Source organism: Marinobacter sp. NFXS9, assembly GCF_040148665.1.
Taxonomy (GTDB): domain Bacteria; phylum Pseudomonadota; class Gammaproteobacteria; order Pseudomonadales; family Oleiphilaceae; genus Marinobacter_A; species Marinobacter_A mangrovi.
In genome coordinates, this window is record NZ_JAGDDW010000007.1 from 57672 (window position 1) to 115093 (window position 57422).

A 57422-nucleotide genomic window follows, 5' to 3' on the forward strand; every position below is an offset into this window, starting at 1 on the left:
CCGGAGGCCCTGGGCAGCATGACGTCGCTGCTGCAGGAACTGCACACCCTCAAGGGCGGTGCCCGACTGGCCGACGTCGATCCCATCGCGGACCTGGCGGAAACCTGGTACGAACGCCTGGAATCGACCCTGGCCGATGCCGCCGACGGCGCCGCCGCGCTGGCCCTCAGTGAGAAAGCCTCGGCCCAATTGGCGCAGATGCTGCGCGATATCGAGGAAGGCCGTGCGCCGGTGGCCGACGCCGAGCTGATCGAAGCGCTGGCACAGGGCGTCACGCCGGTAGACGACGACGCTCCGGCGACCGCCGAGAGCGAACAGGCCCAGCCTGAAAGCGTCGATCCGGAAGTCCTGGAAATCTTCCTGGAAGAAGCGGGCGAACTGCTCGACCAGATCGAAAACCTGCTGGAAGACTGGCGCAAAGAGCCGTCCAGCGACCACTTCAACCGCGAGCTGCAACGGGCCCTGCATACCCTCAAGGGCGGTGCACGCCTGGCGCAACTGGTTGAACTGGGCGATCAGGCCCACGCCTTCGAAACCCGCCTGATTGACTTGGGCGGCAACGAACCCGACAGCGCCACCTGGAACGCCATTACCCGGGATCACGACACCCTCACCGACATGGTGGGTGAGATCCGTAAACGCTACGAAGACGCCGGCGCCGGCCCGGTCACCCTGCCCAGCAGCCCGGAGACCAAGGCAGACACCCCGGATGAGGCCACGCCTGCGGCGGAGCCATCCGCCGAAGCCGCACCGGACGCCAAACCGGAGTCACAGGCCAAGCCGCAACCCAAGCCGCCGGCCAAAAAAGCCCGGAACCGCAAGGCGGACCCGGCCCGTGCCGCGCAGGAAACCATCCGCGTCAACGCGCCGCTGCTGGACGAACTGGTCAACCTGGCCGGTGAAACCAGTATCACCCGTAGCCGCCTGGAGCAGCAGTCCAGTGACTTCGGCCACACGCTGGACGAGATGGCCGCAACCATCGAACGTCTGCGCGAACAGCTGCGCCGGATGGACATCGAGACCGAAGCCCAGATCCTGTTCCGCGCCGAAAAAGAGCACGGACCGGACTACGGCGAGGACTTCGATCCGCTGGAGATGGACCGTTACTCCTCCATCCAGCAGCTGTCCCGGGCCCTGAGTGAATCCGCCTCGGATTTGGCGGACCTGCGCGAGACCATGTCCGACCGGACCCGCGACACCGAAACCCTGCTGGTCCAGCAGTCCCGGATCAACACCGAGCTGCAGGAAGGCCTGATGAAGACGCGGATGAACCCGTTCGCGTCCATGGTGCCGCGCCTGCGCCGGATCGTTCGCCAGATCAGCGGCGAGCTGGGCAAGAAGGTGGAGTTTGACGTCCGCAACGCCGAAGGCGAAATGGACCGCAACATCCTCGAACGGATGGTGGCGCCACTGGAGCACATGCTGCGTAACGCCCTCGACCACGGCATCGAAACACCCGAGGACCGCCGCAAGGCCGGCAAGCCGGAAACCGGCGAGATTATCCTCTCGCTGACCCGCGAAGGCGGTGAAGTGGTGCTGCGGATGATGGACGATGGCGCCGGCATCCGCACGTCCGCCGTCCGTGAGAAAGCCATCAAACAGGGCTTGCTGCGCAAAGACGAGGATCTGTCCGACCGCGAGATTCTGCAGTTCATCCTGCAGCCCGGTTTCTCCACCGCTGCGCAGGTCACGCAGATCTCCGGCCGTGGCGTGGGCATGGACGTGGTGGCCAGCGAAATCAAACAGCTCGGCGGCAGCCTGGACATCGACTCGATGCTGGGTCAGGGCACCACCTTCACCGTGCGCCTGCCGTTCACGGTCTCGGTCAACCGTGCCCTGATGGTCTCCACCGGTGAGGACTTCTACGCCATCCCGCTCAACACCATCGAGGGGATCGTGCGGGTCAGCACCTACGAGCTGGAAGAGTATTACAAGCCGGAGGCGCCGCTGTACGAATACGCCGGTCAGGAATACCGCCTGCAGTACCTCGGCAGCCTGCTGCACAGCGAACACCATCCCAAGCTGCAGGGTCAGGCCCTGCCGCTGCCGGTCATCCTGGTGCGCGGGGCCGAACAGCCCATGGCGCTGCAGGTGGACAGCCTGATGGGCAGCCGGGAAATCGTGGTCAAATCGCTCGGGCCGCAGTTCTCGTCCGTGCGGGGCGTCTCCGGTGCCACCATTCTGGGTGACGGTAACGTGGTCGTGATCCTCGACCTGCCGGCGATGATCCGCTCCGACATGCTGTCCGAGCGCCAGCGCCTGGCGGATCTGGAAGCGGCCCAGGCCCAGGCCCGCCGCGAGGACCGCGAAACCCTGGTCATGGTGGTTGACGACTCGGTCACCGTGCGCAAGGTGACCTCGCGCCTGCTGGAGCGTAATGGCATGGAGGTCATCACCGCGAAGGACGGTCTGGACGCTGTGGCTCAACTGCAGGATCACCGCCCGGACATCATCCTGCTGGATATCGAGATGCCGCGGATGGACGGTTTCGAAGTGGCCAGCTTCGTGCGCCACGACGACAGCCTGCGCGACACGCCCATTTGCATGATCACCTCGCGAACCGGACAGAAGCACCGGGAGCGGGCCCTGGCGTTGGGCGTGAATGAGTATCTGGGCAAGCCGTTCCAGGAAACCCAGCTGCTTGACACCATTGAGCGCCTGACCGGGAATCAGTGATGACCCGCGAGGTACTGCCGCCGGGCGTGGCTATCGTTTCCGATAGCCCGCTCCAGCGGCGCCGACTGCAGGATGCCGTCGGAAAATTCGGCCTGGACAGCCGCTTTACCGGGGACCCGGATCGCCTGCTGGCGCAGCCGGCGATCCCGGACGTTGAACTCTGGCTGGTGACGCTTGAAGACGAAGCCGATCATCCCACGCTGTTCGATTTCCTGCTGGAGAATACCGAGGCGCCGATCCTGTTCGGTGTGGACGAGGCTCCGGCACCTGGCACGACCGAGGCCTTTCGCTGGGAACGGCGCCTGCTGGATAAACTGGAACAGCAGCTGGGCGAGCTGGAACAGCTGGACAGCGCCACGACATTAGAGGCGCTGGATCATCCGGAAGAGCCGATAACCCGACGGGAGCGGCCAGCCTGGATTCCCGCCGGCAAGACGGATGAGCCGGCCGAGGAGATCTGGATTCTGGGAGCATCACTGGGCGGTCCGGCCGCGGTGAAAACGTTCCTCGACAACTTGCCGCCGGGGCTGCCGGTCGGCTTTGTCTATGCCCAGCACATCGACGGTCATTTTACCGAGGTGCTGACCCGGGTGCTTGGGCGCCACGCGGACTACAGCCTGCGCCGGGCCGAAACCGGCTATCGGGTACGCAACGGCGACGTGGTGCTGCTGCCGGTGGAAAACGAGTGGTACCTGGACGACAGCGGCCGTCTGCAGGAAAAGGCGACGCCGTGGCCCGGTCCCTATGGACCGTCCATTGACCAGGTGCTGCTCAATGTGGCCGACCATTACCGCGACCGCTGCCATGCTATCCTGTTTTCCGGCATGGGCAACGATGGCGCCATTGCGGCCCCACTGCTGCATGCCTACGGTAGCCGCATATGGGTCCAGAACAGTGAAAGCTGCGGCAACAGCTCGATGCCGGACTCGATCCGGGCCACGGGCTGCACCAGTTTCGTCGGCGATCCGGCGCAACTGGCCCGAAAACTGACGCAAACCCTTGAAGAAGCCTGTTTGCTCAAGCGCAAGCAGGATCGCGATTCCGCCTGAGGACGACACCATGGCCGACAATTCCCAAGTCCTTCCCTGCGTACTGATTCCGGTGACGGATCGGCAGCTGCTGCTGCCCAACGTTTCCATCGCCGAAATCGTCGACTATGCCGAGCCGGAAGCGGCCGATGGCGGCCCCGAGTGGCTGATCGGCTACCTCAACTGGCGCGGCCTGCGCCTGCCGGTCATCTCCTACGACGCGGCCAACGGGGGCCAGGGAGCCCGCCCGGATGGCGCCCGCGGACGGATTGCGGTACTCAATACCATCAGCGACAGTCACCAGGCGATGCCGTTCCTGGCCATGGTGACCCAGGGGATTCCCAGCCAGACCAAGCTGGCCGAGCCCGAGATTCAGCAGGTGTATGGCGACACCGGTCCGGCGGACCTGATGGTGGTGGACGTCGAAGGTCACACGGCCTATATCCCCAATCTCGAATACCTGGAATCCCTCGCCGCCAAATCCTTCGCAGCCTGAACCAGGCGCTGCGGTCGATACGGACCTCGTCCGACCGGGCAATGCGATGTTATAATATTTCATCCATTGACCGATCGGACGCACCATGTCACAGACACCGCTGCCCTACCGCCCGCACAACCACCGGGCCTGTGTGGATCAGGCCCTGGCCGATGCCCATCGCATCTGCAACGACGCCAAGGCCCGCCTGACCCCGACCCGCGAGCGGGTGCTGGAACTGATCTGGCAATCCCATAAACCGCTCGGCGCCTACGACCTGCTCGGCGCGCTGGCCCAGGACGGTCACAACGCCGCGCCGCCCACCGTCTATCGAGCCCTCGACTTTCTCCAGCAGCACGGGCTGGTGCACCGGATCGCGTCCCTGAACGCGTTCGTCGGCTGCGCCCACGCGGGGCATCGCCATACCGGGTTTTTCCTGATCTGCCGGGCCTGTCGCAACGTCCTGGAGCTGTCGGCGCCGCACGTTGCCGAAGCGGTGGACCAAGCGGCGCAGGATGAAGGGTTCGCGGCCGAAGACACTACCCTGGAAATTGCCGGACTGTGTCCCGCCTGCCAGCAGGAGGGCGGCCATGAGTGAGGCGCTGGTCACGCTGGACGATGTCAGTGTGCGCCTGGGCGGCCAGAACATCGTCGATCACGTGCAATTGACCGTCAGCCGCGGCGATATCATTACCGTCATCGGCCCCAATGGCGCCGGCAAAACCACGCTGATCAAGGCCATTCTGGGTCTGCAGGCCATCAGCGGCGGCCGCATCCGACGCACACCGGGTCTGCGTCTGGGGTATGTGCCCCAGCACATCCATTTCCAGCCGACGCTGCCCTTGACGGTGAAGCGCTTCATGGCGCTGACCGGGGCCGCGCCCGCTGATTGCCTGGCGGCCCTGGAGCGGACCGCGGTCCATCATCTCTACGAATCGTCCATTCATCACTTGTCCGGCGGCGAAACCCAGCGCGTGTTGATCGCCCGGGCGCTGGTCCGCCAGCCTGACCTGCTGGTGCTGGACGAGCCGGCCCAGGGGGTCGACGTCAACGGTCAGGCCGAGCTGTACGAACTGATCCGCGAGCTGCGGGACAGCCTCCACTGCGGCGTCATCATGATTTCCCACGACCTGCACCTGGTGATGGCGGCCACCGACAAGGTGCTGTGCCTGAACCAGCACGTCTGCTGCAGCGGCTATCCGGAGCAGATCTCTCACGATCCCGCGTTCGTGGAGCTGTTCGGCCGTCATGTAGCGGACAGCGTCGCCATCTACCATCACCACCACAATCATGACCACAACCTTCATGGCGATGTGGTGGACAACGCGCCAACGGAGATCGGTCACCACCATGCCTCTCATTGATGCCCTGCTCGACGATTTCTTCTGGCGCGCGCTGATCGGCGGCCTGGGTGTGGCGCTGGTGGCCGGTCCACTGGGCTGCTTCGTGGTGTGGCGGCGGATGGCCTACTTCGGCGACACCCTGGCCCACTCGGCCCTGCTGGGCGTGGCCCTGGGCACGCTGCTGCAGATCCAGCTCAGCCTGGGCATCGCGGTGGTCTGCATCGGGCTGGCGCTGCTGCTGGTGGTGCTGTCCCGCAATCGCAGCCTGGCCACGGACACGCTGCTGGGCATCCTCGCCCACAGTGCCCTGGCCATCGGCCTGGTGACCCTGAGCTTCATGCCGGACGTGCGGCTGGACCTGACCGGCTACCTGTTCGGCGACCTGCTGGCCATCAGCCGCACCGATGTGGCCTGGATCTACGGCGGCGCCGCCGTTGTGCTGGCCCTGCTGGCCTGGCTCTGGCGCGGTCTGCTGATGAGCACCATCCATGAGGAACTGGCCAAGGCCGAGGGTCTGCCGGTGGAACGGTTGCGCCTGGGCCTGATGCTGATGTTCTCGCTGGTGATTGCGGTGGCGATGAAGATCGTCGGCGTGTTGCTGATCACCGCGTTGCTGATCATTCCCGCTGCCACTGCCCGGCGCCTGGCCAGCAGCCCGGAGCGGATGGTGGGCCTGGCCATCGTCAGCGGCGTGATCGCTGTGGGTGGCGGCCTGTCCATGTCCTGGTTCCTCGACAGTCCGGCGGGGCCGTCCATCGTGGTATCGGCCTTCCTGCTGTTCCTATTGGTCTACGGACTGGTCCGCGAGCAGCGTCACGGATAACCGACTGTTCCGGCGACAGATCCGCCCGGTTCGTCGCCGCTAACCGCCAAAGCAACCACATTCCGGCGACGTACCCGGTAGCGACACTGGACGCCAACGCCCCGGCCCACCTAAAGTTAAGGGGTCCCTGCAAGGAATCTGCGGGGACCCCGACACCCCACACCGGACGACATCACGGACGAACACAGCCATCCGGCTATCGGGGTCGTTACCTCATCAGGCAAGGGAGAGCACCCATGGAAAGGCCTGCAGGACGGGGCATGCACATCTGGCTGCCACTGGTGGTCCTTGTCGTCGGCATTCTGTGTACCGGCACGGTGGACCATTGGACCAGCAAGAGCCTGGACAAACAGACCCGAAGCTTGCTCGAAAGCCAGCACGCCCATTTCACCGACCTGGTGCAGCAGGCCATCAACGTCCGCATCCAGACCCTCGACGTGCTGGCCCGGACGCTGTCGGGACACAGCGACCACAGCCGCATCTTCCAGTACCAGACCGAAGCCGTCCTGCGGCGTTTGCCGGACGTGATCGACCTGGACCGTATCATCACCATCTCCGACGACGAACGCCGCGTGGTGGAGCGCAACCTGAGCGATATCGGTGGCCAGTACATCACCCTGGGGGAATGGCAGGAGAGTGGCATCACCCGCGTTGCGCCGCATCAACCCAGCTACCAGGTGGTGATCCAGGTGGCCGACCGCCACCCGCCCAGCGCCATCCTCGGCCTGGTGGCCCCCTCCGTGCCGCATTGGCGCCAGCCGATAGAAACCGCCCTGCAGCACGACAAGGTCTCCGCCACAGCCCAGACCCGCATCCAGCGTAACGGCAGCAGCCAGGTCGGCGTACGCCTGTTCCGGGCGCTGGAGGACGGCTCCCTGGTGAGCCTGACGTTTTCCCCCGACCAGTTGCTCAAGGAGGCCCTGCCCGCACAGATGAGTCCGGCCCTGCAGGTGACGGTGTTCGATCTGGACCAGCACCTGAAGACACCGCTGTTTGCCACTGATCGACTGGAACAGCCGCGCATGGCCTGGGCCCTGCGCTCGGCCATCAGCCTGGCGGACCGGGAGTGGATCCTCACCACCATTCCCGACAAGCATTACATGGGCGCGCCGGTGGAGCGGATCAGCCAGATCGTGTGGCTGGTGGGTGCCGCCGCGTCGCTGGCCGCCGCCATCCTGGTCTGGCTGCTGTGCCTGCGGCTGGCGCGGGATCGTCGGGACCACGCCTTCGTGACCCGGGCGCTGGATATCGAGAGTCAGGCTTTGGAGAACAACCGGATCGAGAAGCACGCCCTGAAACAGGCGTTACAGAACAGCGAACAGCGCAGCCGCGACCTGGTGGAAATCGCCGGCAGCTGCATCGCGGAAATGGACGAGGAAGGCCGCATCGGCTTCATCTCAGCGCTGGCCGTGGACTTCCTGGGCCGCCCGCCGGCGGAGCTGGAGCATCATCCCTTCAGCAACTACGTCATGCCGGAAGACCGTGAGCGCTTCAAACAGGGGCTGACCGCTTCTCGCCAGCAACGACGGCTGGTGCGCATGGATCTGTTGCTGCAGAACAACGACAGCATTGGCATACCGGTGACTCTGCGGCTGAAGCCGGTGGTGGATACCCTCACCGGCTGCGCCGGCTTCCGCCTGTCCATCCAGGCCAGACCGGGTCAGCCGGAGGAAGACATCTCCACAGGCTGACCCGTCACAGGGTCTTGTGGGTGCCGTCGCAGAACGGCGCATCACCGGTCTGCTTGCAGCCACAGAACCAGACCCACTCGTCCCGCTCGGCGGTGTATTTCACGGGTCGCAGCTGGGTCGCCTTATGGGAGCCGTCGCAGAAGGGCTGGTCCGCGCTGCGACCGCAGGCGCACCAGAAATAGGATTTGCCGGCTTCTACCGGAATCGCATAAGGACTGGATCGAGCCACACGGGGCGCATCGTCAGACATGGCGGTCACCTCCAGGCCAAGGATGTCGTTTCCCCAGTATAGACGCCTGAAACGATCAGAGCGGCTGGACCGCCTCGGCCACCCGGCCACTGTCCACCAGATCGAGAAAGGCTTCGCCCAGGCGCTCGCTTTCCCCGATGGCCTGCCGCCAGGCCTGTTCCCGTCCGTCGTCGTTGCCCAGGTAACGCTCGAAATCCTTCCGGTCGGGCAGTTTGCGGTCCGGCAGTTGGGCCAGGTAGTCACGGGACGGGGCCACCAGGACCACGTCCTGCAGGCGTGTATGATCGCCCCGACGCCAGGGCAATGACTTGTCGAACCAGCCGGGAATGATGCGGTCGGTGAAGTGGGGATAGAGCACCACGCCGGGCTGCTCGTAAGGCAGGTCAAGATGATAGTCGAGCAGGCCGCCGTCGCGGTACATGCCTTCCGGCGCGCCGGCGATTCCGGCCACCCCGGACATCACCATGGGAATCGACGCCGATGCCAGCAGGGCCGCCATCAGGTTGTCCCGGGTCAGCGGCACCTGATGACTCTGGAAGTCGATCAGGTCGCCCAGCGGGGCGCGCTCACGGGGATCGTGCAGGATACCGCGCTCCATAAAGCGGCCCAGGTGCTTGCGGCTGACCATGTTGGCGCTGATCGCTGCCATCAGTCCCAGGGCCAGCCGGCCGCGGGTGTCGTGCTGGAGCATGCCGCGGCTGCGCACCACCACGATGTTGAGGCGGTAGTCCGGGTGGTTGAGGATGGCGTCTTCCCGTCCACCCAGTAGCTCTTCCAGGAACACCATGCTGCGGCGCGTCACCTCGGCCATGCTGACGCCCTTGGGAAAACGCTGGCGGGTGTACAGATCCGACAGTCGGGCCAGTTGGCTAACCGGGTCGCCGGAGGAAATGGCCGCAAACCGCCAGCTGCCAATCGAGGCGCCGATCAGTGATCGCACCTGCGGCGTCCGTGGCAGCCACTCGCCAAAGATCGCCTGATCCAGGCCACAGATGCCCAGCGCCTTGGGACCACCGGCGGCACCGGGAACCACGTGCACGTCTTCCGGACGCAGGCCGTGCTCCTGGATGCGGGCGTAAGCCCGGCGTCCCGCACGGATGGTCAGGACGGATGGGTCTGGCGAAACGGTGGACATGACAATTTCCTATACAGCGACGAAGCTGAGCGGGAGTCTAACGGACCCGCTCCTACAGCAAAAGCCTGTTTCGCAACGGCATCCCAGGGCACTCCGCTGCGGACGGGGCCTGATCTGGTCCGGCCACTGCGCTATACTGCCCGGGAATTTATCCGGAACCCCCTCCATGGCGCGCGCGAATCACGGCGAAGCAACCCGCAAGAAGATCATCCTGACCGCCCTCGACCTGTATGCCCGGCACGGGCTGGACGGGGTGTCACTGCGGACCATCAGCGCGGAATCCGGCACCCGCAATTCCGCGGCCGCCCATTATCATTTCGGCAGCCGCCAGGGCCTGCTGGAGGCGGTGATCACCTTTATTACCGATCACACCCGGCCACAGTTCGAAAGCGGGTTCCGGGGCGTCGAGGACGCCCCCGCGCCGACACTGCGCGACGTGGTCCGGGCCGTGACCACGCCTTACCTGTCCCTGACCCTGGCACCGGACTGGGGGCCGTCCGCACTGCGCTTCATGGCCCACCTGCACGCGGACAACACACCGGACATTGTCGAACTGCTGAACACCCACTTCCGGCCCGATGTGGAGCGCATCGAGGCCCAGCTGTGCCGGGCGCTGCCGGCCATTCCCCGGGATGTCCTGCGTATCCGTCTGGCGTTCACCTTCGTCAGCCTGATCCACGGCGCCGCGGAGATCGATATGCTGTCCCACACGCCGTTCGGCAACATCCGCCCCGACGACCTCACCCTGTTCAATTACTTCCTGGACTTCATTGAAGGCGGGTTGGCCGCCCCACCCTCCAACGGATGAGAAGCCCGTCCAGTCCACCTGGCGGTCGTAGCGGCCGGGCCCGATGACTTTCGCTTCGCCAGATTCCTGCTATAAGTGTCCCTAACGTCCATAAAAACCGCGGGCGTCTGAACGATGGATCGGTCCCGCAACCTGCAGGAGCGCAGTGTGGCCAAGCGGTTAGCCCTGAAATACACAGCCACCAACCCGACGGAAACGATCCTGGGCTTCCAGCGCCAGATTGTCTATCACGTCCACTTCTGGACCCTGGTGGCCGTGGCGCCGCTGGTGCTGGTCCAGTGGTCCGAACATCATCCGTTGCTGAGCCTGCTGCTGGCGATCTTCTGCCTGAACCTGGTGGCGGTGATCCTCTACCTGCGCCTGCGCGGTCGCTATCTCTTCAAGGGTCGCTTCTTCGCCCTGTTTGCCATTGCCTGCACCGTCTACTCGACGATCATCAACGGGCATAACGGCCTGTTCTGGGGCTATCCGGCCATTGCCGCGATGTTCTTCCTGCTGTCCCTGCGCGAAGCGCTGATCCTCAACGCGCTTTTTATCATCATCCTGGCCGGGGTGTCGTTCGAGCGCTTTCCCACCCCTGAATTCTGGCGCATCACCAGCTCACTGAGTCTGACGGCGGTCTTCGTCGCTGTTTTTGCCTGGCTGGTGGGACGCATGCAAAGTGAACTGACGGACCTGGCCACGACTGACCCTCTCACCGGTTGTCTCAACCGCTCCCAGATGGCCGATGTGCTGAACAGCCAGATCCAGCTGCGTGAACGCTATGAGCGGGTCGCGAGCCTGATCCTGGTGGATCTGGATCATTTCAAGACGATCAACGACCGTTGGGGCCATGCCACCGGCGACACGGTGCTGCAGGAAGCCGCCATGCGCCTGCGACGACGTCTGCGGGACACCGACATGCTGTTCCGGATCGGCGGTGAGGAGTTCATGGTGGTGTTGCCGGAAACCCGGCAGAAAGCGGCCGAAGAGCTCGCGCGGCAGCTGCTGGATACCCTCAGCGTGGCACCGTTCAGCAAGGACATCCAGGTGACCGCCAGCGCTGGCGTCACCGAACTGATCAAGGGCGAAACCTGGTCCACCTGGCTCAACCGGGCCGACCAGGCACTCTATACCGCGAAAGAGGCGGGCCGTAACCGGGTCATGATTCTGCGCGGCTCGGAGCAGGGGGCCAGCGGCGACATGCCGGTATCGAGCGTCTGAATCGGGCACTCAACCCGACGCGCGGTCTCTGGAAACCTAAGCCCGGGCCAGGAAATCCCGCACCGCTTCAAACACCTGCACCGGATTCTCATAGTGGGGATAGTGCCCCACCCCATCCAGCGCGATGACATCGGGCTGCTTGATCAGTTGCCGGTAGCGATCCGCCATGGCCACGCCGGACACCGGATCGTCGGTGCCCGAAATCAGCCGCAGGGGTTGTCGCGCATTGACCAGCGCGCCCACCCAGCGGTTGCGGTGGCAGCGGCGTTCGTCCATGTAGTGGATCAGCCGGTGCAGGATGCCGCGCCCATTGTTGTAGAGCAGCAACTGCCAAAAACTGTTCAGCTCGCTGCGGTTGGGGCGGGTGTGGTGGCCGAACAGCTTGGAGAAGTTGTGGTCGAACACCCCACGGGTGAAACCCCGGCTGATCAGTCCGCCCAGGGGGCCCACCAACAGCTTCTGGATCAGGATCGGCTGATGCACTTCCGGAAACAGCGCCCCGTTGAGGAAGCAGGCGCTGGCAATCGAGAACGGCAGCTGGCCCTCCTGCTCCCGGGCCAGCAGTTCCTGCGCCACGCTGCAACCGTAATCGTGGGCCAGCAGGTGGACTCGCTCGACGCCCATAGCCTCCAGCCAACCCTGTTGCAGGTCCGCCTGGTCGATCAGGCTGTAGGGGTAGTCCACCGGCTTGTCGGAAAACCCGAAGCCCAGCATGTCAGCCACCAATACACGATGGGACTGGGTCAGGTAGGGCCAGAGACGGTTCCAGTCCCAGGACGCGGTCGGGAAGCCGTGCAGCAACAGGATAACCTCACCACGGCCCTCCATGCGGCTGAAGATGGCGTGTTCACCGTAGGCGAACCACTTACCCGCCTGCTGCCAGCGATGCACCGGAATACCGGCGTGGTTGTTGTCGGTCGGTACATCCAGAGAAACTACACGTTCCATATGCCCTTTTTTGTCCCCGCTGCCCTGGCGCGTCAGTTCTGAACCCGGAATGCCCGGCCACCTGTAAAGAATACTTTACACCTTCGTCCGGTTGGGTCGGAGCCTTCCCGTCCCGGCTTATTAGACTAGCGCATTCCCTCTTCGGGAAGCACTGCAGGACAGGTCATTTCAGGCATCGCATCACAGTCACCCGGTCGGCCGGGTATTTTTTGATCAACTGGTACGGAATCTGCTTCGTATATGACTGTGGAAGTTGAAACGACGTGCCCCCATATCACGATCATGACAGCAAGGGCCGTCAAAGGCGCCCACCCGGCTTTCCGGGCGTCGCGCAAACCGTGTGAGGTTTTGCCATGCGTACCATCGAACCAGTCAACCAGACCCGGCGGGACGACAGCCGTCTCAACCGCCTCTATCATCTGAAACAGCAGCAGCTGCAACGCTCCGGGCGACGCAGCGACAGCCTGCTGTATCGCGTGCTTGCCGCCGAGGCCGATGCCATCAGCACCGCCCTTGGCAAGGAGACGAGCGACACCGAGTGACCCGCCCGGCGGTCATCCGCAGGGAATTTGGGCTTCAGGCCGGAAATGACTTAATCTTTTGAGATTAGCCAATCAAAATTGCTTGGCACTCATCCGGTTACCCCGGCACAACGTACGTGCCTGAAGCCTTTCCCCCAGAGACACGCGGAATGACTGACACCACCGACACCATCGCCAAACACTACGAACAGATCATGCAGGCCCTCGGCGAAGACACGGCCCGGGAAGGGCTGGCCAAGACGCCTGAGCGGGCCGCCAAGGCCATGGCATTCCTGACCCGGGGCTACCGGCAGGATCTTGCCAGCGTCGTCAACGACGCCACCTTTGAATCCGACATGGACGAAATGGTCGTGGTCCAGGACATCGAGCTCTACAGCCTCTGCGAGCATCACCTGCTGCCGTTCATCGGCAAGTGCCACATTGCCTACATTCCCCAGGGCCGGGTACTGGGCCTGTCCAAACTCGCCCGCATCGTCGACATGTATGCCCGCCGCCTTCAGATCCAGGAAAACCTGACCCGTCAGATCGCCGAGGCGATCGAGTCGGTGACCGGCGCCCAGGGCGTCGGCGTGGTGATTGAAGCCCAGCACATGTGCATGATGATGCGTGGCGTGGAGAAGCAGAATTCGCGGATGAAGACCTCCGTCATGCTGGGCAGCTTTCGCAAATCCCAGGCCACCCGGACGGAATTCCTGCAACTGATTAACCACTGAGAGGAACCGGATCGATCATGACTTTACCCGCTGCAGTCGTCACCGGCGCCGGACGCCGCCTTGGATATGAACTGAGCAAGGCCCTGCTGGCCCGCGACTATCAGGTGTTCGCCCTCTATCGTACCGCCACCGACGAGGTGGAAGAATTGCGCGAGCGGGGCGCTTCGGTGATCCAGACCGACCTGGCCGACCACACCAGCGTGCAGCAGGCCATCGAGCGGATCCGCCACACCACGCCCCTGCGGGTGCTGATCAACAACGCCTCCCAGTTCGAGGAAAACCCGCAAGACCCGGCTGCGCTGACCGAGCTGGCCGAGCGGCTCTACCGGGTCAACGCCGTGGCGCCGATGCAGCTGATCGAAGGGCTGACCGAGACGATGACAGCCTCCAGCAGCGAGCGCGCCCCGCTGCCGGTGGTGATCAACATTACCGATATCTTTGCCGAGAACCCCAACCCGCGTTACGCCGCCTACTGCGCCACCAAGGCAGCGCTGGCCAACCTGACCCTGAGCTACGCCAAATCGCTGGCGCCGGCGGTGCGGGTCAACGCCATCATGCCGGGGCCGATCCGCTTCCTGCCGCGGCACACCGACGATGAGAAGCAGGAGGTCCTGGACGAAACGTTACTGGCCCGGGAAGGCGGTTTCGAGAGCGTCGTCAAGCAGGCCATGGCCCTGATCGACAACGATTTCATGACCGGTGCGATGATCCCAGTAGATGGTGGCCGTCGCCTGGCCTAGCGCCAGCTCACCCAGTCGGAGCGTCCGGCAGTCGGCAGGATCCACCCGATCCGCCAGCAGGGCCCGGAAATAGGGCTCCTGAACGCTGCGCCCGTCAGGCAGCCCGTCGGCACGGGTCTCGAGAATGTCGATATCGATGGTGCGATCTTTGAGGCTCGAGGCCGGATCGCTCCGGTCCCGCCCCAATGACTCTTCCACGCCGTTGAACCAGGCTTTCAGCTCGGTCGGGGCCAGCGGCGATGGCAACACCACCAGCGCATTGAGAAAGCCCCGGTCACTGTCGATTCCCTGGGGGCGAGTGGCCACCACCGGGCTGATTCGCAGACAGCCGGTTTTCTGGACGAGAAGGTCCAGCGCCCGCGGCAGGTTCTGTTCCGGGCGGATATTGCTGCCCAGGCCACACAGGTACCACATGGTTACCTCAGTCATTTCCGTCACAAACGCTGTTTCATACGCTGATCCCGGGCGGATCGATTGCCGTTACAGCTCAAACGTCTGTCCCTGGCGGGCGTAGCCGGCGAAATTCGAGGCCACCCGGGTTTCGAATTCACGGTAGTGATCCTCATAACTCATCAGGTACATGCGCTCACGCAACGCGGCGGGATAGCTGACCTCCAGCTCCGCCAGGCTGGCATGAACCGGGTTCCACTCTGCCAGTGTGCAGTCGTGCAGGATGATCTCGGGATCGCGCCGGGTCACCGCCTCCACAATCGGCCGGGTATCGCCACTGAACAGCAAGCGGCGGTTGATGAACAGACCATAGGACGGTTTGTTGGGCGTGTGGTTATTCTGGAAATACTCCAGCTGCACGCCCTCGAATTCAAACGCGCCGTTCAGTCGGATCACCTCGAAATAATCGTCCAGTGTGGCCGGCCCTTCACCCACCTGACCCATCACGCCCTTCAGCGTCTGGTCCCAGAGCTCCTCGTAGACGCCCGGCGGCAGGTACAACCGGGGCCTGAAGCCGTAACGGAAACGGCATTCGTAGGCCAGGCGCTCCAGGCCGAAGCAGTGATCGGCATGCACGTGGGTAATGAAGACGCCGTCCACCTGACTCAGGTCCAGCCCCAGGTCGCGCAGGGCAAACTTGATGGTGTAGCCGGCATCGATCAGCAAGCGGCGCCCGCCGGCGGTGATCATCGCATTGTTGTTCCAGTGCGCGATGGCCTCGGAATGGCCGACGCCGGTCATGGTGAGTACTGCCATTGATCGTCCTTCATCCATTACAGGGTGGTGGCTTGTCCAGAGGCCACGTCTTGGGCCAGAATCGCTCAGGAGTTCATCAGCGGCTCCCGAATGCCGAACCGCCGGTCGCCCGGGCACCGGCAACCATAGCCCTTTAAGCCAGCACTTGGAACCGGAAACCCTATGGCCACGCCTGAGCAGCTTCGCAAGATCCTTGAGTCCGTCCGCACCATCGCCCTGGTCGGTGCCAGCGAAAAACCCCATCGCGACAGCCATACCGTCATGGCCTTCCTGCAGGGCCGCGGCTACCGGGTGATTCCGGTCAATCCGCGTCTGGCGGGCGGCACCCTGCTGGGTGAACACGTCTATCCGAACGTCACGGCGATCCCCGGAAAAATCGATATGGTCGACCTGTTCCTCGCCAGTCATCGGGTCGGCGCCGTGGTGGACGAGGCCCTGCGCCGGGGCGACGTCGATGTCATCTGGATGCAGATCGGCGTCATCGACGAGGAGGCCGCTGTCCGGGCCGAATCCGCCGGCCTGCAGGTGGTCATGGATCGCTGCCCCAAACAGGAAATTCCGCGGCTGGGTGTGCCATTGGCCACACCGTGAGGCACGTTGTCACTTTCCGACCCAAACCGTTGCGTTTTTTTACACCCGCGCTTCACGGCTGGTTGAGGCAGGACCTGAAGTTCGTCCGCCAACCCGATCGTTGCTGACCACTTTTTCATCAAACGGTCTTATTCTTGCGAGAAGCTAAAGGTAACCGGTCCCGGAGACAATCACTCAGTGTCTCCCCGACGCCCCGATCCGTCTTCGCCGGCGGCAGGCGAGGAATACCGCCCCGGCGCACCCACAACGGAGGTGCATCATGGTCGATCAACTGGTATCCTTCGCCAAGATTGCGGCCGTCACGGCCCTGTTCATTGTCGCATCAGCCTATACGGCCGGGCCGGGTATCGGCTTCTGACACGCCAACTGCGGCATAATTGTATAAAACATCGTCAAACGCACAGTCACGCGACCGATCCCGTGCAATACTGACCGTACGCTCATTGTCAGGATCGGTCGCGTCATGCCGTTCAGACGTCAACCTAACCGAAGGCCCGCCAAAGCTTCCCGTCGCGTCGTCGACAATCTGATTCGTTCACGGATTCCGGTGGATCTGCTGGGCATCGGCATGCGCGTCATCAAGCTGGATCGCCCGTGGACTGAAGTACCGGTGCTGTTTCAGGGCTTCACCATCGACCGCGCGGACCAGCTCTCTATCCTCCGCCAGTATTGCGATTGGGTCTGGGTGGAAGCCCTGTCGACGGAATTGACACCGGTACTGGAGCAGATCGAAATCCAGCGGCGCCGGCGTGACGAGCCCATGCCGGAACAGCATCCGATCCATGTGGAACTGCCCCGCGCCCGAAAAGTTTTCGAATCCACCAGCGACTATGTCCGTGACCTGCTGGACCGGGTCGAGAGCGGCGTCGACGTGGATCTGTCGATGGCCCGCCCCCTGATCCAGCGCTGCGCCGAGAGCATCACCGCCAACCCCAGCGCCATGTTCTGGATGAACCGCATCAAGCATCGCGACGCCTACACCGCAGAGCACTGCCAGCGGGTCGCCATCCTGGCCATGGCGTTTGCCCGCTACCTGGGGATGTCGACGGTGGACATGGAAACCGCCGGGCTGTGCGGGCTGCTGCACGACATCGGCAAGATGCAGGTGCCGCACCGGGTGCTCAACAAGCCCGGCGCCCTGAACGCGGCCGAGATGGAGATCGTTCGCCAGCACACCCGCCATGGCCATGATCTGTTGCGGCAACAGGACCTGGACCCGATCGTGGCCACCGTCTGCCTCGACCACCACGAGCGGCTCGATGGCGCCGGCTACCCCCGCGGCCTGCAGGCCTGGCAGATCAGCCGTTTCGCACGGCTGGTGGCGATCGTCGACGTGTTTGACGCCATCACCAGCGATCGATGCTACCGCGCCGGGCTGCCCACCACCGACGCCATGCGCATCCTCTACCGCGAGCGCGACCGTCAGTTCGATGCCGGCATGATCGAAGCCTTTATCCGCATGATCGGCGTCTATCCCCCTGGCAGCCTGGTGGAGCTCAATTCCGGTGAAGTGGCCGTGGTGATTTCCAACCACCCATCCTATAAACTACGCCCGCGGGTAGAGATCCTGCTCGGGCCCGATAAACAGTCCGTCCCGCCCCAGACCATCGATCTCAAAGACGAACCCTGCACCACAAGCGGCCAGCTCTACACCATTACCGCCCCCCTTCCGGATGGCGCCTACGGAGTCACCCTGTCAGGCCGTATTGAGACCATTACTGAATCAGCCTGAGGCGCCGTGAGCTATCTCGATAACCTGCTGTTTTCACTGTCCGTGACGGCCCCGATCTTCCTGGTGATGGCCGCCGGCTGGTTCCTGCGCCGTCTGAAGTGGATCGACGATGCCTTTGTGGAAACCGGCTCACGCCTGGTGTTCAACCTGGCCCTGCCCGCGCTGATCGTCACCAGCCTGGTCAACCTGGATCTGGACAGCCTGGTCAATCCCCGGCAGGTGGGATTTGGTGTGGCGGTAACCGTGGCCAGCTTTGTCCTGCTCTGGATCGTCAGTGCCTGGTGGCCGGGTTCCGGACCGGATCGGGGTGTTTTTGTGCAGGGCGCGTTTCGCGGCAACCTGGGCATCATCGGCATCGCCGTCTGCGCCAGCCTCTATGGCAATACGGGGCTGGCGGTCGGTTCGGTCCTGCTGGCCGGCATTACGTTGGCCTATAACATTCTGTCGGTCTACGCCCTGACCGCCAGCGGCGGCCGGCAGCACACGTCCTGGCGCCAGATTGTCCAGGGCATCACCCGCAACCCGCTGATTATCAGCATCCTGCTGGGTCTGACGCTGGCCGCTTTCAAGGTGCCGGTGCCCGACCTGATTCTGACCAGCGCCGCCTACTTCGGACAGATGACCCTGCCGCTGGCCCTGCTCTGCGTGGGCGCGACCCTCAGCCTGGACGCGCTCAGCCATGGCACCGCCGCCGCCTTCGTGGCCACCGCCCTGAAACTCGTCGTCCTGCCGATCGTGGGCACCCTGGCGGCGCTGCCTTTCGGCTTTTCACCCATGGAGCTGGGCACCCTGTTTGCGATGTTTGCCTCGCCCACGGCCACCGCCAGCTACGTCATGGCCCGCACCATGGGGGGCAATCACCAGCTGGCCGCCAGTATCGTGGCCCTGACGACCCTGCTGGCGCCGGTCAGCCTGAGTGTGGGGATCTACGCCTTACGGACTCTGGGCCTTATTTAGATATCGAGCATGTCTGGCGCTTATCGCGACAGGTTGCCGCCATTTGGCGCCACGATGCCGAGACTTCCCGCAAATTACTGACACATGAATTGCAAATACTTGTAAACTCTACTGAAGTATTCGTTGTACTGGCCGAGAATGTGAGGACAGTACAACAGACAAATGTCGTGTTTCAGGAGTTCCATGCATAACGAAACGTCCAGGTGGTACGCCAGGCTCATGCGGGTGGTCGTCAGCCCCGCATTGCCGGCCGTGTTGCTGTTGACGTTCATCGTGCTGGCGGCGGTCCTCTGGCAGGGCATCGAGCGCCAGGTCCGGCACCAGATGGAGCTGACCCTGGATGCCGAGGCCACCGCCCTGTCGCGGGAACTGGCGTCCGACTTCACCGCCCATGTCCATGCCTTGCGCCGGATGGCGGAACGCCGGGCTGCCAGCCCGAATATGCCCCGGGAGATCTGGCAGGAGGACGCCGAACACTACCTGAGGGACTTCCGCCACTACCAGGCCATCGAGTGGATCGCTCCCGACTACCGCATTCGCTGGGTGGCGCCCCTGGCGGGCAACGAGAATGTGGTCGGCTTTAACGTCGCCTTCAACGCCGAGCGACTCGCCAGTCTGAAGCAGGCTGCCCGCACCGGTGAGGCCGACTTTTCCGGCATCATCGAGTTGCGCCAGGGCGGCACCGGCATTGTCATCTACGCCCCTATCGTTGACGACGAAGGGGGCCGGCACGGCTTCATCGCCGGTGTTTTCCGCATGGAAGGTCTGGCCGAAGCCCTGATCACGCCCCGCATCCACGACAACTTCCAGGTCGATATCGAAGAAGACGGCCAGGTCCGCTACACCAACAAACCCGACAGCCCGATCGCCGGCCGTCTGTCGCAGGAAGCCTCGCTGTCGGTGCCGGGCCTGGCATGGACGCTCCGGATCACCCCAACCCGTGAGTGGACCACAGACCACCAGGGCATCTGGCCGGACCTTGCCCTGGTCAGCTTCCTGATCCTGGGCCTGCTGATCAGTCTCCTGGTGTGGCTGACCCAGGCGGTGATGCGCCGCAACCGGGCACTGGAACACGCCCGCAGCGCCCTGGAAAACGAAATCTACCAGCGTGAGTCGGTGCAGCAGGATCTGGCCCGGATCGAGTCCACCGACAGCCTGACCGGCCTGGCCAATCGTCGCTTCTTCGTCGAAGACCTGACTCACACCCTGGCCATCGCCGACCGCCAGTACCGCCAGGTCGCGTTGATCATGCTGGACCTGGACCGCTTCCAGATCCTCAACGATACCCTTGGTCACCAGTTTGGCGATGAGCTGCTGATCAAGGTGGCCGAGCGCCTGAACCAGCTCAGCAGCGAACGGGTGCTGGTGGCTTATTCCAGTGGCGACGAGTTCATGATCTGCCAGCAGCACATCGACGACATCGACGACGTCATCGCGCTGCTGGGCCAGATCAAGCAATGCTTCGTGGACCCGTTCGAGGTCCAGGAACAGAGTCATCAGATCACCGCCACCATGGGCGTGGCCATCTACCCGCAGAGTGGACTGGATGCCGATATCCTGCTGCGCAACGCCGACGTCGCCCTCTACCGGGCCAAGGAAAACGGCCGCAATCACTATCAGTTCTACACCGAGGGCATGCAGGACCGGGAAGTGCGCCGGCTGGAACTGGACAAGGACCTGAACCGCGCCCTCAGTGAGGATCAGCTGGTGCTGCACTTCCAGCCTCAGCTGGACCTGGCCACCCAGCAGATCGGCAGCGTGGAAGCGCTGATCCGCTGGCAGCATCCGACCCGCGGTCTGCTGCCACCGGTGGACTTCATCCCGCTGGCCGAGGAGAGCGGTCGCATCACCGATATCGGGCGCTGGGTGGCGATGGCGGCCTGTCGCCAGCTGGCCGCCTGGCAGGGCGGTCCCTTCGATCACCTGCGAATCGCTATCAACCTGTCCGGACGCGAGCTGGAAGACCGGGACCTGGTCAGCAACATCGAACGGGCCCTGCGCGATAACAACGTCACCGCCGACAAGCTGGAAGTGGAGCTGACTGAGGAAATCTTTATCGATAACCTCGAGCACAACCTGGACCAGCTCAAACGCCTGCACCAGATTGGCGTGCACCTGGCCATCGACGACTTCGGCACCGGCTATTCCTCACTGGCCTACCTGCGGGACTTCCCGGTGGACCTGCTGAAGATCGACCGCTCGTTCATCACCCGGGTGACCGAACGCCACGACGACGCCATCATCACCCGGGCGGTGATCAACCTGGCCCACAACCTGGGCATCCAGGTCGCCGCCGAAGGCATCGAAACCGAAGCCCAGCTCAACTTCCTCAATACCCACCGCTGCGACCTGGCCCAGGGCTACCTGATCGGCCGTCCCATGCCGGCATCGGAGCTGGAGGCACTGGTCAAACGGGGATTCAGCCTGCCCAACCCACTACACCAGCCCGACTGACCGGCTCCGGTGAACGCAACTCGGCGTTCACGCGTAAACCACGATAAGATACGCACTCATTTATCCCGGTCGGAGCACTATGAACACCCCCTCCCCGCACTACCTGACAGCCGAACAGGACCAACAGGTCCGGCGCTGGGAGCGCTGGAACCGCCGCTATTTCATCTTTGCTTTTGTGGCCCTGGTCATCCTGCTGGTCTTCAGCAGCCAACTGGGATTGTCCAGCGGCCAGGACTGGGGCGCGCTGGGGCCGCTTCTGGTGTTGCTGATTGCCCCGATCATCGTGCTGCAGCTGCGTCTGCGCTGCCCCGCCTGCGACCATCGCATCGGCTGGCAGGCCAAGCTGCAGGCGCCGGATCAATGCCGGCATTGCGGCACCGTCCTGCGCGCCCGCCAATCCCGCTGACGCTTGCCCAGAAAACCCTTGACCTTTGAGTTGCTCAAGGGTTTTAAACTGTCCCTGAATCCATCGGGGAGAGTGTCCCATGAAGGTGAGCGAACTGGCCCGCGCCGCAGGTGTGAATCCGGAGACCGTGCGTTTTTACACGCGGGAAGGGTTACTGCATCCCCAGCGCAACCCGGATAACGGCTACCACATCTACTCCAGCGACGATCTCCAGCGCATGCAGTTCGCCCGCAAGGCCCGTCAGCTGGGATTCGCGCTCAGCGAGATCCAGTCCATCCTGGGGGAAGCCGACCATCACACCTCACCCTGCCCCATGGTGCGCGACATTTTCGAGCGCCGCCTGCAGGACGTGGAAGACCGCCTGGCCGAACTGGAAGCCTTGCGCAATCGCATGCGCGATGCCATGGCGGTCTGGGAAAACATGCCCGACGGCACGCCGGACGGTCACACGATCTGCCGCCTGATTGAACACTGGGACGACTCCGAAGCGAAAACAGCCAAACCAGGAGGGCACGCATGAACACCGCAACGCGACACCCCATCCAATTGGCCATCCAGGGAGCCTCCTGTCAGGGTTGCGTGCGCAAGATCCGCGCGTCCCTGGCCGATCTGGTGTCCGATCCGGAGCAGGTCACCGTCGACCTGTACCGGCAGCGCGTGACCCTGCCGGAAGCCACCGATGCCGAAGCGGCCGCCCAGCGGGTGACCGACGCCGGGTATCCGGCCCGGCCCTTGGAGGCAAAAGCTGGCGAGACCCTGACCATCCGCGGCGCTTCCTGCCAGGGCTGCGTCAAGAAGATCCGGGAGGCGGTGACGCCGCTGGTAAACGCAGCGGATGATATTGATATCGACCTGGAGAGCCAGACCGTTACCCTACCCGCCGGTATCGACGTGGAAGAGGCCGTCCAGCGCATCTCCGACGCGGGCTATCCGGCACAACGGGCGGACGCCGTTGACACCGAAGAGGCGGACAGCGGCCCGCCTGAGCCTGCAACATCCGCCGCCACGCCGTCACAGGGCCGATCCGGCAGCGGCTCCCACGCCGACGATGGCGAGATCCACCTGTCGATCACCGGAGCCACCTGTGCCTCCTGCGTCCGCACCATCGAAACCGCCATGCAGCGGGTTCCCGGCGTGACCGAGGCGCGCATGAACCTGGCCGACCTGACCGCCACGGCCCAGGGGCATGCCAGCGCCGATGCCCTGATCCAGGCCATCAGCAGCGCCGGCTACGGAGCCAGCGAGATTCACGACCAGGATGCGGTGGATGACGAGAAGGAAGCCGCCAGCCGCAAGGAATACCGGACCCTGCTGATCAAGATGGCCGTGGGCCTGGGACTGGGCCTTCCGCTGATGGCCTGGGGGCTGTTCGGCGGCACCATGGCCGTCAATGGTGACACCCGCATCGGCTGGCTGATCGTCGGCGCCGTGACACTCGCCGTGCTGGTGCTGGCCGGCGGCCATTACTTCACCGGAGCCTGGAAGGCCTTTCGCCATCACAACGCCAACATGGACACCCTGATCGCCCTGGGTACCGGCACCGCATGGCTCTATTCCATGGGCGTCGTGCTGGCGCCGGAGCTGTTGCCGGAAGCCGCCCGGCATGTCTATTTCGAGGCATCGGCCATGATCATCGGCCTGATCAACCTCGGCCAGGCGCTGGAACTGCGCGCCCGCGGTCGGACGTCACAGGCCATCCGCCGTCTGCTCGACCTGCGCGCCCGCACCGCCCGGGTCATCCGCGACGGTCAAGAGGTCGACATCCCGGTTGAAGAGGTGCAGGTGGGTGATCACTTCCGCGTGCGCCCCGGCGAAAAGGTCCCGGTGGATGCGGTGGTCGTTGAAGGCGAAAGCCGCATCGATGAAAGCATGCTCACCGGTGAGCCCATGCCAGTGAACAAGGCCAAAGACGACGAGGTGTCCGCCGGCACGATCAACAGCAGCGGCGCGCTGGTGTGCCAGGCGACCCGGGTCGGCTCGGAAACCGCCCTCGCCCAGATCATCCAGCTGGTGAAGAAAGCCCAGGGCGAGAAACCACCCATCGGCCGGCTGGCGGATCGGATCTCGGCGATTTTCGTTCCCACCATCCTACTCATCGCCATTGCCGCAGCGCTGGTCTGGTACAACGTCGGCCCGGCCCCGGCAGCGGCGCACATGCTGGTGGCCGCCACCACGGTGCTGATCATCGCCTGCCCCTGCGCGCTGGGGCTGGCCACGCCCATGTCGGTGATGGTCGGCGTGGGTAAAGCCGCCGAACACGGCATCCTGATTCGTCAGGGGGAAGCCCTGCAGTTGGCCGGCCAGCTCGACACGGTGGTGTTGGATAAGACCGGCACCATCACCGAAGGCAAACCCCGTGTCACCCAGCTGGTTTCAGCGGACGGTGTCAGCGAGAACGAGCTGTTGGGGTTGGCTGCCGGTCTTGAGCAACACTCCGAACATCCGCTGGCGCAGGCGATCCTGACCGCCGCCGATGAGCGGGGGGTGGAACGGTTCAGCAGCAGCGGCTTCGAAGCCCTGAACGGCCAGGGCCTCACGGCCCAGGTGGACGGCCAGACACTGCGTCTGGGCAACCGCCGCTGGCTGGAAAACGAAGGCGTGGACCTGTCCGGCCTGCGCGACGCGGCCGAGGCCATCTCGAACGACGCCGGCACACCGCTGTTCCTGGCCCGGGGCGCACAAGCGCTGGGTGTCATCGGTGTCGCCGACCGTATCAAGGACGACTCCAAGGCGGCCATCGCCCGCATGACCGACCAGGGCATTCGTGTCGTGATGCTCACCGGCGACGTCGAAGCCAGCGCCCGGGCGATTGCCCGCCAGGCCGGTATCGACGAGGTGCATGCCAACGTGTTGCCGGAAGACAAGGCCAGCATCGTCAAAGAGCTGCGTGACGAGGGGCGGCGCGTGGCCATGGTGGGCGATGGCATCAACGACGCCCCGGCCCTGGCCGCCGCCGATGTCGGGTTTGCCATCGGTGCCGGCACCGATGTGGCCATCGAGAGCGCGTCCATCACCCTGATGCGCAGTTCCCTGCAGGGCGTCACCGATGCCATCGAGATCTCCCAGGCTACGGTGCGCAATATCCGCCAGAACCTGTTGGGGGCCTTTGCCTACAACAGCCTCGGGGTGCCCATTGCCGCCGGTATCCTGTATCCGGTCTGGGGCATCCTGATGAGCCCGATCCTGGCGGGGGCGGCCATGTCGCTGTCGTCGGTGACCGTGGTTTCCAACGCCAACCGGCTGCGCTTTTTCAAACCCGGCAAACGCCAGAAGGCATCCTCATGAGCACGTTACTGATCAATGGCGCCGGCCTGTTGCTGGCCGCCTTTATCGTCTACTGGTTCTGGCTGAGCGGCCCGTCCGGTGACGATTCGTCCCATCACCACCACTGAGGCAAAGAGCTCAGCGATTGCTGTTGCAGTGGGCGCGGAATTCCAGCTTGCTGATGCGGTTGTCGCCGTCCGCGTCCATCACTTCCAGCATGCGGCGGCCGCCTTCAAACTCGTCCTTGGCCGGGATCGGCGCCATCGTGTCGGGGACTGAGCCGCAGCGCAGGTCCTCCCCGACGCCGCACTGGCGTAAGTAGACCAGCTCCGCCCGGTCAATGTAGTCGTTGCTGTTGCGATCGGCGCACTCAAACTGGCCCCGCGGGCCGTCCGCCATCTTCCGGGTCTGCGGTTTCTGATCCGGGGGCGCGGCACAGGCGCCCAGGAAGACGACAAGCGGCAAGATCGCGTAAACTGCGGTGGGTTTTATCATTTTTGAGACTCCCGGCAGGATGCAGATCGTCTGTCCACAGTATGGCCGACATTCCCTGGACTGCCACCTGCTGCCAGAGCGCGACCGAGGACCTGCAGGATCATGCGGAACACTACCGGCAAACGCCCGAAACGACTGCAGATACTCCTGATCGGGCTGTTTCTCTACGGCAGCCTGAGCTACAGCCTCAGTCTGGCGGAATACACTCTGTTCCAGCTCCGTGGCGAGGCACTGTTCAGCCCCAGCCTGACGTTCACCAATGTCAATACGCCGGAACTGGATCGACTGGACACCGACTGCGGTACCCAGCTGCTACCCGCTGCCGGGCGCGCACCAGCGGCTCTGGGAGAGCCAGTCGTGCTGCGCTGCGGCCGCTTCTGGCCGTTCTATCGCTACAGCATCCAGGCGCCCCAGACCCGGGCCAGCCTGGACCTCGGCGACGATAACAACGGCGCCATCCGGACCGTCAACCAGGTCACCCTGGCGCTGACGCTGCTGCTGGTGGCGCTGATCGGGGTTATCCTCGGTCTCGGTCTGGCCCGACGCGATGCCCGGCACACCCTGCACTGGAGTCTGGTGGCCTTCGCCGCCAGCCTGGCCCTGGCCGGCGCCTACACCGGCGTTATGTTCATGACGGATCCCCACTTCGGTCTGGGCTGGTAGAAGGGATGTTGCAAAAGCGACTGCGCTCGGCAACCTCAGGGTCCAACGCGCCGTTGCACGATCGTCACCATTTCCCATCTGACGACACGCGCCATAACCGGTATACTGCCGATCCATTTTCAAGTTCCCGCCAGTCAGGTTCCATCGCATGCTAAACGCCGACGCCCTTTCGCAGTTGCGCCAGCTCAAAACCGACATCGAAGCCAACAAGGTGGTTCACCCCGGCACGGTCAAGGCCACCAACGGCCGTTTCGGCTTCGTGGCACTGGACGACGGCCGTGACCTGTACCTGCCCCAGGAGCAGATGCAGCGCGTGCTGCCCGGCGACCGTGTCGAAGTCACCGAACACGAAGGCGAGAAGGGCAAGACCTACGGCCAGGTGGACAAGCTGCTGGAATCGCCGCTGAAAACCTTTGTCGGCCGTTATAAGGTCCGCGGCAAGGGGCATTTCGTGGCACCGGAAACCCCCGGGCTCAATCACTGGCTGTTCATTCCGCCCAAGCAGCGCGCCGGGGCCGAACCGGGTGACTTTATCTACTGCGAGGTGGCCAAACATCCGGTGAAGGACGGCAAGGGCCAGGCCGGTATCCTGCGCGTACTGGGCAAACCCGACCGGAGCGGCATCGAACGCGCCGTCACCCTGGCCCAGTACGACCTCAATGAAGACTGGCCGCAGGATGCAGCAGACGAGCTGGAACAGCTCAGCGAAGATCGGGTGGCGCAGCAGGCCGAAGGCCGCGATGACCGCACCGGCGACCCGTTCGTGACCATCGACAGCCCCAGCACCCAGGACATGGACGACGCTCTCTGCGCCGTTCCCAACGCCACCGGCTGGACCCTGTCCGTCGCCATCGCCGACCCCACCGCGCTGCTCCTGGTGAACGGACCGGTCGAGCGAGAGGCCAGACGGCGCGCGACCGCCATCTACTTCCCGGGCGAGCCGCGGCCGATGCTGCACGACACCCTGAGCACCCAACTGTGTTCACTGGTGCCGGACGTGCGGCGGCTGGCGGTCGTGTGCGACATCCAGGTCAACAACGACGGGTCACTGGGCGAATTCAGCCTGAAGGAAGCGGTCATCCGCTCCCACGGTAAGCTCAGCTACGATCTGGTGGACGGCGTGATTGCCGGGCGCAGCGACGAAGAGATCCAGGCCCTGCCGGACGCGGTCAGTGCCAATATCGATCAACTGGCGCAAGCCGCCAACGCCCTGCGCCGCTGGCGCGAGGAACACGCCCTGCTCAGCCAGGATCGCCCGGAATTCCGCCTGCGCCTGGATGAGAACCGGCATATCCGCGCAATCGAGCCGTCCCAGCAGAACGAAGCCCACCGACTGGTGGAAGAGTGCATGGTCGCCGCCAACCGCTGTGCCGCCAGCGCGCTCGAGGCGAATAGCCCGAGCGGTCTGTTCATCACCCATCCCGGCCTGCGGGATGATCGGCTCGACAACATCCGCGAGTTGCTAAAGCGCTATGCGCCCGAGTTGACCGAACTGGACATCACCAGCGCCGAGGGTTTCCGCGAGCTGATGCGGGCGACGGAAAAGCTCGAGTCCGAGGTCCCGGTCAAGTCCATCCTGATGCGCCAGCTGGCCCGTGCGGAGCTCTCGGCCACCCCGGCCCCGCACCAGGGCATGGGGCTGCCAGCCTACACCACCTTTACGTCGCCGCTGCGCAAGTATTCCGACTTCCAGGTCCACCGCCTGCTGCGGGCCGCCCTGTGGAACGGTAAGAAAGCGGACATGAGCGCCGAGGCCATGGCCGCATTGCAGGACGCCCAGTTCAACGCCCGCCGGGCGGCCAACGCCCTGGAGCAGTGGCTGAAGTCGCTGTATGCGCCGCAACTGGGCAAGCAGCCCCACACCGGTGTGATTTCCCGGACCACCTCAGCCGGTTTCTTTGTGCGTCTGGACAGCAACGGTATTGAGGGCTTCGTGACCACCCGGGACATGACCGGCAAGTACAGCTTCGACCCGGTGACCCTGCGCCTGACGGGCCCGGAAGAGCGTATCTTCCAGCTCGACCAGCCGGTCACCGTGACCTTTGCCGGTGTGGATGCGGACAAGCGTCAGGTGCAGTTCAAACTGGCGGAAACCAGCGACAGCGAGACCCCGGACCCGGCATAACGCTCTTGAAAAGACCGAGTGGGACGCTCATAGTCGAATGAACGTCCCCGAAACAGCCTGGCACCACCCCTCAGGAGGTGAACCATGCGACCCGATGAATTCCTCAAGAAGTACGGCTTCGACGAAGAGGACGAGAAAGACCACAGCCTGCGCGGTCGGGCACTCGACCACGCCCGTCACCTGAAGCGTCCCCACGCCGGGACGCCTCATGACTGGGAAGACTGGGAACGGTATCGGCACGAACACCCTGAAGACATCGAAGACGAATCAGAAGAATAAAACCCGGTTTTCCAACAGACTGGTAACACCGCACCACGCCACGTGATGTATCCGTCTTGAACCCGGTGCAATCCGGCAGAGGTGAGAGTCAGTGTCCAGGGACAGCGAGTACAGGGAAAGCGACGCCTTATTCCGGCAGAACATACAGAACATCACCCGCCAGCTGCGTGAGCGGCTGGCCCGGGGTGATATTGTGCCGGTGGTTTCGGACTCCGACGACGCCGATATGCTGCAACTGATGGATACGGTCCATCATCTGCTCGCGGTGATGGACCAGGCGATCCACGACCAGCAGTACCTGGACACCGAGACCGGCTTCGCCAACGCCGATTATCTGGAAGAACAGCTCGACCGTCGCCTGCGGGGCGCCGACACTCCGGTCCTGTCGCTGATCCTGCTGAGCATTCCCAACCGCACCCTGATTGCCGAAACCCTCGATGCCCGGGAAACCCGGCAGCTGCGCACCGCCCTGCGCGAACGCCTGCAGCGCACCCTGGCCACCAACGAACTGGTCGCCAGCCTGCCCGACGGCACGCTCGCGTTCGTGGTACCCATGGACAGCGAACCCAAATTGCGCCTGCGCGCCCAGCACATCATGAACGCCATGGACGACCCCTTCAGCCTGGGCGAGCGTCAGGTCTGGCTGTCGGCGGTGGCCTCGGCGGCGCGGGTGCGCCCGGAAGGCCCCGATACCACCCACACCCTGATCCAGGCCGCCCGCGCGGCCCTGGGCGAGTCCCGCAGCAAGGGCACCGGCAGTTTCGTGCTGTTCGAGGACACCATGCGCGCCCAGCGCCACGGTCGCCTGGACATGGAACAGACCATCCGCTCGGCCCTGCGCCGGGGCTGGCTGGAGACCTTCCTGCAACCGCTGGTGGATTTGCAGCACGGCCAGGTGACCGGCTTTGAAGTGCTCTCGCGCATCCGTCATCCCGAGCGCGGACTGATCTCGCCCTCGGTCTTCGTGCCCGTGGCCGAACGCACCGGCCTGATTCGTCCGCTCAGCGAGCAGATGATGCGCCAGGCCGTGCCGCTGATGCAGGATGCACGCTTGCAGAAGCATTTCGGCGACGACTTTACCCTCAGCGTGAACCTGTCACCGAGCCAGCTGCACGACCCCAACCTGGCCGACCAGATTCTGCAGATCCTCAAAACCGCCGACGCCGATCCGCGGCGGCTGAAAATCGAGTTGACCGAAACCGCCGTGATGGCCGATCCCAACGTGGCCATCCACCTGATCCACCGCCTGCGCAAGCAGGGCATCGCCATTGCGCTGGATGACTTCGGCTCGGGCTATTCGTCGCTGGCCTACATCCGCAACCTGCCCCTGGATCAGCTCAAGATCGACCGCAGTCTGGTGTCCGGACTGGATCACGACAACGAGAAACGGGCCATCCTGGAAATGATCCTGACCCTGTGCGAGCGACTGGAGCTGGATGTGGTGGCCGAGGGCATTGAAACCGAGGCGGAACTGGGTTGCCTGCTGGGCATGGGTGCCCACTACGGTCAGGGTTTCCTGTTCAGCCGGCCCCAGGCGGTGGACGACCTGCTGAAGGCCGTGCCCGCCAGCGGACTGCTGCAGTCCGCCGACGCCGGCGAAGAAGTGCGTTAGGCGTTCAGCGACTCCAGCATCTGATCCTTCTCGGACCACACGCTGCCCAGCCAGGCCTTCATCTCCTTGCGGAAGGCGGCATCCTCGCTGTAATCCCGCCCCTTGAGGTGAGCCGGTATGGGCACGGTGTCGATGCGCAGGCGAACGGTCGACACCCGGCCGCAGAGGAAATCCCAGAAGCTCGGCGCCCCGTCCGGGTAAGCAATGGTCACGTCCACCAGCGTTTCGATCGAATCGCCCATCGCGTCCAGCACGAACCCGGCACCGCCAGCCTTGGGCTGCAGCAGGTGCTTGTAGGGGGATTTCTGTTTGGCGTGCTTGGCCGGCGTGAAGCGGGTCCCTTCCACGAAGTTCATCACCGAGACCGGCGCAAAGCGGAATTTTTCACAGGCCTTGCGGGTGGCGACCATGTCCTGGCCGCGCTTTTCCGGGTGCTTGATCAGGTATTCGCGGGAATAGCGCTTCATGAACGGGAAATCCAGGCCCCACCAGGCCAGGCCGATCACCGGCACGTAGATCAGCTCCCGCTTGAGGAAGAACTTGAGGAACGGCGCCCGGCGGTTGAACACCCGCTGCATGGCAAAGATGTCCACCCAGCTCTGGTGGTTGGACAGCACCAGGTACCACCCCTCACGGCGGAGCTTGTCGGCCCCTTCGACGTCCCATTTCGTGCTTTGGGTCAGCATCTGCCAACCCGTGTTGCAGGCCACCCAGGCCTCGGAAATCATGATGATGATCCGGGTACAGAAGCCCTGCCAGGGCTTGATCGGAATCAGCTTGAGCAGCGCCGGAATATAGAGCAGCACGCACCAGAACACGGTGTTGATGGCGAGCAGTACGGCGGCAATGACACCCCGGACCGGGGCGGGCAGAAAACTCAGCATTGTTGTTGTCCATTCAGGCATCGGGAAACCGGCGCTCATGATAACAAGCGACTGGCCAAAATGCCCGACGTGGATGCCGGGTCCGCCACTGATTGGTGGACCTGAGTCATTACACTGCGACAATGTTTCGCCAACAGGACCTGACCGTGAATCTGATCCAGTCCACCCTGCAGCGCGGCGCCCGGTTCAGCCGGCAAACCCGGGATTATGCCGGCAACGCCTTCGATCGCGTCTTCCGCTCGGCGGAGATGGTGCTGGCCGGCAAGACGCCCTATGAGACACTGGCCGAAGACGGCCTGGTGAGTCTGCGCTACTACCCGCCACTGGAGAGCTCCAGCATCCAGCTGGGCGACGACACGGTTCCGGTGGAGCCCACCACCCACCGCGTACCGATCGTGATTGTCCCGCCGCTGGCGGTGAACATGCTGATCTACGATCTGTTTCCCCAGCGCAGCCTCGTCCGCTACCTGCGGGCGCGGGGCTTCGAGGTCTATCTGATTGACTGGGGTATGCCCACCCGGCGGCATAGCCACTACAACCTGCACACCTACGTGGCCGAGCTGCTGCCCCGCTACCTTGGTGCGGTCCGCCAGCACAGCGGCGAGCAGGACCTGAGCCTGCACGGCTGGAGCATGGGCGGGATGTTCGCCCTGTTCTACACGGCCCTGAGCGGTGATCGCCATATCCGCAACGCGGTGGTGCTGGGCTCGCCCATCGACAGCCACGCCTCCGGCCTGATGGGGCTGATGTACCGCCGTTTCAGCGATGTGGCGGGACTGGTGCGCCGCCATACCGGCTTCCGCATTCACGATGTGCGCCCGCACTGGTTGCACACGCCGGGGTGGGCCAACACCATCGGCTTCAAGCTGACCAACCCCATTGGCAGTGCCATGGGCTACTGGGAACTGTTGCTGCGCCTGGGAGACCGGGAATTCGTCACCAACCACGCCACCACCTCGGCGTTCCTCGACCGCATGGTGGCCTACCCCGGCGGCATCATCCAGGACACGCTGGTGCGGGTCTGGATCGACAACCAGCTGTCGGACGGGGAAATCCAGATCGGCGACGACATGGCCCGGCTGGAGAACGTGCACGCCAACCTGTTGGCCATTGCCGGCGAAGGCGACACCATGGTCACACCGGGCGCCGCCAAGCGGGTGATGGACCACGTCAGCTCCAGCGACAAGACCTTCCGCGTGGTGCCCGGCGGGCACATGGGCATCCTGGCGGGCAGTCAGGCGCCGGAAGCCAGCTGGATCGAGATCGCCGACTGGCTGGCGGAGCGTTCCGGATAATATTTCAAGTTTAAGAAGGAGTGTGATCAAGCCTGTGAACGCGATTTGCGGCTATCGGCCTTCTTCCTCAGAAAGCTCAACGCGCAAACGCACAGATGGGGGAAGAATCCCGGACGATCATGGCCTGAAGCTCCTAAATCGAATGGAGTCCCGAACAGACATTTTTGTTAGACTGAGCGAACTTAAAAGGACCGTTGTAAATCAGGAATGGAGTTCCCATGCGTCGTCTTTCTGCCCTCGCCTTGGCGTTTCTCGCCGGTTGTAGTTCCTCTTCCATCACCAGCAAAACGCTCTCCGATAGCGAAATCGAAGCCATAAAGTCTCGTGTCGAGGCTCGCTATCCCGATTTGCCTTCCGGCAAGCAGCAAGCTGTCACCGAACTGGTGGTCCGTGCCGTGGATAACATGGTTCCCATTGAGGGGGGCTCGTTCATGATGGGGGACTTCAAAGTGCCTTGTGAGCCGGGATCGGATCAGCTCTGTAGGAATGATTTTTACAAGGATAACGACTATATCCACAAAGTGACGTTGGACAATTACTCTCTCTCGAAATACGAAACCACTATCGCGGACTTCGACCTATTCCGTGAGCTTCAGGGAAAGGAGCCGTACGAGAAGGAGATACGCGAACGGGAGGGTAGAGAATACCTGTTCGAGCAGGACAAACCGGCATGGACAAAAAACTGGCAGGAACCGAAGGACTACTGTCTGTGGGTTGGGGAGCTGGCATCACGGCCGATTGACCTACCGACCGAGGCTCAGTGGGAGTTTGCCGCAAGGAATCGGGGCAAAGAGGTACGCTATGCAACCGACAACGGTAAAATTGAGTTTGGCAGGAACCATCAAAAGAAAAGGGGAAGGGAAAGCCAAGCCGTTGGCAGCTTTCCTCCAAACCCTCTAGGAATATATGACCTAATGGGGAATACTTCGGAATGGATCAGGGACAAATATTCTGAGACTTATTACCACCAAAGTCCTGAATCAAACCCAATGGGGCCCCCCGATGGTCAAGATCACGTTGTACGAGGGGGCAGTTATCTAACTACTCCCGATCTCGATATTACGGTTACCCGAGGTAGTAACAACGAACTCGGCTTCTACTCCAATCTGTACGGTTTCCGCTGTGCGTCCAGCCTTTAAACAATAGCGCTTAGGTCACCGTATTTTTGGTTGTAGGCAACAAGCTTCTCCCGAATCCGCCGCCGTTTTTTTCCGGCAGCGACCGGCATCCAGGCCGCTGCCTGGGAGACAGGCGCGTCGGAGGTGGCGCCCAATTCCGAAGAGATCCAGTCATAGAATTGCTTTAGTTGATTGTCGTCAGAGGCAAAGCCGTCATCCAGGATGGCGCAAACCTTTTCCAGAGACTGCATCGGGTTAGTCTTGGAACCGTCCTCTGTCATGTGTTGGAGTACTTCAAAGAATTTTCGCCAGGTGGCGATGTGGGAGAAAATATAGATTAATGCTCGTTCTTGCTCCTCCTCCCAGGATTCGATAAAGGTCTGTAGCAACGTGTGGCATAGCATTCCGACCGTTTCAGGGGGAAGGTTGTACAAGGTGATGGAGCCTTGATCTGATTGCAGTATGTCGCTCAATCGACCGTTACGAATGTTTTGTGCGAGAGTCTGAGCGTTTTCTTTGAGTGAACGGCGCCTATCCCAAGCTCGTTGAAGATTCCTAACGGGTTGATTGATCCACTCAACGGCTTTCCCTGTCTCATTAACTAGCGACAGGTATAGATTGCGACTCCACACCATAAAAAGCTCGCTGTCGATATTCTCCAAGTAGGAGTAATCAAATTCTCGAAGGGCATCCAGCACCGCCTTACAAAGTGACCAACAGCTCTGCAGGTCAACTGTTGTTCCAAAACTGCCGCTGGCGCCCGGCCCGAATACCAATCTGCCTTTGCAGGCCATGATGATTGCGTAGTCACGACCAAGCTTCAATGCAAAATCCATCCCCGCACCAACGCCAGCAGCTACGGTTCCACCCGCCTCAATCTTCAAAAGCTCCTGCCAATTGGCATTGGATTTATATTGCTCGTCAGGGTGCACCCAGCAGAATTTGCCGCTCACGGCACCGCCTGCCTCGGCCCCCGCAAACGCGTTGCCTGAGACAGAGAGACCGGCTTGTGGATCGGGTTTGATTTTCTTCTGATCGGATAACAGGAAGGTGGCTGCGCCGGTACTCAGCTTCGCGTTTGCTTCTCCGCTAATACGTCCACCCACAAAGCAGTTCAATGTGACGTCGCCGGAGAGCCGGAAAGCGCCGAAGGCCAGATCAGTCAGTTCGCCATTGCGATTCCGGAAAGTAAATCGGCAGTCCCAGCCGGTTTCGTTGGGCACGAAGACTTCAGCCAGTTTCGCTTCCGCCTCCGCCAGGGCCATGGAGGCACTGGCCTTGGCGCCTATATCGATCTCGCCCGTACTCAGATCGAAGCTGTTGACGCCGGCGCTGGCCTGCATGGCGAAGCGCATCAGCTGGGCTTCTGCAGTGACCTGAAAGGTGTTCTCCGATGGGTTGTCGCCCTCGCTGGAATTCCAGGTCAGCTTTGAGTGCTCCTTGCCAAGCAGGAAGAACTCATCCTTGGCTTCGACGAATTTAACCTCAACGTTGCCAATCGGGCTTTTGGCGGCATCAGCCGCAATGCCATCCTTGATTTTGCCAATCAACTCACCGGCTGTAGCTGAGGGATTCTCAAGCACACCGGCAATGGCCTTTGTCTTACGTACGTAGCGAATGGATGCGTAAGCAGCCGTAATGCGCTGGTAGACACCCTTGCGGACGTAGTACCAGCGACCGGGTCGGCTGAAGACCATGATTTCAATAATGCCAGCTTCGGTCTGGTTGCTGCGCTTGGAAAAATCCGAAGCCTTGATGCCGTTCCCTTTGACACCATTGGTTGCGCTGCCATCGTCCAATTGAGCCTGCAGTGCTTGTCGTTGCGAGCGCAACATGGTCAAACGCTGCTCTTTGGCGATAGTCACGATGTCTTCGCGCTTTTCCTCGTTATCGCTGGCAAAGGAAAAGAAGTAGTCTGGATCGTAGTCGTCATACCATTGAATCTGCTCGTCGATGGCGGCGATCTTTGAGCTGATGAGGGACACCTTCTCCGGTTCTGCCTCCTCCTGATCATCGGCCTCGGGTGCGAGCACGCCTTTCTCGGTCGCTTTGATCATCCATTGGCGCTTTGGACTGGGTTGCTCCTCATCGGAGGAAGGTGGCGCATCCTGGGCCTTCTTGAATTCGGCCATCAAGGCGTCCATTTCCTCGATTTCGGCGTGGATCTCTTCAGCGGCTGCCTCGGGCAGTGCCAGACACCAGGCGTCTTCTGCCGCGCCCATAACGTGAATGATCTCTGCGTACTCGTCGCGACAGGCGGTTGTCGTGCATTGGGACGAGGTGCGGCTATTCGCTGATTTCGGTTCCGGGAGGCCTGTGGCCGCTGAATCATTGTTCTCCGGAATCTTTAGGGTCCATCCCGTCTCGATATGATCGACATCCGTGATCCGGGGATTCTCTGCCTTCAGCGCAGCCAGTGTGACTTGATGTTGTTGTGCAATGGCCGAAAGGGTGTCGCCTGACTGGACTTCATACTGGGGCATGCTGGTTCTCCACCGCGCCTTCCATAGCGCTTAGTCGATCGTTTGATGTGGTTTGCGGTTCATCCAGGAGAGCTGCGAAGGGCGCGCGTCGATGAAAGCTAGCGCCGTTCTGGATGGCGAGCCTTAGCCAGCGCTCCAGATGGCTGCTTGTTTTGAATCCCGCTTGATCCCCCTCAAGCAGTCTCTCCAGCACCCAATGTTCAGGGGCGTCGTGGTGCGCCAGACCCTCGCGGTAGTGTTCGCTGTAACCCTGGGCTTCGGAAGCCAGCCAATACGGTGCCATGGCTTCGAGTTGATCGGGGGAGACACCCGGCGGAATGGATGAATGGGTGAGAGGTTCGTGCTTTTCCGGGGTGGCAGTACGCCAGGTGTGGTTGTCATGCCATAACCAAGTGGATGCGCCGTTCAGGAGGGCCTGGCGTTGTGTGTCACCCAAGACGCACAACAGTGCGCCGAGCTTCCGGGGTTCTTGTACCCGGAGCAGGCTACCTTTGGCCGGAAGCCCGTCATGAATCCAGTGCACGAAATGGGCATGCAGCTCGTCCATGGACCAGTCGGACCTTAAGAGCAACCCGATTGAGTGCCGGGTCATCTGGTCGGCCAGGGATTTCTGGAATTCTGGCGCTTTTCGCAAGTCCACCAGGGCTGGTCCATGCCGCCATTCCGCTGACCATGAGGTCTGTTCGAATAGGCTGCGCCATTTGCACCGGTTCGTGGGTCATTGCGCCGTATATGCGTTCGAGCAGCTTGCTATCGGCGGCAAGGTCGACAACCACGAAGTCAGCGCGATCCGGTGAATGGGTGGGTGGCGCAAACTGATTAAGCGTGCTGATGTATTTTGCAGCGTCCATGCTCGTCAAACTCACAATCGGAGAGGGCGGATGCCCCGTTCTCGGCAGCTTCGGTCAGGAGCCCCTTGCGAGAAGGCGCTTCCATCGTTGCTAACTTGGCTGGGGCGGTGGAATTGGGAGAGCCGGATTCAAGGGTCTGCGGTATTTCCGGCAATTGAGCCGCCTGAGCCGTTCCAGTACCCGGCGATCCCCCCGAGTTCATCTTGATCATCGGCCCGGAAATCGTAACGCCACTGGGATCAACCTTGATAAAGCTGCCGCCCGCCGAAAGGGTCACTTCCGATCCGGCTTCGAGGACGATCTTCATACCCGCTTTGTGGTGGATCTCGGTGCCCGCTTCCACCAGTTGGGCTTTTCCCTGTTTGCTGTGATGGGTGCCGCCGACCGTCAGGCTCATGTCCTTTCCGATTTTCTCCCGCTTCTCCCCATCGATGGTGCTGTGGTCGTTGGCCTTGATGTGGGCGTAACGGTCATTGTCGACGGTGAGGTGGCTGTCGTGGTGGACCACCTCGGTGCGGTCGTTCCCGGTCAGCAGGTCCAGGTCCTTCTGGGCGTGGACGTAGATCTGTTCCTTGTCGGCCTCGTCCTCGAAGCGCAGTTCGTTGGAGCCCTCGCCCTTGTGGGTCTGGGTTTTCAGGGTCGTTCTGGTCTTGTGTTCCGGCAGCGCGTAGGGCGGCGTGTTGGTGGCGTGATAGGTGCGCCCGGTGATGATCGGCTGGTCCGGATCGCCGTCCAGGAAGGAGACGATGACCTCGTGGCCGATGCGCGGCAGGGCCATGAAGCCGTAGCTGCCCCCGGCCCAGCCCTGGCTGACCCGCAGCCAGGCGCTGCTGTGCTCGTCGTTCTGGCTGTAACGGTCCCAGGGGAACCGGACCTTGACGCGGCCGTGCTCGTCGCAGTGGATCTCCTCGCCCTGGGGGCCGGTGACGATGGCGATCTGGGGCCCGTCCATGATCGGTCTGGCGGGCGGCTCCGGCCGCCAGGCGGTGTCGCCCGGGACACTCTTGAAGGTGTTGCTGTAGGTGGTGGGCTCGGAGCCGCCTTCCTCTTCCAGCGCCTGGGGCTGCTTGCCGGTGTGTTTGACCGTCGTGATCAGCCAGTCCCGGTTGAGGCTGTCGGTGCTGTGGCCGGACAGGGTGACCTTAGCCCCGGCGCTGAAGTCCGGGCGGTTGCTCTCGCCACTTCCGAGGCTGGCGTCCTTGCGCAGGCTGTCCAGTCGGGCTTCGGTGTAGGGCTGGCCCGAGGCATCGCCCTTGAACCGGCCCGGGTAGTCGTAGTGTTCGTAGTCGCTGCGCTGGCTGTCCAGGTCCGCGGCGTTGGCCTCGTGCATCAGGGCATAGGCGGGGTTCTTGAAGGTGTAGTCCTTCATCGTCACACCGGCGACGGAGACGGTCTCGGTGTAGCTGAATTTAAAGACGCAGGGGGTCTTGTGGGAACCGCCCGCAGTGGCGTTGTAGCCCACCTCCGGAAGCTGGGGGGCGTCCCGGTGGTGGTCCGCAATGACAATGGGCTGACCCGCCGTCGCCTGGTCGAACCGGTAATGCCAGCCTTCCTCGGCGGCGATCCGGGATAAAAACGCCAGATCCGTCTCCCGGTGCTGGACGCAGTATTCCCGTTCTTGCGGAGTCCGCTTCAGATCAAAGGTCTTGTCCACCAGCCCCCGTTCGTCCAGCAGGGTGCCGAGAATCACATCCGGCGTCTGCTGCTGGAAGATGCGGCTGTTGTGCATCAGCCCCAGGCGCCACAGGGCGGGTCGGACTTCCACTTCGTAGCGGGTGCGACGGTGGCCGCTGTCGCCCCGGCTGAAGGCGGTGACGATCCCCTGGACGTTGCGCAGGGCCTGGCCGTCCTGCCAGACCACCAGTTCCACGCCCTGATCCAAGACATCACTGGCGGCAATGTCCGCAAAGGCGCTGGCCAGCTTCAGGGTCAGGGTAAAGGGCCGGGACAGGTGCTCTTCGAGTTCAAACTCGACCACCGCAAAGGTGTCGTCCGGCAGGGTGCCGAGGCGGGCCGTGAACTGCAGGCCGGTAGGTAGGGGCATGGTCTCATCCTTGAAACTGGAAAACCGCTGGAGAAGCCGCAAGCCCGAGACACTCAGGTAGACGCTTCTCCAGCGATTCTCGATATCCGTCGATCCATCACAACGGGGCATCCGGCCCCGACTGCACCGAGTCTAACCGATCCGGCCAAGCGGGTGTGTAAGCGATCGTTGCCGGAATCCGTCAGTGACATCGGACAACCCGGACCGCGACAGCGGCCCGGGTGTCGACGATCGGGGCTTACGCCTCGACCGGGGAACGCCAGTCGTCAGAGCCGGAGGTGCCGGCAATGCCGTGTTCCCAGGTGACCTTGCGGTAGGCCAGGGAGACTTCGACCAGCTGGGTGAACTCGGTCTTGGTCGCGTCCTGGCAGTGAGGCATGGTGCAGTCGATGTTGATGATGGTGGCGTCTTCGAGGATGGTGGAGAAGAAATGCTCCTGTTTACCTTCCACGGAGGTGCGGTACCACTTCAGCTCGACCTTGGGCAGCATCTCGCCGGAGGCCAGGGCGTTGTACATCAGCGGGGTGGCCTTGTTCAGGGCGGCGGTGAACTTGAACGGCTTGTGCACGCGCTGGCCGGAGGGCTGACCGGACTGCGGGTCGGTCGGGACGGTGACGGTGTGGTCGAACTGCTGGACCAGCACTTCGTCTTCGTGGCCTTCGACGTAGATGTTACCGACGGAATCGGCGGTGAAGGCGCCGGCGGTGATGTTGCCCTGGGTCTGGCCTTCGATGCTGATATAACATGGGGTTGGCATGGTCTGCTCCTTGACGGAAAAACAATTGAAAACGGTGAGTCCATTCAAAAGGACCTCCCCCTCAAAACAAATCCCGTGCCAGGAATTAAAACATTCGGGAAAACAGAGAACTAGCCAGAAACCAACAAACCTCACGCCTCTGATCGAGCGAGCTTTTACTCAAATCGAGCAAAAACTCGCTCGATCAGGCAATGAATCACCCGGATATCGATGAATCCGGAGCGATTCCGATGCGGAGAGACGGCAAGGAGGCCTCTATCGTGCGCCGGGAAGGTCGGCCAACACTCCACGGGTTACCCACGCCTCACCCAGACGATCTCAAGCGAGGTCGTCGAGAGCATCACGCAATTCTTGCAGGCCGTGGATAACGGCCGACGGCGCCAGTCCCCAGTCCTCGAACGGCATGGCCGGGTCCCGCTGCACCCAGATCGCGGACAGCCCGGCCGAGCGCGCTCCGATCACGTCCCAGGCATTGGACGACACCAGGCACAACGGCTGGTCATAGGCGCCGGTGGCGCGCCGGGCGTGGGCGTACACCGCCGGGTCGGGCTTGAAACTCTTGATGTCGTCCACCGAGACCAGCCCGGTCAGGTAGTCGCGCAAACCGTTGTGGCCGAGCACTTTTTCAAGCGCCGGGTAGCTGCCGTTGGAAAACGCATAACAGGGATACACCTCACCCAACTCCGCCAGCACGGGCTTGGCGTCCGGGAAGGCCGGCAACGTCAGGTACGCCTGCATCAGCTCGTCTTCCCGCGTCTTCGACAGCGCCAGTCCCTGCAGCGCCATGGCGTGGCGCAGGGCCTCGCGGGTACAGACGCCAAAATCCGCATACAGTCGCATCAGCCCGCGGCGGAACGAAAACTCCAGTTGCTTCTCCCGCCACAGGCGGCTGACCGTGGCGGCCTGCTCACCGCAATCCGCTTTGAGGTGATCGCTCATGCCCTGGGGATCCACCAGGGTGCCGTAGACATCGAACGCCAGATGCATGCTCATGGGAAACTCGCCTTGTTGAAGGCCCGATCCGGTGGGCCGGGGAATGGAACCTTGTCAGTCAGTGTATGCGACGCTGGCCGTCCCTGGACAACCGCCGTACACTGCTATTCATGAATCCGATCGATCAATTCAACCTCGATATCCGCTCGCTCAGTGTCTTTTTGGCGGTGCTGGACGAAGGCAGCGTGTCCGCCGCCGCGGTGTCCCTCGGGGTGAGTCAGTCCGCGGTCAGCCACACGCTGGACCGCCTGCGCCAGGCCCTTGGCGACCCGCTGTTCGTCAAGGCGGGCCGAGGCATTACACCGACCCGTTACGCGCTGGACACCGGTCCCCACGTGCGCCAGCTGGTGCAGGAACTGCGTGGGCTGGCGCTGGGCCCGCCGTTTATTCCCGCCGAAGCCCGCCTGACCGTCACCATCGCCGCCAACGACTACCAGCGCGACCTGTTGCTGCCGGCACTGGCGCGGGTGCTGCAGTCGGAGGCGCCGGGCATCGAACTGCAGGTCATGCCGTCCGGCATTCCCACGCCGGACCGGCTGCGCCGGGAGCTGTGCGACCTGATGATCACCCCGCATCCGCCGCCCGCCAGCGACATCATCCAGCGCCGCCTGCTGGACGACCGCATGGTGGTGTTCTATGACCCGGCGCAGCGGGACGCGCCGGCCAACATGGCCGACTACCTGGCCAGCCGGCACATCTCCATCGTCTTTAACACCGGTGAGCGCCTGGGCATGGACGAGGTCCTGGCCAGCCAGGGCGTGGCGCGGGAGGCGGCGGTGACCGTGTCCAACTTCTCGGGATTGCCGGCCTTCCTGCGGGATACCCCGCTGCTGGCATCGGCGCCCGCACGTCTCAAGGATGGCATCCTGCGGGACTTTGCTTTCGCCCCACTGCCCTTCCGTCATCGCACCTTCAGTCTGTACCTGCTCTGGCATCAGCGCCACCACAAGGATCCGGCGCAGCGCTGGGTCCGCAACCAGCTGCTGACGATCGCCAGCCAGCTGCCGGAACACCCGCCGCAGTAACCCATCACTTTTGTTCATATGTCGAATGAACGATCCGGCCGTTATCGGACGCCGGTCTTTCCGTAAGCTGTCTCCTGAAAGCTGACGAATACACTCATTCGTCGTCCATCCCAACCTCCTGGAGTCCTCCGGCTCATGCTGTCGCTGACCAGCCTGTCCACCACCATCCTGCTCGCCGCGGCCGTGGCCCTTGGACCGCTGGCCACGGATATGTACCTGCCGGCCCTGCCGGAGTTGGCGGCGACGCTGCAGGCGGACACCGGCCAGGTCCAGCTGACCCTGAGCCTGTACCTGGCCGGCTTCGCCCTGGCCCAACTGATCTGTGGCCCCCTGGCAGACCGCTTCGGCCGCAAGCCGATCATGGTCGGCGGCCTGCTGCTGTTTGCCCTGGCCAGCGTCGGTTGCGCCCTGTCACAAAGCATCGAGACCCTGACCCTGTGCCGCTTCCTGCAGGCCCTGGGCGGCTCCGCCGGACCGGTGCTGGGCCGGGCCGCCGTACGAGATATCCACAGCCCCCGGGAAGCGGCTCGTATCATGGCGTTGCTGGCGGCGATTATGGCGGTGGCGCCGGCGCTGGCACCGACCCTGGGCGGGTTCCTGCTGGCCGGCCTCGGCTGGCCGTCGATCTTCCTGGCACTGGGAGGCTACGCGGTGGCGCTGAGCCTGATCATCGCCCTGCGCCTGCCCGAGCCTTTACCGCGACATTACCGGCAAACCCTGAAGCCGGCGAACCTGGCGCGAAATTACTGGACCGTCGCCTGCGACCGGTCGTTCCAGGGCTACGCACTGACCAATGCACTGCTGTTCTCGGGCCTGTTCGCCTTCCTGTCCGGCGCATCCTTCGTCCTGATCGACTTCCTGGGCGTGTCGCCGACGGCCTTCGGCGCCTATTTCTCGGTGATGGTGTTCGGCTACATGGCCGGCAGCTTCCTGGCGGCGCGACTGGGCCGGCGCCTCTCGCCCGACCAGATGCTGCGCCTGGGCCTGATGATCGCCGTCTCCGGCGGCACCCTGATGGCCGGGCTCGCTTGGGCGGAGGTGTTCACCCGGGCCGCGGTTATCCTGCCGCAGACGGTGTTCATGATCGGCGTGGGCATGGTGATGCCCCAGACCATGGCGGGCGCCCTGGCGCCGTTTCCGCAGATGGCCGGTTCCGCGTCGGCGCTGTACGGCTTCATCCAGATGGTGGCCGCGGCTGGCACCGGCGTCCTGGTCGGTCATCTGCACAACGGCACCAGCCAGACCATGGCCGGCATCATTGCCGGCTGCGCCCTGGCTGCCGGCGTCGCCTACCTCCTGCGCACCGCCCGCTACCCGGCACCCAGTTTTGACGTCGTGCCCAGTCATGGCTGAGGATAAGGGTTCGGCGTCGACTCGCACCTGACGACGAGCCGTCAGTTCACGCGAACCGCCGGACACCTGATTTCCGAACCTCCAGGGCGAATTCCGGTCTAGACTTCTCTCACGGTTTTCGCCGACGCCTAATCCAAAAGTCGACAGATCCGTTTTGCACCAGGCGTGGTAAAACGATCCATCACTTCATCACGGCCAAACGACAAGGAGCATTTTCATGAGCAAGGTCACACTCGATGGCAACCCGCTGGAGATCGGCGGCCAGTTTCCTGCCAAAGGCGACAAAGTCCCGGATTTCTCGCTTACCACCAGCGGCCTGGAAGACAAGGGGCTGAGCGCCTGGGCCGGCAAGCGCAAGATCCTGAACATCATCCCCAGCGTCGACACCGGCGTCTGCGCGGCCTCCACCCGCAAGTTCAACGAAAAGGCCGGTAGCCTCGACAACACTGTCGTACTGGTGATTTCCGCTGACCTGCCGTTCGCCGCGGGCCGTTTCTGCGGCGCCGAGGGCCTGGAAGACGTGGAAACCCTGTCCACCTTCCGCAACGACGACTTCCGCGAAGACTACGGCGTGGCCATCAACAGCGGCCCGCTGAAAGGCCTGTGCTCCCGCGCGGTCGTCGTGCTGGACGAGAACGACACCGTCCTGCACAGCCAGCTCGTCGGCGAAATCAAGGACGAGCCGGACTACGAGGCGGCCCTCGCCGTTCTCTGATCCATCGTCAATGCGCCGGGGCCTGTGGGCCCCGGTCATCCCGCACTGCCCTTCCTGCCCCCGGCTGGTAAACTGCCCGTTCATTTTGTGTCCGGACCCGCAGGTTTCCCGCTGACGTGAGAGCCCAAATCGATCCCAACCGCCCCCTCGGCCGCCAGCTGCTGGTCATGACGTGGCCCATGCTGTTCGGCGTGCTGTCGCTGATGAGTTTCCAGCTGGTGGACAGCATCTTCATCGGGCAACTGGGTCGGGATCCGCTGGCGGCGCTGGGTTTCACCGTGCCGATGCAGCAGCTGATCATCGGCCTGCAGGTGGGACTGGGCATTGCCACCACGGCGATCATCTCCCGAACGCTGGGCGCCGGCGATGAAACCCGGGCCGAACGACTGGGCGGTCTCGTGGTCTTCATTGGCGGCGGCATGGTCCTGCTGCTGGTGGGACTGCTCTGGTTGTCCCGCTATCCCATCCTAAAGGGATTGGGTGCCGAACCCGGCCTGATGCCGCTGATCTCCAGCTACTGGATTCCCTGGCTGGGTGCCGCCTGGCTGGGCGCGATGGCCTACTTCGGCTACAGCGTGTGCCGTTCCCACGGCGATACCCGACTGCCCGGCTACATGATGGTGGCCACCAGCCTGGTCAACATTGCGCTGGACCCGCTGTACATCTTCGTTTTTGACTGGGGCCTGCCCGGCGCCGCGCTGGCCACCATGACCTCTTTCACCGTGGGCATCCTGGGGGTCTATCCCAAACTGCTGAAACGCGGCTGGCTGCGCTTTGACCTGTCGGCCCTGGCCCTCGGACCCGCTGTGCGTCAGTTGGGTGGCATCATGGCCCCGGCGATGATGAGCCAGTTGATGCCACCCCTTGCCGCCAGCCTCGCCACGGCGCTGGTGGCCGGTTTCGGCACCGCAGCCGTCGCCGCCTGGGGTCTGGGCACCCGGCTCGAGTTTTTCTCCATCGTCGTGGTGCTGGCCCTGACCATGTCCATGCCCCCCATGATTGGCCGCTTCCTCGGCTCCGGCGATATCGACCGGATTCGCAAGCTGGTCCGCATCGCCGTCCGCTTCGTGGTGGTCTGGCAGCTGGCCATTGGCCTGGTGTGGCTGGTGCTGTCCGGCTTCGTGTCGGACCTGTTTACGGCGGACGCATCGGTCACCACCGTCCTCCACAGCTACCTGGTGCGAGTCCCTCTGAGTTACTGCGGGCTGGGGGTGTGCATGCTGATGGTGTCGGTCTGCAACGCACTGGGGCTGTCGATGCGGGCCCTGTTGGTCTCGGTGCTGCGGCTGTTCCTGTGCTACCTGCCCTGCCTCTGGATCGGATCGCAGATCGGCGGCATCGAAGGGCTGCTCAGCGGGGCGCTGGTGGGCAACCTGGCGGCCGGGACGCAGGCTTATCTGTTCTATCGGCAGGGCATGGTGAAGCTGCGCACGGCCGTCGCCGAACCAGCCTGAAACCGGTCACGTCAACTCGAGGTATGAAGGAAGCGAATGGTCATCCTTGCCGGAGGAGGCACAGGGACGTGCCGGTCGCATTAGCCGGCCAGGGACGGCCGTCTAATGCAGCGTAGGCAAGGATGACCATTCGCTTCCCGCCCCCCAAGCCAAATCACTTTGATAAGGCCTAAGGAAACTTCGCCCGAAACGCCTCCGGCATCGGCACGACTTTCTTCTCCCGATAGTTGAAGAAAACAAACCCATACTTGGCCAGGGCCACCGGCTGTCCCGACTCGGCCTTGGTCACCCGGAACACGAAATCCCCGCCGTACCTGTTGAAATCCGTCAGCCCGATCTCGAACCGCAGCACCTCGGGGAAAAACGATTCCGACTGATACATGGTGGCCAGATCCGTCACGATGATCCCGGCACCATCGCGATCCACTTCCTGTACGCCGTACGTCACCAGCAGCTGCGCCCGGGCCTCGGACAACATGGAAATCAGGGCATCGTTGCCCAGGTGGTTCGCACCGTTGATATCGGTGATTCTTACCGGCATTTCCGTCGAGAAAACAAAGACATCATCGGGAAAGGAAAGCTTGACTCGGGCCATAATCCTGCTCGTTCGCGACACGTTGGAGACAAAAAGGAGCGCCAGTTTACGCGTTTACCAACGTGGTCGCATTCGGATTCAAGGCGCGCTATCGTTGAGACTTTCATTCTCCAGTCAACGACCATCACCATGATGCAACCGCGCCCTGCCTCAACGCTGGCACTCCTGCGGGAGTCCGCCGACGGCTTCGAAGTGCTGATGCTGCAACGCAGTCACCAGGCCGCGTTCCTGCCCGGTTACTACGTGTTTCCCGGTGGCGCCGTGGACACCATCGACACCCATCCGGACCTGATACCCTGGCTGACCGGCCACTCAGAAGCGTCCGCCTGCCAGATGCTGGGCATCGACACCGACGGACTGGGCTACCTGGTGGCGGCCATTCGCGAGTGTTTCGAAGAGGCGGGCCTGCTGCTGGCCCAGGATCCCGATGGCGCCACCATCGGCGCGAACCATCCCGCCCTGGACGAAGACCGCCACGCCATCATGCACGGTGACCGGCCCATGGCCGACCTGTGCCGGACCCACAACCTGACCCTGCCTCTGGACCGATTGCACTACATCGATCACTGGGTGACGCCGCCCGGAGCCCCGCGCCGGTTCGATACCCGCTTCTTCCTGGCGGAAGCCCCGGAAGATCAGGCGGCTGCCCACGATGGCCGGGAGACGATCGATCATTGCTGGCTCAACCCGCAGCAGGCCCTGGACGAGCATCGCGAGGGCAAGCGACAGTTCGGCGCCCCGACACTGACCGTCCTGCGCCGGCTGGCCCGTTTTGACCGCCTGGACGACGCCCTGGCGGACGCCCAGCGCAACCGGCCACAGCCGTTTCCCACCGAACTCTGGCCGGCCCGCAAGAACGGCGACCTGGTCACACTCGATCCCGGCGACGCCGCTTATCCCGAGGTGCGTAAGCGCGATCCGGAAGGCTACGGCACGGCAGAGGCGACGATCGAACCCGGACTTTGGGTGCGGCTGGGCGAACAGATCTGGCGTCTGACCGTCCCCAATCCGGGCGTGATGACTGGCCCCGGCACCAATACCTACCTGATCGAGGACGCCGACGGCGCCCTGATCATCGACCCCGGTCCCCACCACGCCGAGCACATCGAACGCCTGCTGACGCGAACCGGGAGCCGGGTGCGGGCCATTCTCGTCACCCACACCCACGGCGATCACAGCCCCGGCGCCCGGGCGCTGAAGAAAGCCACCGGCGCGCCGCTGGTTGGTCTGGCACCGCCGGACGACGGCTTCCAGGATACGTCGTTCGTACCCGACCACACCCCGGCCCACGGCGATGTGATAACACTGGCGGATGCCCGGCTGAAAATCCTGCACACGCCCGGTCACGCCTCCAACCACCTGTGCTTCCTGCACGAAGGCGAGCGTATGCTGTTTTCCGGCGATCACATCATGCAGGGCTCAACGGTCGTCATTAATCCACCGGATGGCGACATGGCGGACTACCTGGATTCCCTGCATCATCTGCTGGAAGAAGAGATCGACTGGATCGCGCCAGGGCACGGCTTCCTGTTGGCTTATCCACAGATCGTGATCGACCTGCTGGTCACCCACCGCCTGAACCGCGAGCGCAAGGTCATCCGGGCGCTGCGCAAGACCGGGCCCGCCCCGCTCGACGATCTGGTGCCGGAAGCTTACGCCGATGCCGCGCCGGCCCTGCATGGCCTGGCCGCCCGCTCGCTGCTGGCGCACCTGCTGAAGCTGGAGAATGACGGCCGGGCAACGCGGGACGGCGAGCACTGGGCCCTCCGCTGATCCCCACACTCAGTTGGACACCCCAACCCGCCGCAACACCCGTCCATGCAGGGCCGCGTCGTCGTGGCTGAACAGGACAAAGCGGACCTGCTGCACATGACCCAGGGACGCGCACAGCGCCAAGAGTGTCTGGAAAGCGACCTCGGCCGCTGCTTCCATGGGGTAACCAAAGGCTCCGGTCGATAGGGCGGGAAAGCCGATGGACTGCAGCTGCTCCTTGTCCGCCAGCTCCACCGCATTGCGGTAACAGTCCGCCAACAGGCTGTCAGACGGCGTATCGCGGCCGTACACCGGCCCCAGACAGTGAATCACCCAGGGGTTGGGCAACCCATACCCAGCCGTCATCACTGCATCCCCCGGCCGGATCGGGGCCAGGGAACGGCAGGCCGCATCCAGCTCCGGCCCGGCCGCCCGATGAATGGCACCGGCGACACCGCCGCCGGGTCGCAATTCCGCATTGGCCGCGTTCACGACCGCGTCGAAATCCGGTTGCTGGGTGATGTCCCCCTGCACACAGCTCACGGTGACGCCATGGCGATTCAGTTCAAACATCCTGCCTCCCCCCTTGTTGGTCCGGGCCGGTGATCGCGTTTCCGCAGACGCCAACAGCTATTAATCGCTGAAAAATCAGGAATATGACCAGATCGTAAGGGTGCCGGAAAGGCGGTCAGCCTGCCTCAGGGCCGCGACGCGCGCATGCGTACAGCCCGACGATCCACCCCGTCAAGTTGCACATTTTTCATACAGAAATCAAAGCCAGCTGCTATTTTTAATCGTAGTCAAGAAGTGTGCTCCTGGTGAAACAGCCCCTCCCAGAAAGGGGCAATCGGCGAGTGACGAGCAGCCATGCAGGCTGGACCTACAACCGCAAGCACAAGGAGAGGGTGAATGATAAGGCAGACTTATTACCTCCGTTTGGCACTGGCCCTGGGGCTGTCGACGCTGTTGGCAGCCTGCGCTAGTTCGGGAAAGATTCCCACCGAAGACAAGACCGCCGCTGAGAACGCCATCCAGCAGGCGGAATCCTCCGACGCCCGCGACTTCGAACCAGTGCTGCTGAACCGGGCCCAGAACAAGGTGGCGGATGCCGAGCAGCTGATCAAAGACGAGAAGTTCAACGAGGCGGGGGATCTGCTGCAGCAGGCCACCGTTGACGCCCAGTTGGCGGCCGCCCGCTCGGAAACCGCGAAGGCCCGTAAGGCCGTCGAGGAAATCAACGCCAACATCGAACAGCTGCGCCAGCGTCTGAACCAGGCGCAGCAGTAACAGCGGATTCCAGGAGGTTATCATCATGACGAAACGGATATTGATGTCGGGTTCCGCGTTGGCGCTGTCCGCCCTGCTCACCGCCTGCGCGAGTACTCCCCAGCAGAACGCCAAGGTGGACGAGGCACGCGCCTCCTATCAAGCGATCGCCGACGATCCCTACGTCGCCCGCGCCGGCTCGACCCAGCTGCGCGAAGCCGAGCTGTCCCTGAAGAAGGCCGAGAACCTGCTTGAGGACGGCGCCGACACCGACCGGGTGGAACAGGCGGCTTACCTGGCCAATCGCCACGCCGAGATCGCCAGCCAGCAGGGCGAACGCGCCCGGTTGCAGGAGGAAATCAAATCGGCGGAAAGCCGCCGCGATCAGTTGACCCTGCAGGCCCAGACCATGAAGACCCAGCAGGCGCAATCCGAAGCGGAACGCCTGAAAGCCGAAATGGCGGCGCTGCAGGCCAAACAGACCGAGCGCGGCATGGTCCTGACCCTGGGCGACGTGCTGTTTGACGTGAACAAGGCGGACCTCAAGCCTGCCGGCGAACGCACGGTGCAAAAACTGGCGGATTTCATGAACGAGTACCCGGAACGACGGGTGCGGGTTGAAGGCTACACCGACAGTACCGGCGCCGCGTCCTACAACCAGACGCTGTCCGAGCGGCGCGCCGAATCCGTGCGCAACGCCCTCATGCTGGCGGGGATCGCCTCATCCCGGGTCGAAGTGAAAGGCTATGGCGAGCAGTATCCCGTAGCGACCAACGACACCTCGGCCGGACGTCAGCAGAACCGTCGGGTCGAGATCGTCATTTCGGATGAAAACGGCGACATCAAGAGTCGCTGACCCGGACGCGCTGGCCGGTCATCCCAAGGCCGGCCAGCCTGTCCCGTTTAAGCCCCCATGATCTGGCGCCTGGCGGCCGATGCCGTCCTCGTCCTGCACCTGCTGTTTATCGCGTTTGCCGTCCTCGGAGGCCTGCTCATCCTGTGGCGGCGCGGGTTCGTCTGGCTGCACGTGCCGGCCCTGGTCTGGGCGACGCTGGTCATGCTCAACGGCTGGCTCTGCCCACTCACCCCCCTGGAAATCGAGTTGCGGCAATGGGCCGGCGAGGCCGGCTACCGCGGCAGCTTCATTGCTCACTACCTGCTACCTTTAATCTATCCACCGGGCCTGACCCGCACGGTCCAGATTGCACTCGGCGTCAGCGTGGCCCTGATCAACCTGACGATTTACGGGTGGCTGATCCGGCGCCGGAAGGCAACAGGATCTTAATGTTGTTGATCCGCGGTCGTAGGCAGAATAGGCGCTTCGCTGTGAGTTAAGTCGTTCAAGGAATACCCGACATGTTGCCGTCTTCTTCGCTGTCCGTGCGTCCCCGCCGAATCCTGCCGACCCTGGGCGCCGTGCTCTTCAGCGCCACCCTCTGGGCCCAGGAACCGGCGCCGGAACAGCCTCATCCCGTGGAACTGTCGGAGGACGAGAGTGTGGAGGACATCGAGGCCAGCCAGGCCACGCCGGCCGCCGAAAGCACGGCCACCGAAACCGCCGGAGTGGAAGGCACGTCGGAATCGGCCGCCACTCCACCGGACGAGGCCGAGGCTACTCCGACCCGGATTGCCCCCAACGTTGACCTGAAACAGGTGGCGCCCACGCCGGAACCGGCCCCCAAATCGCCTCCACCCGAGCAATCGCCGGAAGTAACTGGTAACACGGCAACGCCAGAGCCCACAGAATCCGACGCGGGCGGCGCCACGCCAGCCCCCGATTCCATGGCGGCCAGCGAAGAGACCGCCGCCGCCGAGCCGCAGGAAGCACCACCGGCCGAACCGCTGGTGATCCTCGGCACCGAAGTCCGCCCCGGCACCACCACCCGCCTGGGCTGGACGCCGGACACCACCATGGCGGGTCTCAACCAGCCCACCCCCGTATTGGTGATCAACGGCGCGCGGCCGGGCCCTAACCTGTGCCTGACGGGTGCGGTCCACGGGGACGAATTGAACGGCATCGAGATCATCCGCCGGGTTATGTACGATATCCAGGCGGACGAGCTGAGCGGTCGACTGATCGGCGTGCCCATCGTCAACCTGCAGGGCTTCCAGCGCGGCTCCCGCTATCTGCCGGACCGGCGCGACCTGAATCGAAACTTTCCCGGCGATCCCAACGGCAGCCTGGCGTCCCGCGTGGCCTATTCCCTGTTCAACGACGTGATCCGCCACTGCGACATGCTGGTGGACATCCACACCGGCTCGCTCAAGCGCTCCAACCTGGCCCAGCTGCGGGCGGACATGCACATCAGCTCGGTGGCGACATTCACCGAGGGTTTCGACAAGATGGCCGTGGTCCACAGCCAGGGGACACCGGGCATGCTGCGCACGGCGGCGACCAGCCACGGCATCGTCGCCGTCACCATGGAAGCCGGGGAATCGCTGCGCATCCAGGAAAACCAGATCAAGGCGGGGGTCAACAGCATCAACAGCCTGCTGGAGAAGCAGGGCATGATTTCCCGGCTGTTCGTCTGGGGCAAACCGGAGCCGGTGTACTACAACTCCACCTGGCTGCGCGCCAAACACGGCGGCATTTTGGTAAGCGATGTGGAGCTGGGGGATGAAGTCGTGGCCGGTGAAGTGCTGGGCATCGTCACCGACCCGATCACCAACGCCCAGCACCCCATCCGCGCGGAACAGGACGGCCGGGTCATCGGCATGGCGGTGGATCAGGTGGTCATGGCTGGCTTTGCCACCTACCACATGGGCACCGAAGCCCGCGGCCCAGAAAATACTGCAGGATTGGACGACTAGAACTGTACACGCTATGGTCGAACCTAAGCTAATGCACTATTATCTCGCACGTTCGAAAAATTTAAACCAATCTCAGAAAACGTGATTAATTGAATGGCCAATCAAAGGAGATTCGAAAAACCCATTATCAGATGGGCGGGCAGCAAACGCAAACTTGTCCCGTTACTTCTAGATAATGTTCCCTCTACCTTTGATAGATATGTCGAACCATTTTGTGGCTCCGCATGTTTATTCTTTAGCCTAAAACCAAAATCTGCCCTACTGTCAGATATAAACGAAGAGCTTGTTAATGCCCTTAATTTCTTAAAAAGCTCGAGAGACGCCCGAAAAGAGCTACTCAAATTACCAAACACCAAGGAAGAGTATTACAGGATACGAGCAATAAATCCCAGCACACTCTCCAATAGCGGAAGGGCGATTAGATTCCTTTACCTTAATCGGTATTGTTTTAACGGAGTATATAGAACGAACAAACAAGGAAAGTTCAACGTGCCTCGGGGAACGAAAACCGGCGGAATTCCAAGCAGCGAGGTTTTCGATCTAGCTTACGAAACACTTAAGTGTGCGGAAATATCCTCAAACGACTATAAACAAACACTTTCAAAGCTTGTCGAAGGTGACTTTGCCTATATTGACCCCCCTTACACTAAGCTAGGGAAGTTCACCGGTGAATATGGCCTAGGTAGTTTTGACGAAGGAAATATTGAAGAGTTTTGCGAAGAACTGCGCAAGTTGAATAGCAGGGGTGTAAAGTTCCTTTTTTCCTACAGAGAAAGCGATCTTCTGTCAAAGCTATTAGGTAAAAGCTTTCAGTCAAAAAACATCCCCGTCAAACGTCATGTATCTGGGTTTAAAACCTCTTGGCAAGAATCTTCCGAAGTTTTAATTAAAAATTATGAATAAAAACAGGAAGCTGAGACTTTTGGTAATGTCTGATTTACACGCAGTTGTAAATACGGACTACTCGGATGACACCCACTTAGTATTTAAGTCCGATTCATCAGAATTTGCAGATGCCCTCCTAGACTATATAAAAGACTTAAACGAAGATTTTGATCTTTTAGTTTGTCCCGGCGATATAGCTAATAAAGCACAGCCCGGAAGTTTTTTACAGGGATGGAAGACTCTGAATAAATTTGCTGAAGAGCTTAAAATTCCCGAGCTGATTTGTGTGCCGGGCAATCATGATCACGAGTCCCGAAGGAATGAAGGTGTATTTGACCCTAAACATAAGCTACAGTTCTGCGAACCTAGGTTTCCAAGAAATAATTTCGATGAATGCACTCATTTTTGGGCGTGGCATTGGTGCCCAATTATAAACGAAGATTATAATGCAGTTATAATAAACAGTAGCGCATATCATGGATTCTACGATGAAAACGATCATGGACGAGTAGCTATTGAAGTATCTAAACAAATAGGCGACTTTATCAAATCTGATAAATTCCAAGAAAAACCAATCAATTTTTTATTGTGTCACCATCACCCCTCAAGAATGGATTATGTGGACGAAGATTACGACTTTGAAGTGATGGATGGTGCGGCTCAACTTATAAGAAAAATTGAAGATTCAGATAAAGGCCCGTGGATGATAATTCATGGCCACAAACACTTCCCAGAAATACGCTACTCACAATCACAGTCAGTAGAACCGATTGTAGCCCTTTCTGCCGGTAGCGTATCTGCAAAGCTTCACCCTGCTCTGATGAATAAGACTTCAAATCAATTTTACATAATAAGTGTAGATATCGAAAAAACAGAAAAGTACGGGAAAGCTATTGGAGAGTTCGAAACTCACGAGTGGACTTTAAAAGAAGGATGGCATCCCTCCAAGTCCGAAAATTTGCCTGCAAAAGGCGGATTTGGCAGCCCATCATCCCCTCAAGAAATCGCAAACCAAATAAAAAACTTGTTTGCATCAAAATCTGAGCCTTTCTTAGAGCAAAGTGATTTGTCTGGCATTTCGTCCGATATCGCATATTTATCTCCCACTGACTTTAAACGTCTAATAAGCAAGCTCGAAAAAATTGGTTTTGCCACGGAGACAGTTGGCAGCGAAATAATCCAAGTGGGTAAAAGCTGATGGACAATAAAACTCCGAGTATATATGAATCATTCAACGCCCGCTCCCTTACCACTAAGGCGTTGTGTGATAGCTTTATAATAAACGACCACTTCCCTAAGCTCGCATCAAATGATCACTCAATATTGGTGGGCCCACGCGGTAGTGGTAAGACGACGCTGATGAAAATGCTCCAAGTAGAGGCTTTAGAGCTTTGGGGCGGCGAATTTTCGGAAAATTATAGGGAAAATATTAACTATAGTGGCATTTTCATACCTACTGACCGACTATGGAAAAAGCAATACGACGAAATCAAGTCGTCTTATGGTTCAAATAGCGCCAAATTAACAATTTTAAACGAAATATTTTTGTACCATATACTAGATAGATTTCTAGCGACAGTAGAGTATAGGGCAGATAGAGTCCACAATAAAGTTAATGGCTTTCGTGCAGTTAAAATAAGCAGGAATTTGGAAGTGGAGCTAGTAAATGAGCTAGCCAACGTGTGGCTCATCAAACCTAAGCTACCTACTTTGAAGAGCCTTCGAATATCTTTACTTACCAAAAAAATGGAGTTATCTAATCAGCTCCACAATAAAGACCAAATTGCAAACTGCAGAAAAATAGATAACTTAATTCAATTCTTGGAGCTATCCACAAATATAGTAAACACTTACTTTAATGAAGTTGGTGAAAAGTGGTGTTTCTTATTCGATGAGCTAGAATTAGCACCTGAGTGCATAATACAGCCACTAATAAATGCTATGCGCGGCGGGCCTGCAGATATAATATTCAAGCTATCATTGTCACCTTACCATGGCGACATAGACTTCATCCATAATATTGTAAGCCCTATGGAGAAGCAGGATTACGAGCTAATCAGCCTTACAAATACAAAAGATAGAGATGGCTTACTTTTCTCGCGAAAACTATTTTCTCAGATATTTAAAAAAAGAAGCTTACATAATGAAGTTTCGGGCTATTTCGAAGAACCAAAAAAGAAGGATAAGAAGCTAATATTCTCTGAGCTATCAAAAAAAGACCCAACATTTTCTGAATATCTAAGCTCAAATTCAATTTACGTAGAGAATATCGATGCGTATACGGAAAAAGACAAGCTTACGATTATAAGGAAAATTCAATTTATTGCCGAATTGAGGAATTATTACCTAGGGAAAAATGGTCAGCGCAGAAGTATGAAGCGAGCCCCAGATTATTATGCAGGGTTCGCAAAGCTGTGCAAGGCAATGGAATATAATCCTAGGATGCTTATCGGAATGGCAAACGCCCTGGCAGCAAAAGTTCACAATAACAAGATATCTATTTCTGATCAGATTGCTGTTTTATCTGAGAGTTTAAGAACATATAACGCGTTGCTGAATACTATACCCACAAACAATAAAAACTTTATTACGCTAGCATCACTAGTTGAAAAAATCGCTAGCTTTGCTAGCGATTTTATAAAAGGAAAGCGATTTTATTCAGAACCGTACTGCTCTTTTAGATTTGATTTTGAACCTGATAATGAAACGCGAAAAGCTATTGGCTATGCTCTAAACTCAGGTGCATTCATTGTAGAGAATTCCGATAGGGATATTGAGTATACGGGGCCCCTTAAAGGGACAAGATGCCGGCTATCCTATATATTTTCTCATAGCTATGGCCTTCCTCTTACTAGCACTAGGCCAACAAATTTCTCAAAAATATTGGGATACAAGCACAACAAATCTGAAAACGGGCAGTTTGAACTATTATGAACTTCTTAAAAGAAGATTTGATTAGTGAATATGACTTCGCAATTTTCGGCTTAGGCTACGAGTCTCGATCTATAAATATTTTTCAAAAAAAAGAATTTACCGTTACTGAAACTATTTACGCGGTCGGCTATGATTATTTCACCGAGGAATTTTCGTATCAAAGTAACAAAACTTTTTTCAAGAATAATGATTGCAAAATTGAAGAGGTGTCAGACGAAGATTTCAAAAAAACTATAGAGAACATTGTTTCCGAATTTTCAGATGCGAACACACCCGTCAAGGTAATCATTGATATAACAGTGATGAGCCGCCATCGGATAGCGCGTGCCATTTGGACCTGCCTAACACTTTTACCAAAAGGCTCCGTAATATCGATAAAATATACTATATCTAACTTTGTACCACCTCCAACCATTACTCCGCCAGTAAGTGAGATAGGCGCAATAATAAATGAATTAGAGGGAAGTCCCGGAAGCATTGGCTTTCCACCTAAGCTATTAATAAGCCTAGGGTATGAACAGGGCAAAGCACTCGGCGCAGCAAACTACATAGACCCTGGAGAAATAATAGCATTCGTTCCAAAAAGCAAAATCGGTGAGTTTGGAAGCTTCGTTTTCGATAAAAACGCAGACTTATTAAAAAGCGTGTCGCCAGAGAATATTTTTGATTACAACGTACACTTTCCTTATTCGACTTATATAAACCTAAAATCTATTTGCTTAACGTTGATTAAAGACAGTCGACCAATTTTGCTTCCTTTGGGACCAAAGATAATCTCAGCAATCAGTGTTTTTCTCGGTTACGAACTATACCCAAACCTCCCAGTATGGCGCGTATCGTCGAAAGAAAATGAGCAGCCGGTGGATCGCACCGCTAGTGATCATACAATAGCTTTTAGCGTGAAAAATTAATGAAAACTTAATTCTATGCCGAGACGCTTGAAAAGAGTTTCAGTATCAATACGCCGGTCACGATGAACAGGATGCCTATCACGGCCGCCAGATCCAGCGTCTGGTTGAACACCAGCCAGCCGATCAGGGTAATCAGCGCCACGCCGACACCGGCCCAAACGGCATAGGCAATGCCGACGGGAATCGTGCGCAGGGTCAAGGCCAGGAAGTAAAACGCCAGCCCATAGCCGACCACCACCAGCAGCGACGGCCAGAATTTCGAGAAGCCTTCCGACGCCTTCAGGGCCGACGTGGCAATCACCTCAAAGCAGATCGCGGCACCGAGAATCAGCCATTGCTGCATGTTCGTTACTCCTCTTCCATTCCCTCGCCGGACGATGACGAACCGGCAAGCGTAACCGATGGCAGCGGCGGCAACCACCGGGGGAACTACGGAGGCGGCACACACGTCACTCATTGCGCTTGATCCCGCCGCCTTTCCCGGGCAGTCTGGCACCACAACAACCTCACAACAGGGCGGTCCCCGGATCCGCCCGGATGGACGACCCTATGCGATTGACGGCTACCCTGCTGCTTTTCCTGCTTTCTCTCACCGCCCTGAACGCCAGCGCCCTTGAGCGCAGCTGCGCCCCGGAAGACAACGCCTGGCTGCCGAGCCGCTATTACGACGCGGGTGAAATCGTTTTTTATGACGGCAAATGGTGGGCGGCCCAGGAATGGCAGGAAGGCAAGCGCCCGGACGGTGGCGGCTTCGCCTGGAAACCACTGGACAAGGACCCGGACTGCAAGACACCCACCAAGGCGAAAGGCCGTAGCAACAACGCCGGCTCCGCCGTGGGTAGTGCCAACGGTCACGATACGGCGCTGGGCGAACCGGGCGATCAGTCAGAAGCGGACTGCCAGCCGGCGCCGGATTGGACCTTCTCCGACACCTACACAGTCGGCCAGTGGGTGACCTACAAGGGCCAGATTTTCAAAGCGATCCGGCCGACCACCGGCGACATGCCGGGCGTGGCCGATCCGCCCCACTGGGCACCGGTCAAAACCCGCTGCCCGGTGGATCACTAGGAGGCCATCTCGGCGTCCCGGGCATTCAGCCAGCGCGCCAGGTTACGCAGGATCCGGCGCGCCAGTTTG

Annotated in this window: 54 protein-coding genes and 1 pseudogene (2 of these 55 cut by a window edge); 39 read left to right on the plus strand and 16 right to left on the minus strand. The window is 61.3% G+C overall.

The features are described from left to right. The 7 genes from J3364_RS12340 to J3364_RS12370 form a co-directional block, all read left to right on the plus strand. Positions 1–2676 carry the 3' end of an Hpt domain-containing protein gene (locus J3364_RS12340; protein ID WP_349558638.1) on the plus strand. 5439 nt of this gene lie to the left of the window's left edge, so 2676 of the gene's 8115 nt are visible here — the last part of the coding sequence; the start codon falls outside the window, past its left edge; its stop codon occupies positions 2674–2676. Beyond that, entirely contained in the window at positions 2676–3725 is a 1050-nt protein-coding gene (locus tag J3364_RS12345; protein ID WP_349558639.1) for a chemotaxis protein CheB, read from the plus strand. The genes J3364_RS12340 and J3364_RS12345 overlap by 1 nt, the downstream gene beginning before the upstream one ends. Before the next feature lie 10 nt (positions 3726–3735). After that, entirely contained in the window at positions 3736–4200 is a 465-nt protein-coding gene (locus tag J3364_RS12350) for a chemotaxis protein CheW (RefSeq protein WP_349558640.1), read from the plus strand. A gap of 85 nt (positions 4201–4285) precedes the next feature. After that, positions 4286–4777, plus strand: coding sequence for a Fur family transcriptional regulator (locus J3364_RS12355; protein WP_203142164.1), 492 nt, complete (start codon positions 4286–4288; stop codon positions 4775–4777). Further along, positions 4770–5543 (plus strand): zinc ABC transporter ATP-binding protein ZnuC, encoded by a 774-nt coding sequence (gene znuC / locus J3364_RS12360; RefSeq protein ID WP_349558641.1) that lies wholly within the window; start codon positions 4770–4772, stop codon positions 5541–5543. Before J3364_RS12355 ends, znuC begins: the two co-directional genes overlap by 8 nt. Next, a complete protein-coding gene (gene znuB / locus J3364_RS12365) occupies positions 5530–6345 on the plus strand; it encodes a zinc ABC transporter permease subunit ZnuB (RefSeq protein ID WP_349558642.1) in 816 nt (271 codons plus the stop codon). Before znuC ends, znuB begins: the two co-directional genes overlap by 14 nt. Positions 6346–6581: 236 nt before the next feature. Then, a complete protein-coding gene (locus J3364_RS12370) occupies positions 6582–8036 on the plus strand; it encodes a PAS domain S-box protein (RefSeq protein ID WP_349558643.1) in 1455 nt (484 codons plus the stop codon). 4 nt (positions 8037–8040) lie between these two features. Here J3364_RS12370 and J3364_RS12375 read toward each other — a convergent pair whose 3' ends face one another. Beyond that, entirely contained in the window at positions 8041–8286 is a 246-nt protein-coding gene (locus tag J3364_RS12375) for a CDGSH iron-sulfur domain-containing protein (protein WP_349558644.1), read from the minus strand. A gap of 55 nt (positions 8287–8341) precedes the next feature. Next, on the minus strand, positions 8342–9421 hold the full coding sequence (locus tag J3364_RS12380; protein WP_349558645.1) for a patatin-like phospholipase family protein: 1080 nt from the start codon (positions 9419–9421) through the stop codon (positions 8342–8344). A 166-nt stretch (positions 9422–9587) separates the two neighbouring features. Between J3364_RS12380 and J3364_RS12385 the strand changes: the two genes are divergently transcribed. Continuing rightward, positions 9588–10229: a TetR/AcrR family transcriptional regulator gene (locus tag J3364_RS12385; protein WP_349558646.1), complete on the plus strand. Its 642-nt coding sequence runs from the start codon at positions 9588–9590 to the stop codon at positions 10227–10229. A gap of 114 nt (positions 10230–10343) precedes the next feature. Beyond that, positions 10344–11432 (plus strand): GGDEF domain-containing protein, encoded by a 1089-nt coding sequence (locus J3364_RS12390; protein ID WP_349558647.1) that lies wholly within the window; start codon positions 10344–10346, stop codon positions 11430–11432. A gap of 36 nt (positions 11433–11468) precedes the next feature. On the opposite strand, the gene J3364_RS12395 is transcribed toward J3364_RS12390, so the two are convergent. Next, the gene (locus J3364_RS12395; protein ID WP_349558648.1) at positions 11469–12380 is read right to left on the minus strand and encodes an alpha/beta fold hydrolase; all 912 of its coding nucleotides are present in this window, start codon (positions 12378–12380) and stop codon (positions 11469–11471) included. A gap of 353 nt (positions 12381–12733) precedes the next feature. On the opposite strand from J3364_RS12395, the gene J3364_RS12400 reads away from it, so the two are divergent. The 3 genes from J3364_RS12400 (at position 12734) to J3364_RS12410 (ending at position 14375) form a co-directional block, all read left to right on the plus strand. Beyond that, positions 12734–12922: a hypothetical protein gene (locus tag J3364_RS12400; protein WP_349558649.1), complete on the plus strand. Its 189-nt coding sequence runs from the start codon at positions 12734–12736 to the stop codon at positions 12920–12922. Positions 12923–13071: 149 nt separating this feature from the next. Then, the gene (folE, locus tag J3364_RS12405) at positions 13072–13635 is read left to right on the plus strand and encodes a GTP cyclohydrolase I FolE (protein WP_349558650.1); all 564 of its coding nucleotides are present in this window, start codon (positions 13072–13074) and stop codon (positions 13633–13635) included. Positions 13636–13652: 17 nt separating this feature from the next. Beyond that, positions 13653–14375, plus strand: a complete 723-nt coding sequence (locus tag J3364_RS12410; RefSeq protein ID WP_349558651.1) for an SDR family NAD(P)-dependent oxidoreductase — start codon at positions 13653–13655, stop codon at positions 14373–14375. On the opposite strand, the gene folK is transcribed toward J3364_RS12410, so the two are convergent. Both folK and J3364_RS12420 read right to left on the minus strand, forming a co-directional pair. After that, a complete protein-coding gene (gene folK, locus J3364_RS12415; RefSeq protein WP_349558652.1) occupies positions 14259–14804 on the minus strand; it encodes a 2-amino-4-hydroxy-6-hydroxymethyldihydropteridine diphosphokinase in 546 nt (181 codons plus the stop codon). The genes J3364_RS12410 and folK overlap by 117 nt on opposite strands. Positions 14805–14855: 51 nt before the next feature. Beyond that, positions 14856–15581 (minus strand): MBL fold metallo-hydrolase, encoded by a 726-nt coding sequence (locus J3364_RS12420; protein ID WP_349558653.1) that lies wholly within the window; start codon positions 15579–15581, stop codon positions 14856–14858. A 162-nt stretch (positions 15582–15743) separates the two neighbouring features. On the opposite strand from J3364_RS12420, the gene J3364_RS12425 reads away from it, so the two are divergent. From J3364_RS12425 to J3364_RS12455, 7 genes are all read left to right on the plus strand, one after another. Further along, a complete protein-coding gene (locus J3364_RS12425) occupies positions 15744–16172 on the plus strand; it encodes a CoA-binding protein (RefSeq protein ID WP_349558654.1) in 429 nt (142 codons plus the stop codon). 463 nt (positions 16173–16635) lie between these two features. Then, positions 16636–17904 (plus strand): HD-GYP domain-containing protein, encoded by a 1269-nt coding sequence (locus tag J3364_RS12430; RefSeq protein ID WP_349558655.1) that lies wholly within the window; start codon positions 16636–16638, stop codon positions 17902–17904. Positions 17905–17910: 6 nt separating this feature from the next. Continuing rightward, positions 17911–18861 carry an AEC family transporter gene (locus tag J3364_RS12435; RefSeq protein ID WP_349558656.1) on the plus strand — a complete coding sequence of 317 codons (951 nt, stop codon included), beginning with the start codon at positions 17911–17913 and terminating at the stop codon, positions 18859–18861. A 183-nt stretch (positions 18862–19044) separates the two neighbouring features. Continuing rightward, complete coding sequence (locus J3364_RS12440) at positions 19045–21315, plus strand: putative bifunctional diguanylate cyclase/phosphodiesterase (RefSeq protein WP_349558657.1); 2271 nt, start codon at positions 19045–19047, stop codon at positions 21313–21315. 79 nt (positions 21316–21394) lie between these two features. After that, complete coding sequence (locus J3364_RS12445; RefSeq protein ID WP_349558658.1) at positions 21395–21721, plus strand: hypothetical protein; 327 nt, start codon at positions 21395–21397, stop codon at positions 21719–21721. A gap of 79 nt (positions 21722–21800) precedes the next feature. Then, positions 21801–22241: a MerR family transcriptional regulator gene (locus tag J3364_RS12450; RefSeq protein ID WP_349558659.1), complete on the plus strand. Its 441-nt coding sequence runs from the start codon at positions 21801–21803 to the stop codon at positions 22239–22241. Then, on the plus strand, positions 22238–25006 hold the full coding sequence (locus J3364_RS12455) for a heavy metal translocating P-type ATPase (RefSeq protein WP_349558660.1): 2769 nt from the start codon (positions 22238–22240) through the stop codon (positions 25004–25006). Before J3364_RS12450 ends, J3364_RS12455 begins: the two co-directional genes overlap by 4 nt. A gap of 117 nt (positions 25007–25123) precedes the next feature. Here J3364_RS12455 and J3364_RS12460 read toward each other — a convergent pair whose 3' ends face one another. Continuing rightward, positions 25124–25480, minus strand: a complete 357-nt coding sequence (locus J3364_RS12460) for an EF-hand domain-containing protein (protein WP_349558661.1) — start codon at positions 25478–25480, stop codon at positions 25124–25126. Between the two features lie 102 nt (positions 25481–25582). On the opposite strand from J3364_RS12460, the gene J3364_RS12465 reads away from it, so the two are divergent. The 4 genes from J3364_RS12465 to J3364_RS12480 all read left to right on the plus strand — a co-directional run bounded on the left by J3364_RS12465 (position 25583) and on the right by J3364_RS12480 (position 30159). Beyond that, complete coding sequence (locus J3364_RS12465; RefSeq protein ID WP_349558663.1) at positions 25583–26143, plus strand: hypothetical protein; 561 nt, start codon at positions 25583–25585, stop codon at positions 26141–26143. A 148-nt stretch (positions 26144–26291) separates the two neighbouring features. Further along, a complete protein-coding gene (locus J3364_RS12470) occupies positions 26292–28268 on the plus strand; it encodes a ribonuclease R family protein (RefSeq protein WP_349558664.1) in 1977 nt (658 codons plus the stop codon). Between the two features lie 84 nt (positions 28269–28352). Beyond that, positions 28353–28547 carry a hypothetical protein gene (locus J3364_RS12475; protein WP_349558665.1) on the plus strand — a complete coding sequence of 65 codons (195 nt, stop codon included), beginning with the start codon at positions 28353–28355 and terminating at the stop codon, positions 28545–28547. A 91-nt stretch (positions 28548–28638) separates the two neighbouring features. Continuing rightward, complete coding sequence (locus J3364_RS12480) at positions 28639–30159, plus strand: putative bifunctional diguanylate cyclase/phosphodiesterase (protein ID WP_349558666.1); 1521 nt, start codon at positions 28639–28641, stop codon at positions 30157–30159. Here the strand turns inward: J3364_RS12480 and yihG are convergent. Beyond that, positions 30156–31043: a 1-acylglycerol-3-phosphate O-acyltransferase, YihG family gene (gene yihG / locus J3364_RS12485; RefSeq protein ID WP_349558667.1), complete on the minus strand. Its 888-nt coding sequence runs from the start codon at positions 31041–31043 to the stop codon at positions 30156–30158. The two genes, J3364_RS12480 and yihG, sit on opposite strands and share 4 nt — an antisense overlap. 146 nt (positions 31044–31189) lie before the next feature. On the opposite strand from yihG, the gene J3364_RS12490 reads away from it, so the two are divergent. Further along, positions 31190–32338: an alpha/beta fold hydrolase gene (locus J3364_RS12490; RefSeq protein WP_349558668.1), complete on the plus strand. Its 1149-nt coding sequence runs from the start codon at positions 31190–31192 to the stop codon at positions 32336–32338. A gap of 218 nt (positions 32339–32556) precedes the next feature. Continuing rightward, positions 32557–33477 (plus strand): formylglycine-generating enzyme family protein, encoded by a 921-nt coding sequence (locus J3364_RS12495; protein ID WP_349558669.1) that lies wholly within the window; start codon positions 32557–32559, stop codon positions 33475–33477. On the opposite strand, the gene J3364_RS12500 is transcribed toward J3364_RS12495, so the two are convergent. The 5 genes and pseudogenes from J3364_RS12500 to J3364_RS12520 form a co-directional block, all read right to left on the minus strand. Beyond that, positions 33474–35939 carry a LysM peptidoglycan-binding domain-containing protein gene (locus tag J3364_RS12500; RefSeq protein WP_349558670.1) on the minus strand — a complete coding sequence of 822 codons (2466 nt, stop codon included), beginning with the start codon at positions 35937–35939 and terminating at the stop codon, positions 33474–33476. The genes J3364_RS12495 and J3364_RS12500 overlap by 4 nt on opposite strands. After that, a pseudogene (locus J3364_RS12505) lies at positions 35926–36633 on the minus strand (DUF4123 domain-containing protein); the annotation flags it as partial. The gene J3364_RS12500 and the pseudogene J3364_RS12505, both read right to left, overlap by 14 nt. Before the next feature lie 125 nt (positions 36634–36758). Beyond that, positions 36759–38834 (minus strand): type VI secretion system Vgr family protein, encoded by a 2076-nt coding sequence (locus J3364_RS12510; RefSeq protein WP_349558671.1) that lies wholly within the window; start codon positions 38832–38834, stop codon positions 36759–36761. A 238-nt stretch (positions 38835–39072) separates the two neighbouring features. Then, positions 39073–39591 (minus strand): Hcp family type VI secretion system effector, encoded by a 519-nt coding sequence (locus tag J3364_RS12515; RefSeq protein ID WP_123636782.1) that lies wholly within the window; start codon positions 39589–39591, stop codon positions 39073–39075. Between the two features lie 318 nt (positions 39592–39909). Then, positions 39910–40584: a haloacid dehalogenase type II gene (locus J3364_RS12520; RefSeq protein ID WP_349558672.1), complete on the minus strand. Its 675-nt coding sequence runs from the start codon at positions 40582–40584 to the stop codon at positions 39910–39912. A gap of 110 nt (positions 40585–40694) precedes the next feature. Here J3364_RS12520 and J3364_RS12525 point away from each other — a divergent pair, with 110 nt between their 5' ends. The 4 genes from J3364_RS12525 to J3364_RS12540 all read left to right on the plus strand — a co-directional run bounded on the left by J3364_RS12525 (position 40695) and on the right by J3364_RS12540 (position 45131). Beyond that, positions 40695–41609: a LysR family transcriptional regulator gene (locus tag J3364_RS12525; RefSeq protein ID WP_349558800.1), complete on the plus strand. Its 915-nt coding sequence runs from the start codon at positions 40695–40697 to the stop codon at positions 41607–41609. Positions 41610–41744: 135 nt separating this feature from the next. Next, positions 41745–42962, plus strand: coding sequence for a multidrug effflux MFS transporter (locus tag J3364_RS12530; protein WP_349558673.1), 1218 nt, complete (start codon positions 41745–41747; stop codon positions 42960–42962). Between the two features lie 217 nt (positions 42963–43179). Then, entirely contained in the window at positions 43180–43677 is a 498-nt protein-coding gene (tpx, locus tag J3364_RS12535) for a thiol peroxidase (RefSeq protein ID WP_349558674.1), read from the plus strand. A gap of 167 nt (positions 43678–43844) precedes the next feature. Then, the gene (locus J3364_RS12540) at positions 43845–45131 is read left to right on the plus strand and encodes an MATE family efflux transporter (protein ID WP_349558801.1); all 1287 of its coding nucleotides are present in this window, start codon (positions 43845–43847) and stop codon (positions 45129–45131) included. Positions 45132–45300: 169 nt separating this feature from the next. On the opposite strand, the gene J3364_RS12545 is transcribed toward J3364_RS12540, so the two are convergent. After that, positions 45301–45726: a thioesterase family protein gene (locus tag J3364_RS12545; RefSeq protein WP_349558675.1), complete on the minus strand. Its 426-nt coding sequence runs from the start codon at positions 45724–45726 to the stop codon at positions 45301–45303. A 129-nt stretch (positions 45727–45855) separates the two neighbouring features. Between J3364_RS12545 and J3364_RS12550 the strand changes: the two genes are divergently transcribed. Beyond that, entirely contained in the window at positions 45856–47499 is a 1644-nt protein-coding gene (locus J3364_RS12550) for an MBL fold metallo-hydrolase (RefSeq protein WP_349558676.1), read from the plus strand. A 9-nt stretch (positions 47500–47508) separates the two neighbouring features. On the opposite strand, the gene J3364_RS12555 is transcribed toward J3364_RS12550, so the two are convergent. Further along, a complete protein-coding gene (locus J3364_RS12555) occupies positions 47509–48051 on the minus strand; it encodes a macro domain-containing protein (protein ID WP_349558677.1) in 543 nt (180 codons plus the stop codon). A 336-nt stretch (positions 48052–48387) separates the two neighbouring features. Here J3364_RS12555 and J3364_RS12560 point away from each other — a divergent pair, with 336 nt between their 5' ends. The 8 genes from J3364_RS12560 to J3364_RS12595 all read left to right on the plus strand — a co-directional run bounded on the left by J3364_RS12560 (position 48388) and on the right by J3364_RS12595 (position 56285). Next, on the plus strand, positions 48388–48765 hold the full coding sequence (locus J3364_RS12560) for a DUF4398 domain-containing protein (protein WP_349558678.1): 378 nt from the start codon (positions 48388–48390) through the stop codon (positions 48763–48765). A 25-nt stretch (positions 48766–48790) separates the two neighbouring features. Further along, positions 48791–49600 (plus strand): OmpA family protein, encoded by an 810-nt coding sequence (locus tag J3364_RS12565; RefSeq protein WP_123633822.1) that lies wholly within the window; start codon positions 48791–48793, stop codon positions 49598–49600. Between the two features lie 57 nt (positions 49601–49657). Continuing rightward, positions 49658–50029 carry a DUF2784 domain-containing protein gene (locus J3364_RS12570; protein WP_349558680.1) on the plus strand — a complete coding sequence of 124 codons (372 nt, stop codon included), beginning with the start codon at positions 49658–49660 and terminating at the stop codon, positions 50027–50029. Positions 50030–50100: 71 nt separating this feature from the next. Beyond that, the gene (locus J3364_RS12575; protein WP_349558681.1) at positions 50101–51555 is read left to right on the plus strand and encodes a succinylglutamate desuccinylase/aspartoacylase family protein; all 1455 of its coding nucleotides are present in this window, start codon (positions 50101–50103) and stop codon (positions 51553–51555) included. 93 nt (positions 51556–51648) lie between these two features. Beyond that, on the plus strand, positions 51649–52458 hold the full coding sequence (locus J3364_RS12580) for a DNA adenine methylase (protein ID WP_349558682.1): 810 nt from the start codon (positions 51649–51651) through the stop codon (positions 52456–52458). After that, positions 52451–53638: a metallophosphoesterase family protein gene (locus tag J3364_RS12585; RefSeq protein ID WP_349558683.1), complete on the plus strand. Its 1188-nt coding sequence runs from the start codon at positions 52451–52453 to the stop codon at positions 53636–53638. Before J3364_RS12580 ends, J3364_RS12585 begins: the two co-directional genes overlap by 8 nt. Further along, positions 53638–55374: an ORC-CDC6 family AAA ATPase gene (locus tag J3364_RS12590; protein ID WP_502882512.1), complete on the plus strand. Its 1737-nt coding sequence runs from the start codon at positions 53638–53640 to the stop codon at positions 55372–55374. The genes J3364_RS12585 and J3364_RS12590 overlap by 1 nt, the downstream gene beginning before the upstream one ends. After that, complete coding sequence (locus J3364_RS12595) at positions 55371–56285, plus strand: hypothetical protein (protein ID WP_349558685.1); 915 nt, start codon at positions 55371–55373, stop codon at positions 56283–56285. Before J3364_RS12590 ends, J3364_RS12595 begins: the two co-directional genes overlap by 4 nt. 13 nt (positions 56286–56298) lie before the next feature. On the opposite strand, the gene J3364_RS12600 is transcribed toward J3364_RS12595, so the two are convergent. After that, positions 56299–56628: a DMT family transporter gene (locus J3364_RS12600; protein WP_349558687.1), complete on the minus strand. Its 330-nt coding sequence runs from the start codon at positions 56626–56628 to the stop codon at positions 56299–56301. A 206-nt stretch (positions 56629–56834) separates the two neighbouring features. Here J3364_RS12600 and J3364_RS12605 point away from each other — a divergent pair, with 206 nt between their 5' ends. Continuing rightward, complete coding sequence (locus tag J3364_RS12605) at positions 56835–57353, plus strand: hypothetical protein (protein WP_349558688.1); 519 nt, start codon at positions 56835–56837, stop codon at positions 57351–57353. Here the strand turns inward: J3364_RS12605 and J3364_RS12610 are convergent. Next, positions 57350–57422 carry the 3' portion of a group III truncated hemoglobin gene (locus J3364_RS12610; RefSeq protein WP_349558689.1) on the minus strand. The gene runs 314 nt beyond the window's last position, so only the last 73 of its 387 coding nucleotides appear in the window; its start codon lies beyond the right edge, outside the window; the stop codon is at positions 57350–57352. The genes J3364_RS12605 and J3364_RS12610 overlap by 4 nt on opposite strands.

Coding starts and splice junctions, on each gene's coding strand:
- tpx (WP_349558674.1), top strand. CDS start 43,180: ATGAGCAAGGTCACACTCGATGGCAACCCGCTGGAGATCGGCGGCCAG.
- J3364_RS12385 (WP_349558646.1), top strand. CDS start 9,588: ATGGCGCGCGCGAATCACGGCGAAGCAACCCGCAAGAAGATCATCCTG.
- J3364_RS12590 (WP_502882512.1), top strand. CDS start 53,638: ATGGACAATAAAACTCCGAGTATATATGAATCATTCAACGCCCGCTCC.
- J3364_RS12545 (WP_349558675.1), bottom strand. CDS start 45,726: ATGGCCCGAGTCAAGCTTTCCTTTCCCGATGATGTCTTTGTTTTCTCG.
- J3364_RS12395 (WP_349558648.1), bottom strand. CDS start 12,380: ATGGAACGTGTAGTTTCTCTGGATGTACCGACCGACAACAACCACGCC.
- J3364_RS12450 (WP_349558659.1), top strand. CDS start 21,801: ATGAAGGTGAGCGAACTGGCCCGCGCCGCAGGTGTGAATCCGGAGACC.
- J3364_RS12455 (WP_349558660.1), top strand. CDS start 22,238: ATGAACACCGCAACGCGACACCCCATCCAATTGGCCATCCAGGGAGCC.
- J3364_RS12440 (WP_349558657.1), top strand. CDS start 19,045: ATGCATAACGAAACGTCCAGGTGGTACGCCAGGCTCATGCGGGTGGTC.
- J3364_RS12445 (WP_349558658.1), top strand. CDS start 21,395: ATGAACACCCCCTCCCCGCACTACCTGACAGCCGAACAGGACCAACAG.
- J3364_RS12540 (WP_349558801.1), top strand. CDS start 43,845: ATGACGTGGCCCATGCTGTTCGGCGTGCTGTCGCTGATGAGTTTCCAG.
- J3364_RS12345 (WP_349558639.1), top strand. CDS start 2,676: ATGACCCGCGAGGTACTGCCGCCGGGCGTGGCTATCGTTTCCGATAGC.
- J3364_RS12580 (WP_349558682.1), top strand. CDS start 51,649: ATGGCCAATCAAAGGAGATTCGAAAAACCCATTATCAGATGGGCGGGC.
- znuC (WP_349558641.1), top strand. CDS start 4,770: ATGAGTGAGGCGCTGGTCACGCTGGACGATGTCAGTGTGCGCCTGGGC.
- J3364_RS12500 (WP_349558670.1), bottom strand. CDS start 35,939: ATGCCCCAGTATGAAGTCCAGTCAGGCGACACCCTTTCGGCCATTGCA.
- J3364_RS12560 (WP_349558678.1), top strand. CDS start 48,388: ATGATAAGGCAGACTTATTACCTCCGTTTGGCACTGGCCCTGGGGCTG.
- J3364_RS12390 (WP_349558647.1), top strand. CDS start 10,344: ATGGATCGGTCCCGCAACCTGCAGGAGCGCAGTGTGGCCAAGCGGTTA.
- J3364_RS12585 (WP_349558683.1), top strand. CDS start 52,451: ATGAATAAAAACAGGAAGCTGAGACTTTTGGTAATGTCTGATTTACAC.
- J3364_RS12410 (WP_349558651.1), top strand. CDS start 13,653: ATGACTTTACCCGCTGCAGTCGTCACCGGCGCCGGACGCCGCCTTGGA.
- J3364_RS12600 (WP_349558687.1), bottom strand. CDS start 56,628: ATGCAGCAATGGCTGATTCTCGGTGCCGCGATCTGCTTTGAGGTGATT.
- yihG (WP_349558667.1), bottom strand. CDS start 31,043: ATGCTGAGTTTTCTGCCCGCCCCGGTCCGGGGTGTCATTGCCGCCGTA.
- J3364_RS12350 (WP_349558640.1), top strand. CDS start 3,736: ATGGCCGACAATTCCCAAGTCCTTCCCTGCGTACTGATTCCGGTGACG.
- J3364_RS12470 (WP_349558664.1), top strand. CDS start 26,292: ATGCTAAACGCCGACGCCCTTTCGCAGTTGCGCCAGCTCAAAACCGAC.
- J3364_RS12495 (WP_349558669.1), top strand. CDS start 32,557: ATGCGTCGTCTTTCTGCCCTCGCCTTGGCGTTTCTCGCCGGTTGTAGT.
- J3364_RS12605 (WP_349558688.1), top strand. CDS start 56,835: ATGCGATTGACGGCTACCCTGCTGCTTTTCCTGCTTTCTCTCACCGCC.
- J3364_RS12420 (WP_349558653.1), bottom strand. CDS start 15,581: ATGGCAGTACTCACCATGACCGGCGTCGGCCATTCCGAGGCCATCGCG.
- J3364_RS12355 (WP_203142164.1), top strand. CDS start 4,286: ATGTCACAGACACCGCTGCCCTACCGCCCGCACAACCACCGGGCCTGT.
- J3364_RS12550 (WP_349558676.1), top strand. CDS start 45,856: ATGATGCAACCGCGCCCTGCCTCAACGCTGGCACTCCTGCGGGAGTCC.
- J3364_RS12465 (WP_349558663.1), top strand. CDS start 25,583: ATGCGGAACACTACCGGCAAACGCCCGAAACGACTGCAGATACTCCTG.
- J3364_RS12510 (WP_349558671.1), bottom strand. CDS start 38,834: ATGCCCCTACCTACCGGCCTGCAGTTCACGGCCCGCCTCGGCACCCTG.
- J3364_RS12565 (WP_123633822.1), top strand. CDS start 48,791: ATGACGAAACGGATATTGATGTCGGGTTCCGCGTTGGCGCTGTCCGCC.
- J3364_RS12530 (WP_349558673.1), top strand. CDS start 41,745: ATGCTGTCGCTGACCAGCCTGTCCACCACCATCCTGCTCGCCGCGGCC.
- J3364_RS12595 (WP_349558685.1), top strand. CDS start 55,371: ATGAACTTCTTAAAAGAAGATTTGATTAGTGAATATGACTTCGCAATT.
- J3364_RS12370 (WP_349558643.1), top strand. CDS start 6,582: ATGGAAAGGCCTGCAGGACGGGGCATGCACATCTGGCTGCCACTGGTG.
- J3364_RS12460 (WP_349558661.1), bottom strand. CDS start 25,480: ATGATAAAACCCACCGCAGTTTACGCGATCTTGCCGCTTGTCGTCTTC.
- J3364_RS12430 (WP_349558655.1), top strand. CDS start 16,636: ATGCCGTTCAGACGTCAACCTAACCGAAGGCCCGCCAAAGCTTCCCGT.
- J3364_RS12520 (WP_349558672.1), bottom strand. CDS start 40,584: ATGAGCATGCATCTGGCGTTCGATGTCTACGGCACCCTGGTGGATCCC.
- J3364_RS12525 (WP_349558800.1), top strand. CDS start 40,695: ATGAATCCGATCGATCAATTCAACCTCGATATCCGCTCGCTCAGTGTC.
- J3364_RS12375 (WP_349558644.1), bottom strand. CDS start 8,286: ATGTCTGACGATGCGCCCCGTGTGGCTCGATCCAGTCCTTATGCGATT.
- J3364_RS12515 (WP_123636782.1), bottom strand. CDS start 39,591: ATGCCAACCCCATGTTATATCAGCATCGAAGGCCAGACCCAGGGCAAC.
- J3364_RS12425 (WP_349558654.1), top strand. CDS start 15,744: ATGGCCACGCCTGAGCAGCTTCGCAAGATCCTTGAGTCCGTCCGCACC.
- J3364_RS12555 (WP_349558677.1), bottom strand. CDS start 48,051: ATGTTTGAACTGAATCGCCATGGCGTCACCGTGAGCTGTGTGCAGGGG.
- J3364_RS12380 (WP_349558645.1), bottom strand. CDS start 9,421: ATGTCCACCGTTTCGCCAGACCCATCCGTCCTGACCATCCGTGCGGGA.
- J3364_RS12475 (WP_349558665.1), top strand. CDS start 28,353: ATGCGACCCGATGAATTCCTCAAGAAGTACGGCTTCGACGAAGAGGAC.
- J3364_RS12400 (WP_349558649.1), top strand. CDS start 12,734: ATGCGTACCATCGAACCAGTCAACCAGACCCGGCGGGACGACAGCCGT.
- J3364_RS12575 (WP_349558681.1), top strand. CDS start 50,101: ATGTTGCCGTCTTCTTCGCTGTCCGTGCGTCCCCGCCGAATCCTGCCG.
- znuB (WP_349558642.1), top strand. CDS start 5,530: ATGCCTCTCATTGATGCCCTGCTCGACGATTTCTTCTGGCGCGCGCTG.
- J3364_RS12570 (WP_349558680.1), top strand. CDS start 49,658: ATGATCTGGCGCCTGGCGGCCGATGCCGTCCTCGTCCTGCACCTGCTG.
- folE (WP_349558650.1), top strand. CDS start 13,072: ATGACTGACACCACCGACACCATCGCCAAACACTACGAACAGATCATG.
- folK (WP_349558652.1), bottom strand. CDS start 14,804: ATGACTGAGGTAACCATGTGGTACCTGTGTGGCCTGGGCAGCAATATC.